General features: G+C 47.6%; 52 protein-coding genes and 6 tRNA genes (1 of these 58 running past the window's edge). 16 read left to right on the plus strand and 42 right to left on the minus strand.

All coding sequences use genetic code 11. The annotated features are described in order from the left end of the window. The first annotated feature begins 278 nt into the window (after positions 1-278). From D8Y20_RS03720 to D8Y20_RS03730, 3 genes are all read left to right on the plus strand, one after another. On the plus strand, positions 279-785 hold the full coding sequence (locus tag D8Y20_RS03720; protein ID WP_121541709.1) for a DUF2155 domain-containing protein: 507 nt from the start codon (positions 279-281) through the stop codon (positions 783-785). An 8-nt stretch (positions 786-793) separates the two neighbouring features. Further along, positions 794-870, plus strand: a tRNA-Arg gene (locus D8Y20_RS03725). A gap of 224 nt (positions 871-1094) precedes the next feature. Next, positions 1095-4562 (plus strand): hypothetical protein, encoded by a 3468-nt coding sequence (locus D8Y20_RS03730; protein WP_121541710.1) that lies wholly within the window; start codon positions 1095-1097, stop codon positions 4560-4562. A 271-nt stretch (positions 4563-4833) separates the two neighbouring features. Here D8Y20_RS03730 and D8Y20_RS03735 read toward each other — a convergent pair whose 3' ends face one another. Continuing rightward, positions 4834-5211, minus strand: coding sequence for a hypothetical protein (locus D8Y20_RS03735; protein WP_121541711.1), 378 nt, complete (start codon positions 5209-5211; stop codon positions 4834-4836). A 101-nt stretch (positions 5212-5312) separates the two neighbouring features. Further along, a complete protein-coding gene (locus D8Y20_RS13890) occupies positions 5313-5612 on the minus strand; it encodes a transposase (RefSeq protein ID WP_121541712.1) in 300 nt (99 codons plus the stop codon). Between the two features lie 661 nt (positions 5613-6273). On the opposite strand from D8Y20_RS13890, the gene D8Y20_RS03745 reads away from it, so the two are divergent. From D8Y20_RS03745 to D8Y20_RS03755, 3 genes are read left to right on the plus strand one after another with little or no spacing between them, the layout of a single operon-like run. Beyond that, positions 6274-6570, plus strand: coding sequence for an antibiotic biosynthesis monooxygenase (locus tag D8Y20_RS03745; RefSeq protein ID WP_121541713.1), 297 nt, complete (start codon positions 6274-6276; stop codon positions 6568-6570). Positions 6571-6592: 22 nt separating this feature from the next. Next, positions 6593-7738: an FIST signal transduction protein gene (locus D8Y20_RS03750; RefSeq protein ID WP_121541714.1), complete on the plus strand. Its 1146-nt coding sequence runs from the start codon at positions 6593-6595 to the stop codon at positions 7736-7738. After that, positions 7731-10145 (plus strand): PAS domain S-box protein, encoded by a 2415-nt coding sequence (locus D8Y20_RS03755; RefSeq protein WP_161957572.1) that lies wholly within the window; start codon positions 7731-7733, stop codon positions 10143-10145. Before D8Y20_RS03750 ends, D8Y20_RS03755 begins: the two co-directional genes overlap by 8 nt. A gap of 172 nt (positions 10146-10317) precedes the next feature. Here D8Y20_RS03755 and D8Y20_RS03760 read toward each other — a convergent pair whose 3' ends face one another. The 18 genes from D8Y20_RS03760 to radC form a co-directional block, all read right to left on the minus strand. Then, a complete protein-coding gene (locus D8Y20_RS03760) occupies positions 10318-10857 on the minus strand; it encodes an HAD family hydrolase (RefSeq protein WP_121541716.1) in 540 nt (179 codons plus the stop codon). Between the two features lie 194 nt (positions 10858-11051). Next, positions 11052-11711, minus strand: a complete 660-nt coding sequence (locus D8Y20_RS03765; protein ID WP_121541717.1) for a hypothetical protein — start codon at positions 11709-11711, stop codon at positions 11052-11054. A 51-nt stretch (positions 11712-11762) separates the two neighbouring features. Beyond that, positions 11763-12224 carry a hypothetical protein gene (locus D8Y20_RS03770; protein ID WP_121541718.1) on the minus strand — a complete coding sequence of 154 codons (462 nt, stop codon included), beginning with the start codon at positions 12222-12224 and terminating at the stop codon, positions 11763-11765. Between the two features lie 254 nt (positions 12225-12478). Next, positions 12479-12673 carry a hypothetical protein gene (locus tag D8Y20_RS13515; protein WP_147434013.1) on the minus strand — a complete coding sequence of 65 codons (195 nt, stop codon included), beginning with the start codon at positions 12671-12673 and terminating at the stop codon, positions 12479-12481. A 42-nt stretch (positions 12674-12715) separates the two neighbouring features. Continuing rightward, positions 12716-12871, minus strand: a complete 156-nt coding sequence (locus D8Y20_RS13585) for a hypothetical protein (protein ID WP_153232654.1) — start codon at positions 12869-12871, stop codon at positions 12716-12718. Continuing rightward, positions 12864-13127 (minus strand): Txe/YoeB family addiction module toxin, encoded by a 264-nt coding sequence (locus tag D8Y20_RS03775; protein ID WP_121541719.1) that lies wholly within the window; start codon positions 13125-13127, stop codon positions 12864-12866. The genes D8Y20_RS13585 and D8Y20_RS03775 overlap by 8 nt, the downstream gene beginning before the upstream one ends. Beyond that, entirely contained in the window at positions 13124-13375 is a 252-nt protein-coding gene (locus D8Y20_RS03780) for a type II toxin-antitoxin system Phd/YefM family antitoxin (RefSeq protein ID WP_121541720.1), read from the minus strand. Before D8Y20_RS03780 ends, D8Y20_RS03775 begins: the two co-directional genes overlap by 4 nt. 270 nt (positions 13376-13645) lie before the next feature. Continuing rightward, positions 13646-14581, minus strand: coding sequence for a transposase (locus tag D8Y20_RS03785; protein WP_121541721.1), 936 nt, complete (start codon positions 14579-14581; stop codon positions 13646-13648). Positions 14582-14874: 293 nt separating this feature from the next. Beyond that, a tRNA-Lys gene (locus D8Y20_RS03790) sits at positions 14875-14950 on the minus strand. Positions 14951-14987: 37 nt separating this feature from the next. Next, positions 14988-15063: transfer RNA gene (locus D8Y20_RS03795), tRNA-His, on the minus strand. A 17-nt stretch (positions 15064-15080) separates the two neighbouring features. After that, positions 15081-15157 (minus strand) — tRNA-Arg (locus D8Y20_RS03800). A 48-nt stretch (positions 15158-15205) separates the two neighbouring features. After that, positions 15206-15282 (minus strand) — tRNA-Pro (locus D8Y20_RS03805). A gap of 78 nt (positions 15283-15360) precedes the next feature. Continuing rightward, the gene (locus tag D8Y20_RS03810) at positions 15361-15765 is read right to left on the minus strand and encodes a CBS domain-containing protein (RefSeq protein ID WP_121541722.1); all 405 of its coding nucleotides are present in this window, start codon (positions 15763-15765) and stop codon (positions 15361-15363) included. Then, positions 15762-16112, minus strand: coding sequence for a P-II family nitrogen regulator (locus tag D8Y20_RS03815; protein ID WP_121541723.1), 351 nt, complete (start codon positions 16110-16112; stop codon positions 15762-15764). The genes D8Y20_RS03810 and D8Y20_RS03815 overlap by 4 nt, the downstream gene beginning before the upstream one ends. Before the next feature lie 2 nt (positions 16113-16114). After that, on the minus strand, positions 16115-16918 hold the full coding sequence (locus D8Y20_RS03820) for a DUF1538 domain-containing protein (protein ID WP_121541724.1): 804 nt from the start codon (positions 16916-16918) through the stop codon (positions 16115-16117). Beyond that, on the minus strand, positions 16915-17649 hold the full coding sequence (locus tag D8Y20_RS03825; RefSeq protein ID WP_121541725.1) for a DUF1538 domain-containing protein: 735 nt from the start codon (positions 17647-17649) through the stop codon (positions 16915-16917). The genes D8Y20_RS03820 and D8Y20_RS03825 overlap by 4 nt, the downstream gene beginning before the upstream one ends. Before the next feature lie 33 nt (positions 17650-17682). Next, a complete protein-coding gene (locus D8Y20_RS03830; RefSeq protein ID WP_121541726.1) occupies positions 17683-18342 on the minus strand; it encodes a site-2 protease family protein in 660 nt (219 codons plus the stop codon). A 71-nt stretch (positions 18343-18413) separates the two neighbouring features. Then, a complete protein-coding gene (gene radC, locus D8Y20_RS03835; RefSeq protein WP_236075229.1) occupies positions 18414-19097 on the minus strand; it encodes a DNA repair protein RadC in 684 nt (227 codons plus the stop codon). Between the two features lie 88 nt (positions 19098-19185). Here radC and D8Y20_RS03840 point away from each other — a divergent pair, with 88 nt between their 5' ends. Continuing rightward, the gene (locus D8Y20_RS03840; protein ID WP_121541728.1) at positions 19186-23799 is read left to right on the plus strand and encodes an NAD-glutamate dehydrogenase domain-containing protein; all 4614 of its coding nucleotides are present in this window, start codon (positions 19186-19188) and stop codon (positions 23797-23799) included. Between the two features lie 75 nt (positions 23800-23874). Here the strand turns inward: D8Y20_RS03840 and D8Y20_RS03845 are convergent, their stop codons facing one another. The 16 genes from D8Y20_RS03845 to D8Y20_RS03920 form a co-directional block, all read right to left on the minus strand. Continuing rightward, entirely contained in the window at positions 23875-24396 is a 522-nt protein-coding gene (locus D8Y20_RS03845; protein ID WP_236075230.1) for a response regulator, read from the minus strand. Continuing rightward, the gene (locus D8Y20_RS13800) at positions 24393-25193 is read right to left on the minus strand and encodes a nitrogen regulation protein NR(II) (RefSeq protein WP_236075231.1); all 801 of its coding nucleotides are present in this window, start codon (positions 25191-25193) and stop codon (positions 24393-24395) included. The genes D8Y20_RS03845 and D8Y20_RS13800 overlap by 4 nt, the downstream gene beginning before the upstream one ends. A gap of 51 nt (positions 25194-25244) precedes the next feature. Further along, positions 25245-26468, minus strand: a complete 1224-nt coding sequence (locus D8Y20_RS03855) for a PAS domain-containing protein (protein ID WP_161957573.1) — start codon at positions 26466-26468, stop codon at positions 25245-25247. Between the two features lie 16 nt (positions 26469-26484). Then, positions 26485-27345: a phosphate/phosphite/phosphonate ABC transporter substrate-binding protein gene (locus D8Y20_RS03860; RefSeq protein WP_161957574.1), complete on the minus strand. Its 861-nt coding sequence runs from the start codon at positions 27343-27345 to the stop codon at positions 26485-26487. Positions 27346-27490: 145 nt separating this feature from the next. After that, positions 27491-28477, minus strand: a complete 987-nt coding sequence (gene bioB / locus D8Y20_RS03865; RefSeq protein ID WP_121541731.1) for a biotin synthase BioB — start codon at positions 28475-28477, stop codon at positions 27491-27493. A gap of 114 nt (positions 28478-28591) precedes the next feature. Next, a complete protein-coding gene (ptsP, locus tag D8Y20_RS03870) occupies positions 28592-30313 on the minus strand; it encodes a phosphoenolpyruvate--protein phosphotransferase (protein WP_236075232.1) in 1722 nt (573 codons plus the stop codon). Continuing rightward, a complete protein-coding gene (locus D8Y20_RS03875) occupies positions 30310-30594 on the minus strand; it encodes an HPr family phosphocarrier protein (protein WP_121541732.1) in 285 nt (94 codons plus the stop codon). Before D8Y20_RS03875 ends, ptsP begins: the two co-directional genes overlap by 4 nt. Next, positions 30587-31012, minus strand: a complete 426-nt coding sequence (locus D8Y20_RS03880) for a PTS sugar transporter subunit IIA (RefSeq protein WP_121541733.1) — start codon at positions 31010-31012, stop codon at positions 30587-30589. Before D8Y20_RS03880 ends, D8Y20_RS03875 begins: the two co-directional genes overlap by 8 nt. After that, positions 31009-31920, minus strand: a complete 912-nt coding sequence (gene rapZ, locus D8Y20_RS03885; RefSeq protein WP_236075233.1) for an RNase adapter RapZ — start codon at positions 31918-31920, stop codon at positions 31009-31011. The genes D8Y20_RS03880 and rapZ overlap by 4 nt, the downstream gene beginning before the upstream one ends. Further along, complete coding sequence (gene hprK / locus D8Y20_RS03890; RefSeq protein ID WP_121541734.1) at positions 31917-32870, minus strand: HPr(Ser) kinase/phosphatase; 954 nt, start codon at positions 32868-32870, stop codon at positions 31917-31919. The genes rapZ and hprK overlap by 4 nt, the downstream gene beginning before the upstream one ends. Beyond that, a complete protein-coding gene (locus tag D8Y20_RS03895; protein ID WP_121541735.1) occupies positions 32870-33304 on the minus strand; it encodes a PTS sugar transporter subunit IIA in 435 nt (144 codons plus the stop codon). Before D8Y20_RS03895 ends, hprK begins: the two co-directional genes overlap by 1 nt. Before the next feature lie 18 nt (positions 33305-33322). Next, positions 33323-33883 (minus strand): ribosome hibernation-promoting factor, HPF/YfiA family, encoded by a 561-nt coding sequence (gene hpf / locus D8Y20_RS03900; protein WP_121541736.1) that lies wholly within the window; start codon positions 33881-33883, stop codon positions 33323-33325. 213 nt (positions 33884-34096) lie between these two features. Then, positions 34097-35500 (minus strand): RNA polymerase factor sigma-54, encoded by a 1404-nt coding sequence (rpoN, locus tag D8Y20_RS03905; RefSeq protein WP_121541737.1) that lies wholly within the window; start codon positions 35498-35500, stop codon positions 34097-34099. A 204-nt stretch (positions 35501-35704) separates the two neighbouring features. Next, complete coding sequence (gene grxD, locus D8Y20_RS03910) at positions 35705-36025, minus strand: Grx4 family monothiol glutaredoxin (RefSeq protein WP_121541738.1); 321 nt, start codon at positions 36023-36025, stop codon at positions 35705-35707. Continuing rightward, on the minus strand, positions 36022-36261 hold the full coding sequence (locus tag D8Y20_RS03915) for a BolA family protein (protein WP_121541739.1): 240 nt from the start codon (positions 36259-36261) through the stop codon (positions 36022-36024). Before D8Y20_RS03915 ends, grxD begins: the two co-directional genes overlap by 4 nt. A gap of 215 nt (positions 36262-36476) precedes the next feature. Next, a tRNA-Ile gene (locus D8Y20_RS03920) sits at positions 36477-36553 on the minus strand. Between the two features lie 53 nt (positions 36554-36606). On the opposite strand from D8Y20_RS03920, the gene D8Y20_RS03925 reads away from it, so the two are divergent. From D8Y20_RS03925 to D8Y20_RS03950, 6 genes are all read left to right on the plus strand, one after another. Continuing rightward, complete coding sequence (locus D8Y20_RS03925; protein WP_236075234.1) at positions 36607-37941, plus strand: DEAD/DEAH box helicase; 1335 nt, start codon at positions 36607-36609, stop codon at positions 37939-37941. Positions 37942-38154: 213 nt separating this feature from the next. Beyond that, positions 38155-39270 carry a fatty acid desaturase gene (locus tag D8Y20_RS03930; protein WP_121541740.1) on the plus strand — a complete coding sequence of 372 codons (1116 nt, stop codon included), beginning with the start codon at positions 38155-38157 and terminating at the stop codon, positions 39268-39270. Positions 39271-39745: 475 nt separating this feature from the next. Beyond that, the gene (locus tag D8Y20_RS03935) at positions 39746-40525 is read left to right on the plus strand and encodes a YdcF family protein (protein WP_236075235.1); all 780 of its coding nucleotides are present in this window, start codon (positions 39746-39748) and stop codon (positions 40523-40525) included. Between the two features lie 56 nt (positions 40526-40581). Then, positions 40582-43470: a 2-oxoglutarate dehydrogenase E1 component gene (locus tag D8Y20_RS03940; protein ID WP_236075236.1), complete on the plus strand. Its 2889-nt coding sequence runs from the start codon at positions 40582-40584 to the stop codon at positions 43468-43470. A 19-nt stretch (positions 43471-43489) separates the two neighbouring features. Beyond that, entirely contained in the window at positions 43490-44590 is a 1101-nt protein-coding gene (gene sucB, locus D8Y20_RS03945; protein WP_121541743.1) for a dihydrolipoyllysine-residue succinyltransferase, read from the plus strand. A gap of 427 nt (positions 44591-45017) precedes the next feature. Then, the gene (locus D8Y20_RS03950) at positions 45018-46202 is read left to right on the plus strand and encodes a Fic family protein (RefSeq protein ID WP_201265520.1); all 1185 of its coding nucleotides are present in this window, start codon (positions 45018-45020) and stop codon (positions 46200-46202) included. 113 nt (positions 46203-46315) lie between these two features. Here the strand turns inward: D8Y20_RS03950 and D8Y20_RS03955 are convergent, their stop codons facing one another. Further along, entirely contained in the window at positions 46316-46966 is a 651-nt protein-coding gene (locus tag D8Y20_RS03955) for a response regulator transcription factor (protein WP_121541744.1), read from the minus strand. A 159-nt stretch (positions 46967-47125) separates the two neighbouring features. Between D8Y20_RS03955 and D8Y20_RS03960 the strand changes: the two genes are divergently transcribed. Next, positions 47126-50506, plus strand: coding sequence for a choice-of-anchor U domain-containing protein (locus D8Y20_RS03960; RefSeq protein WP_121541745.1), 3381 nt, complete (start codon positions 47126-47128; stop codon positions 50504-50506). A 291-nt stretch (positions 50507-50797) separates the two neighbouring features. On the opposite strand, the gene trpB is transcribed toward D8Y20_RS03960, so the two are convergent. Continuing rightward, positions 50798-51997: a tryptophan synthase subunit beta gene (gene trpB, locus D8Y20_RS03965; RefSeq protein ID WP_121541746.1), complete on the minus strand. Its 1200-nt coding sequence runs from the start codon at positions 51995-51997 to the stop codon at positions 50798-50800. A 154-nt stretch (positions 51998-52151) separates the two neighbouring features. On the opposite strand from trpB, the gene D8Y20_RS03970 reads away from it, so the two are divergent. Beyond that, on the plus strand, positions 52152-54227 hold the full coding sequence (locus tag D8Y20_RS03970; protein ID WP_121541747.1) for a M3 family metallopeptidase: 2076 nt from the start codon (positions 52152-52154) through the stop codon (positions 54225-54227). A 66-nt stretch (positions 54228-54293) separates the two neighbouring features. Further along, positions 54294-54596: a peptidylprolyl isomerase gene (locus D8Y20_RS03975; RefSeq protein WP_121541748.1), complete on the plus strand. Its 303-nt coding sequence runs from the start codon at positions 54294-54296 to the stop codon at positions 54594-54596. A 77-nt stretch (positions 54597-54673) separates the two neighbouring features. Here D8Y20_RS03975 and D8Y20_RS03980 read toward each other — a convergent pair whose 3' ends face one another. From D8Y20_RS03980 to D8Y20_RS03995, 4 genes are all read right to left on the minus strand, one after another. Beyond that, a complete protein-coding gene (locus D8Y20_RS03980; protein WP_121541749.1) occupies positions 54674-55090 on the minus strand; it encodes a hypothetical protein in 417 nt (138 codons plus the stop codon). A 240-nt stretch (positions 55091-55330) separates the two neighbouring features. After that, positions 55331-56569, minus strand: a complete 1239-nt coding sequence (locus D8Y20_RS03985) for a glycosyltransferase (RefSeq protein ID WP_121541750.1) — start codon at positions 56567-56569, stop codon at positions 55331-55333. A gap of 218 nt (positions 56570-56787) precedes the next feature. Then, positions 56788-57423 (minus strand): metal-dependent hydrolase, encoded by a 636-nt coding sequence (locus D8Y20_RS03990; RefSeq protein ID WP_121541751.1) that lies wholly within the window; start codon positions 57421-57423, stop codon positions 56788-56790. 96 nt (positions 57424-57519) lie between these two features. After that, on the minus strand, positions 57520-57671 hold the 3' portion of the coding sequence (locus D8Y20_RS03995) for a hypothetical protein (protein WP_201265521.1). It continues 244 nt past the right edge of the window; 152 of the gene's 396 nt are visible here — the last part of the coding sequence; its start codon lies off the right edge, out of view; the stop codon is at positions 57520-57522.

Here is a 57671-nt window from a genome sequence, read left to right on the forward strand (position 1 = left end):
TTTTGTTAATTTGAACGAGCTAAGCTCGCCCCGAAGGGGTGAAGGGTAGGAGCTCTGAAAACAAAGCTGCAGGACGCAAGCTTTGAACGAGCTAAGCTCGGCCCGCAGGGTGAAGGGCAGGATGCCCTGAGTAATCCATCTCTCTCGACTAGTACCCCCCCCCCAACATCATCCTCTTACGTGCAATCGACAAACACCTTAAGGGAGAAAGACATGAGATTAACATCCCATATATCAATAGCACTTTCTTTTCATTCCCGCCCGGCTATCCTGCCCACATGAAGCGCATTAACCTGCTTACCCACTCCCTGCTGATCATCGCTGTCGGTTTTTTCATCACCGCCTGCGAACAGCAACAAGCCGAACAGATTGAATGGCAACTTCCTCTAGCTGCCCCTGAAGATCCTCATGGCAGCAAAAATCAGGTAAACACCATTCCTGATTGGGCTGTTGCCCGCCAGGGAGAGGCTGAAGTTGTCTGGCTAGAGAAAAACACCACACAAAGATTCACCACAAAATTAGCTTTGGGTGGTAGCTCCCATCTCAAAAACTGGGATATACAGCTGTTGGGACTAGCTTCCGGCCTCAGGGTGCAAAATAGTGCTTTCATCAACGATGAAAATGTGGACAATGCCGCCGCTCTCGTAGAGTTACGCCGGGATGGAGAACTTATCTATCGCGGTTGGTTATATGAGCAATTTCCCGAATTATTCGGCATGGATAATCCGGAGTGGAAAGTATGGTTGAAAGGCATTACTCTTCGGCCCGCTGAAAAAGAAGAATAACAACACAGGCTCCCTTAGCTCAGCTGGATAGAGCATCTGACTACGAATCAGAAGGCCGGGCGTTCGAATCGCTCAGGGAGCGCCATATTCAAAAGGACTCACAGAAATGTGGGTCCTTTTTTATTTTGGCACAATTTACAGCCTCACATCAAAACACCTTATCGGCCTATTCCTTTCAGCACGGATCATCTGCCCTCATGCCCGGTCAGTTTCGTAAAAACAGGAAAGCACTATCGACCTACGAAGTCGTAGTAGTTATCATTGGACAGACATCAGATACATATTATAAGTCATAACATTGGATATCACATGAATAACAACGCAGCGCCGGAAAATAAAAAAATTACATCTGCTCCCCATCAATGGCATCAACTCATCAACCTCAAGCTGGCAGCGCTCGGACAACCCACCTGCTGTCTCGATGATGGTGATTACTCGTACCTGACCATTGCAGACAGTCTACTTAAACGGTACGCACAACAACGACGCTTATTATCCGCTTACCGTTGCCCTGCCGACCAGCGCATTCAAAACTTTCTTAACAACTATCTATCTGAAAATGATGTGGATCAACAAATCGAACTGCCCGGTACAACCTTTATACTTGATCAAGCAGGCATGGCCCGGGAGGCATCCCTGCCACTGAATAATACGCATTTCCATTCTGAGCTGCTCGACTCCTATCGCCTGATACAAGGCGTGCTACACAACCCGAAAAATGACCGTCGCACCACCAAAGGTGTGTTTCATATCGCCGCTGGCGGATTGCCTGTACCCGCAGATAAACTCGAAGTACCCGTCACCACCTACGCCGCTCTGCTCAATGAAGCGCTGAATCCACCGCGTGATCTACTACAACTACCAGCTACCAGTGAAGAACCTGAGAAAGCAGAACTATGGGTTTCACTACTATTGCGGCCAACTGTGCGACCGGGTGTTCCTGGTGCTGTCGGTGTGGCAGGCCTCCTCTCCAACAAAAGCATGGAAATACGCATGTTCGCTCCTGGAGGACTGGTCTCAAACCTCGATTTTGTGGAATCGATATTCGGCAATGCCGGTGATCCATTCCTACCTGAAAATGATGCAGCCCTTGATATTGAACACTGGACTGGGCAGAGCGGCTGCATCATTCTCGCTCCGCATTTGATTCACTTAAAGAAAAAAGCCCTGGGGCTACCGTACATTGATGATGCTACAGAACGCCAGGTTCGCGATGGCATGTACTGGCAGAATAAAGATGAATGCTACAACGATGGCAATGCATTTAAATTGGTCTGCCGGGATAAACGCGGTGTCATCGTCACCGTTATTGCCGACAACTATTTCGGCTATAGCAAAAAAGAGATCAAGTCCCAGATTAGCTATTCAGCCAATATCTTCGGCGGTTGTGAGGAAGAACATGCCGGAGGAGCACTGGCTTTCCCGCGTTACAATCTTGGTGAAGTATATATCCCTCGCACCCGAGATATGCTGAAAAACCACAATTATTCAGACCTGCGTCATCGACTTGCTGACAAGATTGAACTCAAAGAAGAGGGGTATGCTATTGACCGGCAATACCCTGACATTATTTATTTGCCTGAAGACGCACAAATCAGCTTGCATAATATGCAGGTATGCTGGCAGGGAACGAATGAACGCTCCCGAATCAAGCTAAGGGCTACTAATACATTCATCTACCCCAGCGGCTTCCGGGTACACATGGAACGCCATCCCGATGCACCAAGCTGGCATCTGATCGGCACATTGGGTGAAGGCACCTTCTGCCATAAACCCAGCACCGTGTCCGGTGGTGGTAAATCGGAAATTTCCAAATCCATTGCTGGTGCAGTCATTTCCGGACCAACCTACGTCGATAACTTCGAACAGGACCTTCAACAGGTTCGAGTGATTTTCGAACGCGATTATTCCAATCGCTTCCGCCATCCGGAGAATCAGCCTGCAGATCAGCGCAACCTGCTCAGCAGAGAACGCAGCCTCGGATCTGTCATCACCCTGCTAACCCCTTCAAACAGCGACTATTCCGATGCATACAACCAATGGCTGGAGACTATTCCACACCATATTCTGGCACTCGCTTTTATGATCAAACGTTTCTACAGAAGCGCCTGGGGTGATAACTGGCATGAACATTTTTCTGTTGATACCGTCAACGGCAAACCCGGCAATGAATTGAGATATCACGGCCGCAAGCTGTTAGCCAGCTATCTGCGCGTAGGTTTTGGCGAGGATGGTAGCTGGCGTCTGTTCAAGCTGCGTCAGGATTTTGTTGCGTCGGACAAATTACAGATGGAAGATGACATTAGCGCATCTATCGTCATTCCCACCTCATATGTAAGCGGACTGAGTCCTGAATATCATCATCCCTGTATCAAGTTGGTGGATAACTGCGAAAACAAACTATTCCAACGTCCTGATGAAGCGATCAACCGTGGTGCAGATGCGCAGACGGAAAGCGACCTTTCCAGTGGAAACAGTTTTATTTCCAATTTCGCTCCGTTGCAAAAAAATGATGCTCAGGAACTCATTGATGATGTCATGCATTTTGAAGCGTTCACCCAACCAATGCAGTCGCTCATAAAGCAAGCATCGGACATGCGTGATCCACTCTATTTTGTCTCTTCCGCCCATCCACGCATCGTTAATGGAGAACCCACCCTCAATGTACGCTACCTGCAAGATCGCCCTGACCTTACAGATCCTCAAGCCAGTTATCTGGCTGAAATAAGCACACGCCTGAAACGTGGACTTGAACCGGAGCAGCCGGTTCATTTCCCGGTCAACGCTGTCTTAACCGGCCGCCGTAATAATCCACCTGAGCCGGGCGTCAGATCGCTAGCCGTTTACAACCCGATCCACTATCAGGAACTACCTGAACTATTTATGGATTTCATCTGTAGCCTGACCGGAAAATCACCATCAACAACAGGAGCCGGCTCTGAGGGCGCGCTAACCAAAGGCCCGTTCAATGCCTTGTCAGCCACGGCTGATCTCAATAATGCATTGGTATCCTTTATCCTGTGTGGGTACAACGGATTCTCCACAGCGGCCGGATTTATCGGTAAAAATCGGCGTATTGATCACGACATCAGCATGCTCATACCTGAAATATGGTGCCGACTGCCAGCCGAACTGCAAGATCCCACCGAATTGATCAAACGCGGGTACCTGAAAAAAATGAAGGATTTTGAATATCAGGGTACTACCGTTTGCGCCAGCAGGCTTGGCTACCGAATGACAAAGCGCTTCGCACGCAATCAATTTGGTAAACTGTTTGATACACCTGTCGCGCTATTCGACAAAGCGATGTTAAAGCCTGAATCGCAGGACATGCATGCCTTTGTGGATGGCATCAACAATATTTGCCAGGCCCAGCAGCGTGTAGCGCTTGATTATTTTACAGACGGTTCCATCCACGATGCCTGCCCACCACTGAAAGCACTACTGCATATCATGGCATACGGACACGTTGATCATAAACAGATAGACGATCCATCCATTCGACACATGTTCACGCGCGACTATCTGCTACAGAGTGACTGGTACAAAGAACGTCTACTCATCAAGCAATCCCGTGATACGCAGCTATGGCTTCAGCACAAGGCCTACCTCAACTCACAGATGCAAGCCCTCGATGAAGATGAGACTGATAGAAAGCTTCAGTTGGCAGAGCAGATCAGCGAAGCGGATGGTATGATCGAAAAGGTGAAAAGCCTGACCTATCTGGAACGCCTGCACGGCACGCTCGGTGCAGACTGGATTCATCGCGATCTGTAATCATTGCTATAACCGGTAGCGATCAAGAGTGAAGGGTACGGGAGTAAATGTGCCTTTCATCTTTCTTACAGCGACATGATTATAATCGCAACCTGATCCTCAGTATCAGATTTTTTTCGTCAGCAGGAACTGCGAATCAGATCAGGCACTAAGTGATTGATTTCATGCCTCACAGCACTAGGCGGCTCCCTTCTCTGTACCATTCCACTATCCTGTGAAATGGTATCTTCAGAGAGCTGTGTTTGGCAGGAGCCAATAAACCCACATCTCCCTAACTCTTTCCTTCGCCCTCATAGAGCCATTTTCTGGCAGCATTCATGCCTCTAAATACACTGACATTGCCATGCTCATGACTGATATAGGCTTGAAATATTTTTGAACGACCAAAAATCAGGGGATCCGGAGCAATAATCGCTCGTCTGGAAACTCTGCCCCAAGGACTTCTATCAACCAGACCAATCACATTCGCCACTATATGGTCCACACTCACTTCACCGATACAGTCCATCAACTCAAACATATCAGGATTGAATTTCGGATCACTTCTCAATTCGTTTTGATGAGCTATGATCTCAGCATTTGTTACATGGCCGGTAAACGTTGAAAATACTGTTTGTTGACCCAAATCTATAGTATATGAAATAGTCACCACTCCCTCCGCAAAATGCCTTCAATCAATTCACTAAGTATACTGCAACGAAAAAAACAAAACAGGGCTAGTGCCTGATCGTTTTGATCATTGCAATCAGTTTAGATTTTTACCTTATCTCTTGTACGAAAGACACAATGATCCCTTAAATAGCCTCCTCTGAGCATATATAAATTAGTGCGTGTAATAAACATATGAACCTGCGAGATCTTCTTCTTTAGCCCGCGGTAGCGTATTTTCTTGAACCCAAATTGCTGTTTGATCACACGGAATACATGTTCAACCCGAGCCCTAATGGAAGATTGTTTTCGGTTTCGCTTTTTCTGACTCGCTGATAAATTCTTCTTGGGTTTACATTTGTCATTCACACAGTAACGCAAACAACCTTTTGCGCACCTCATTTGTAACTGTCACGGGTGTAACCTGCATCAACAAACACAACGACATCATCATGGCGTAGTAAATTGGGCAATTCATGTATATCTGCAATATTAGCACGGACACTACAGACCCAACACTCACATGATGACATGCATGCAGCTCAAAGGGTTCTACTCCCAAGGGTTATAATAAAACGATATATTTTTCTTTTGATAATCTAAGTAAAGCCAAAAAATTGCGATAATGCCCGCCACTGACAAAAGGACCAATAATAAAATGTATATTTCCTGATTATTCATCTTACCACTATAGCACAAAAAACCACCCATGGGGGTGGTATTTGCAATAAATCATTCTCGATGATTATAACATGGCCGAAGTAAATCCCATGACACCAACAATCACTGTCATAATCACGATGGTTTCTACATCACTACGCAGATCATGCCCTTCTTCATATTTTTTCAATTTCTTTATCATATTCAGCCTCCGTGTTGTTCCCTTGCAGCCAACTCTCGCGTCATGAAGCTCCACCTTATGTGACATGCATCACCCAGTACCAATACGCACGATATCCTTCACACAGACCAGACCAAGAGTGTGAACATCTCTCCCTATTTTTTTGGTTGTGCCTGTCACCTTTCATTCTATAATATATCCAATGGCAGAAAGGAGTATTCGATGCATACAATGATTGTTTATGTCCATGTGAAACAGGAATACCTGGAGGCATTCATTCAAGCTTGTAAGCTGAATCATGAAGCTTCCGTTCTAGAGTCAGGCAACCGACGTTTTGATGTGCTGCAATCTGATGAAGATTCCGCACGGCTTGTACTCTATGAGGCTTATGCCACCGCTACCGATGCTGCCGCACACAAAAATACTGCACACTATCGCCTATGGCGGGATACCGTGGCCGAGATGATGGTAGAGCCACGCCAGGGAACGCCTTATCAGGGACTTTTTCCAAACACGTGATTGAACGGTAGGAGCTTGTCATATGTATTTTGATCAAATTGATGAATCATCCCTGACTGAGGCAGTATCAAATGCTGCCGCACCCTATGACAGCCCTGTGGCTGTCATATTTCTATCAGAAAAGCATGCGGATAACGTCCCCGATCTAATCAAACGACTGAAAGCACTGAAAGTTCCATTTATTGGAGGTCTCTTCCCTGCCCTTATTCATGGTGAAAAGGCATACCACAGCGGTGCGATCATCAATGTATTCCCATCTGCACATGCCCCCATCGTTGTTACCGGATTGGATCAGGACAATTACACCGCCCCTGATTTAACTGAACTGCTGGAGGCAAACAGCAGTAGTCAGGCTACCGCAATTATTTTCATGGATGCCATGACTGTCAATAATACAGCACTGCTTTCCGATCTGTTTCACCATGTCGGCAACCGGTTACATTTTTTCGGCGGTGGAACCGGTTACAGCGACCTGCAACATCGCCCTTCCGTGTTTACCCGGGATGGTTTCATCAAAGATGCCGCCGTGATTGCCTTTACCGGATTAACCAGCACCATCGGTGTCCGCCACGGCTGGCAGCGTATCAGTGAAGAGCCCCTGATTGCCACGCGCAGCCATAAAAATACCGTATTTGAATTGAACTGGGAACCTGCTTTTGACATATATAAGGCATCGGTTCAGGAACATGGCCAAACCGATATCACCACCGGCGCTGATTTCCATGCCAAGGCCAGCCTGTTCCCGTTGGGCCTGTTCCGCGAGGGGCAGGAAGATGTGGTGCGTGACCCTATTGCCCTACAAGAGAGTGGGCATATCCAGTTTGTTTCCAGCGTGCCTGAAAATTCGGTGATGCATCTGCTGCATGGCAACAGCGCATCGCTTATTGAAGCTGCATCTATGGCTGTGGATGACTGTCAATGGGACAAACATAAGCAGGCATCCCACTGCCTGATCATCGACTGTTATTCGCGCACACTGGCTCTGGGCGATGCCTTTGACACAGAACTGCAAGCCGTAAGTCGCAGGCTGAAAGAACATGGTCAGCATTGCCTGCCGGAAGGTGCCGTGACACTCGGAGAGATCTCCTCTTATGGCGATGACTATCTTGAACTATTCAATAAAACAGTTGTGATCGGTCTATTGCATGACGGTCTATTGCATGAATAGAGCATCCACCAATGCGGCCATCATCAATGATGTGTTGGTATTGTACGAACTGTCACTGGCGATTGGCACGGCACTGGAGCCGCAGAAAAATTGTGAGGGGTTTCTCAATATTCTGCAGGCAAGGAAGAATATTCCACAGGTATCGGTCTGGGTTCGATCTGAACTACTGGCTGCAAATGCGGACTCAGCGCTTGCTTTGCTCTATGCAAACCCGAGAAGAAGCTGCACTGCTCCTGATATTCAGGATACCAAGCACCCGTTTGCCCGGGTTGTCAGCAATCAACGCCCCCTACTGATTGAAGTCGGCAGTTCCGAAGCAGATATACTCAGAGGCGAACGGACACTGACAGGCGGTATATTTATCATTTATCCGCTACCTCAGTTGGGTGTGTTGGAGCTCTATTCAGCATCGACGTCACTGTCACCAAAAGCCGTTAATCAGTTGAAAAGCGTGATCGATAAATTTGCCGTTTCACTTGCCGGATCGCTGTCACATGCGCGAATGCTGCAAGCTGAAGCGTTGCTGAAACAGAGTGAACAGAAATATCGCACGCTGGTTGAAAATTTACCGCAACGCTTCTTTATCAAGGACAAGGATTCCCAATATATCTCGTGCAGTAAAAATTATGCCGATGACCTGGGTACCTCCCCCGAAGCTCTGGTCGGCAGAAATGATTATGATTTTTTTCCAGCTCATATTGCCAAAGGATACCAACGCGATGACAAGCGTATTATGTCCAACGGCACAACAGAAGACATTGACGAAAGCATTGTGTTCGATGGTCAAGAACGCTTTATCCATACAGTAAAAGCGCCTGCCCGCGATGAGCACGGGCATATCAACGGCGTGCTCGGCATGTTCCTGGATGTGACTGAGCAGAAACAGGCCCGTGAACAGATAGCGCGGCTAGTGGCTTCGGTTGAACATGCCCAGGATGCCATCATCATTTCCGATCTGGATTCACGCATGCTCTATGTGAACCCGGCTTTTGAAACTATAACCGGATTTTCGGCCGAAGAGGCCGTGGGTCAGTACACCAAGATTCTGCGCAGCGGCAGGCATCCGCGTTCTTTTTATGTCGAGATGCTGGAAACAGTCAGGCAGGGCAATGTCTGGCGCGGCGAAATCATCATCAAGTGTAAGGATGGCAGCTTTCGTTACGTTGAGCGCAATGTTGCTCCGGTGCGCGATGAGTGTGGCAATATCATCTGCCAGGTTAACATCCAGCGCGATATCACTGAACACAAAAAGATGGAAGAGCAGCTGCTGCAGTCTCAGAAGATGGAGTCTCTGGGCACACTCGTTGGTGGCGTGGCGCATGAATTTAATAACGCACTCGCCGGTATGACAGGTCGGTTGTTTCTGCTCAAAAGTAAAACATCTGCCCTGCCATCAGCACGGAATGATATTGAGATGGTAGAGAAACTCTGCTTTCGTTCAGCCGACATGGTCAGACAGATGCTGGCATTTGCCAGAAAAAGTCCGCTGCAAAAGAAAGATCTTGATCTGACTGCTTTCGTCAAAGAAACCTTCAAACTGCATCGCTTGAGCATTCCCGAAAGTATTAACCTACAGACCTCATTTTCTCCCCAGCCCTTGCCGGTGCATGGTGATTCCATCCAAATTCAGCAGATTGTGATCAACCTGTTGAATAATGCGCGTGATGCGGTAGGTGGAAAAAAACATCCGGAAATCATTCTGAAAGTCAGCTCTTTTACACCCGACACAGCCTTCCTTGAAGCGCATCCGGAAGCTGGCGGCAAGCAATATGCGCATTTAATGGTCTCCGATAACGGTTGCGGTATTAGCGAAAAGAAACTGAAACATATTTTTGATCCATTTTATACCACCAAAGAGGTGGGAAAAGGCACCGGCCTTGGCTTGTCTATGGTGTACGGTGCCTGTGCGATGCATGGCGGTTTTGTCGATGTGGTTTCGTCGCAAGGAATCGGCAGCAGCATGCACGTCTATCTGCCGCTGCTGATGACTGAAGCCAAGAAACCATCCCTCACATCCAGGCAAACTGAAGCTGGTCATGGCGAAACGATTCTACTGGTCGATGATGAGAAAATACTCAGGAGTACGGGTAAAGCGGTGCTGGAAGCATTGGGTTATGTTGTGCTGGAAGCTGCCGATGGCATGCAGGCAGTCGAGATATTTGCGGCGCATCAGCATGAAATCAGGCTGGTACTGATGGATGTGGTCATGCCGAACATGGGCGGGGTTGAGTCGGCGGAGAAAATGCATCGCATCCGAAGCGATACACCGGTGATTTTCTGTACAGGTTATGACAAGAGCGATGTGCTGGCCAACAGCGGCATCCAAGATGAGATGGTGCTGAGTAAACCCTACAGCGTCGAGACCATCAGCCGGATAATGCGCGCCTGCCTCTCCGAAAGCGTATAAATGCAACGCTTCCTATCAGAGATGGAAAAGCCATTTTCTACCGATAAAACAGATAGAGATACAATCTCTGAAATGAACGAATAAAAACATCAATTCCAATGTTTTATTTCCTCTCTACCTCTCCCTTTCACGTTGCAGGAACATGATGCATTCACTGCAGAAGAATGCCCATTTAGATTCGTGAAGCACTTCTCCAGCCGCGTTTTTCTACTGTGCGAATATTTTCCACCATTTGTAAGGTTTCCAAATATGGCATCAACCGAATTAAGGCATCATCTGCGACATCACCCACAAACGGATCTATACGCAAAAGGTTTCCATAATTGCGTTTTAACTTCTCTGGAGAATCATCCAAAGCAATCACATGATTTAAATCTATGCCCTTACGTTTTACCTTTTTCAGATCTTTAATATAGATCGGTTCATAAGTGAATGTGTTCATCCGGGTAATGCACTGCTCTCGATGCCAGAGAAATTTAAGCTCATCAGGATCACCTATAATTTCAGAGACAACACAATGCGCATAATCAGATGTGGCTGAAGTCCAAACAGCCAGCTCAAAGCGCTGCTTACAAAACGCAATAAATGCATCTACATGCGGGCGCTTATACGCAAAATAATCTTCTATTGTGAAATCATGTGAGATGGGCAGACGCGTTTTGGAGGCATGAAATAGCGTTTCATCCAGATCAAGGATCAATAACTTTCTCATATCAAGGCCTCCGACGGAAAATTTATATGATCTACGCTAAATGATCCATTTCCTTGTGCCAGCCATAAAACAATCATTACGCACCTAAAATCTTGATAACGCGTCAAGAAAAGAAACAGGAAGCAACAAAATCAGTAAAAAAAACCGCGCAGCGCATATCATCATCTCAATGCATGCATCCCCATTCTATATGCTTACTTCTCATTCACTTGATACACGCGTTTATGAGATAAATTCAGTCGATAGGTTCGTTCTGCTTCCAAAGGGTATCTGTTTCTATTTTCATCGTTCAAATTCTTAAGCGGGCCATCGGTAGAAAAACGCAATGCTTGCAGCTTGCCCGGCAACGCACGTAGATCCTCATTATTTTCCCAACCTTTTACATGAAGCGTGCCAGGATAAGGATTAAGAAAATATATTGGTTCAGGTTGCTTGTTCTGCTTTAGCCACAGTTGAAAATCATAAACCCCAAACATGGGATGCCCTTCTTCTGAAGTTTCCAATGCAATATATTTACCATGCCGATCAAGCTCGAACGACTCAACTAAGCCGAAACTCTCTGAGCCCATTGCTGCGCGTGAACCAGAGCTATCGATTAAAAACCAGTATGGCTCATCTTCATCCATTCCCGTACAGAAGTGCTGCGGATCATCGGGGCTTATATCCACACAGAGAAGCTTTCCACTCTCATCAATGGTTGCAGCTTGCCTATGATGCTTAAAACCCTCTTCAAGAGTGCTTGCTGAAGCTCTGGCTACATGAGCAGAATCAACTTCTCCCCCGTTATTGTAAGATTGGCAACCTGAAACGAGCAATAGCGAGGCCATCGCAAAAACCAAGGTCTGAAATAACATAAGTATTCTAAGCAAGGTTAAGTGCCCTATAGCTTTTGCTTGGGCTAGGGATCAACACCCACGCGCCCCTGTAAGAATAGCCGTGGCTGATTTCCTCATTTTCTTAGAGACAGTCAGCGTGATTTGGACTGGCATCACTTCGCAATCTTCTCCAGAGCATGAAGGCTCCTCAGTAACAATCATATCTACAGAATAACCGCCACCACCCCACGCCTGTTTGAGAACTGGTTTTCCATTCACTGTAATATGATCCTCTCCATATTGAGCCATCATAATATCCCGCCCATCAAGGTTCATGATCCACATCCCATCCAACATGCGCATGGCAGTTGGTTCAATTCTCAAATGTGGCGTTTTTAAACTGAGCGCATAGCCACAACGCTGGCTTGCTTCATGATCATTGAGTGACAAAGCTGAAATAATAATAGGTGTTTCAGCATCTTCTTCTGCCACTGCTGAAACATGGACACACAAGCTCAACACGAACACCAACAAACACCGCTTAAGAATCATCATTAACTCCCGTTGTTCTATGAAATCACGCACACAAAATCTACCCGTCTCTTCCGTGCTTTGCATGATGCATTGAACAACGCTGCATTTTTAAAATGAATATTTATATAAAGTGGCTATCTGATTCATTCGACAATGACGCTTACGCCTTGGAAAGTCAGAAATATCAATATATGAAAGCCTGGCCCCAAATCTGCGAACGTGTGAGCCGAAGACCTTTTTTGCAGTTTATCATTTATTAAATGGACCTGAATTTACTTGATTTCTAACTTTGGAGGGCTCGTTTTCACAGGGTGAGCCACCATTTTGCTCAGCAACTTAAATCCCCCATCAATCAATTCATAACAGTGCTCTGCATGTTCGGTCCCTTCATGCACAGCCCCACGCATAATCAGCAGGCGGCTATTGGATTGAAACTGCAACGGTTTCATCTCTCGTTGCAGTATCACGCAATCTGGTACGAAACATTAGGCCCTTTTCATCGGTCAAAATCACCTCTGCGACCGACCCGGAATAACTTGAATCACCGCATACATCACAAACGGCGAAACCTCTTGCTTTTGCTGTAAAACAGCAGCTACACACCATGATCCGCTCAACGACAGAAACATCGCAAGAAGAGAGATCACCAACATCACTTTATTCATAGTGAGTCCAACAGCGTAAAATATGGATAACTTTTTTTTCACTATCGACAGAATAGACCAAACGATGCTGAATATTGATTCGGCGGGAGTAAAAGCCTTTTAAATTACCGATCAGGCTTTCATATCGGGGAGGCATTACAAACGGGTCTTGCTGTATCTTTTCCAATAGCACTCTGGTTTTTAAGGCCAACCCAGCTTGTTTGATTTTTTTTAAATCCTTCACTGCCTGCTTGGACAGAATAACATCCCAGCTCAAAGATCTAGATTCTCAAGAGAAGTTCCTTCAGATAAGGGTTCATCATTAGCCTGATGAATTGAGTCCACAAGCCCTGAAAACTGGTTCAGATAAAGAGTTTCCTCAACAGCCCGCCAATCATCAGCTCCCAGAACTACAAAGTCACCACCATGCCGCCGCCGAACCTTAAGAACATCATGATTATTGATACAATCATCTACCTTCGCTTTGAGTGTCTGTCTAAATTCATTCGCGCTTGTTTCAATCATGATCACTCTCCATATCTCACACCCATATCGTACTGTATTTCGGTACTGTTATCAATTTCTTAGAATATATACAACCGATTAACCATTGGATGTTGTGAAAGGTTTCTTGGCATCAGTAATAGCTAACAACTACCCTGATTAGCCATAAATACACTTTTACCCATACTCTCAGAAAGTCTTGGCCCGACCCGGAACACCTGGGAAAGGGGGCCAGGCTTTGGTTATGGGGTTACATGAAAGGGGGCCAGATGAAAGGGGGCCAGGCTTTGGTTATGGGGTTATGATGGTTCGGAGGCCTTCCACTTTATCTCGAACCGATGGGCATTCACTCATTCTCACTTCTAGGTTATGAATTGCCCCGCTAAGCGTTGATACATCGCGGTGGAAATGTTTAGCGATATTGGTCAGTGATTCTTTTCCATATTCTTTCATCAGGTAAGCAACCACGCTCCTGGCTTCGGAGGGCAGGCGTTGGCTGCCAGCTCGGGATAAATCGTCTGACTGTAATTTATAAAAATCACACACTTTTTCGATACAGTCATCTAAGGCTAGCGTTCTTTTCTCTTCGCCAATTTCTTTTAAAATTTGTTCAGCAAAATAATCATCACCGAGCACTCTGCTATCTTGCGCGCCTGAATGAAATTCATCTTTTCGTTTTTCATTTAAAGCACTTAAAACAAAATCTTCATATACGCATCGAGCATGGTTTAAATCCGAAGAAAAACGGCTTAAGACTATATCGCATTCCAGCCAAGGTAATGTTTCGAGGCCCATATATGCACGATGGCTACTCCACAGGTAGTCAATCACCTTTTCAACCAGACCGATGCGAATAGGATTAAGGTGAGTATATCTAACCAGTTCAAGCAAATAGCTGTCTTCATCTACCAGAATTGCTTTGAAGCGCCCCTGAAACAAGTGTCCCATCCGTTTTTGTCGGCTATTAAACCAACGCGTGTAACGAAATGATAAATTTTGCATTATCTTTGATAAGTCGGTCGTACCTACTTGAATGACCAGATGAACATGGTTATTCATAAGGCAAAAGGCATGAACCTTATGTCCATACCTGTGCAGGCCCTCCTGAAGTAATAAAAGAAAGTGAGTGCGCTCAATATCATCATGAAAAATATTCATGCCGCCATTGCCTCTTAGCATGACATGGTAAAAGGCACCGGGGATGTGGATTCTAGGTTTGCGAGCCATAATACTAATATAGGCTATATCTATTCAAAACCCAATCACCAAAGCCTGGCCCCTAAGCCTGCGAACCGGAGACCTTCTCCTTACGAGTGAGATTTAATTACCTGAGTTAAATCGATTCACCGTTAAGGGATTAGGCGGCATGTTAACTGAATTATTTTACGCAAGAGAATTAGCCAGCTAACTGACGTATTTCATATTGCCAAAAGGTTACCTTAAAAGTTACCTCAGACAAAAACAAAAGAGCCACCCAAAGGCAGCTCTTTGATTTATGCCTTATAAAACAAGGCTTTATTTGGTGGGCCGTGCGCGGCTCGAACGCGCGACCCGCTGATTAAGAGTCAGCTGCTCTACCAACTGAGCTAACGGCCCGAATAAAATATAATGTATGTATGATTTGAAGAACACATGGGGTGGACGACGGGATTCGAACCCGCGACCACCGGCATCACAAGCCGGGGCTCTACCAACTGAGCTACGTCCACCATATTGTGTTAACCGATGGCGCGCCTGGCAGGGCTCGAACCTGCAGCCTACAGCTTAGAAGGCTGTTGCTCTATCCAATTGAGCTACAGGCGCTCTCCAGATCGCGTCCAAATCATTACGTTCTTCACTGTTATGCTTAAATGGTCGGGGCGGGGTGATTCGAACACCCGACCCTCTGGTCCCAAACCAGATGCGCTACCAGGCTGCGCTACGCCCCGATTATTTAAGTCTTCCTTGCGAAGGCGGCGGACAATAGGTATCTGCCAAGCGTTCGTCAATAGCAAAATTTATATTTTTTAAACGAACTTCAATAAGCCCTTCATCACCATATCCGTATAGCTAATAATACCAACCACTTTACCCTGATCTACGACAGGTGCGCGTGACAAATGCAAACGTGAAAATAGCAGACTCGCATTACGAATATCCATCTCCGGATGCACTGTTACAGCAGGTTTGGTCATGATTTCATAAATACTGACGCGGTCAGGAGAGCGATCTACAGCTAATACAAGACGTGCGATATCACCAATCACCACAATACCGTATTCATCCTGTTTATCTTTTTTATCAACAATCAGACATTTGGTCTCTACATGCTCCATCACAGATAGAGCCTGACGCACCGAACATACACCATCCACGATATCGAATTCCGTTTTCATTACATCTTTAACCATAATCACAGCTGGTTTACTCATAACTTATCCCCCACTTCATCCATCAGACACATAATCTGTCCACCCAATCCAACTGCATCTTCAATATCAATTTGAAAAGCCACACCTGACCCCGGATTCTCATCAAAACCACCTTCAGAGGAGATACATTCAAGGATATTACGGCTTAAATGCTCTTCAACCACAAACAATACCATATCTCGCTGTGTCTCAAGCGTCAGGCCAAAAAATGTCTTTTTCGGATTCAACCCCTCACCACGCGCATCACCCACGACTGTAGCTCCGGTAGCTCCAGCATCGCGTGCAGCGGCCATAATTTTATCGGTGTCGGTGTCTGCCACCAGTGCAATCAACAATTTAAAGCGCATTACTACCCCCCTTCCTCTACTTTACTTATTCTACGTTGTTCCTGCCAGCGACTGATCTGAGCATACGCCATGACACTCATAATCGGAAAAACGCTGGCAAATGCGATCAAACCAAAACCGTCAATGAGCGGACTTCGGCCTGGAATCGTTGCCGCTAGCCCCAGCCCCAGCGCCGCCAACAATGGAACGGTTACGGTTGAGGTGGTTACACCACCGGAATCATAGGCCAGTGGAATAATCATTTTTGGCGCCCACATGGTTTGAAAAATCACAACCACATAGGCCACAACAATATAGAGCCAAAGATCGGTGCCGGTCACAATACGGAAACAGCCCAGCGATACCCCCACGGCGACACCCAAGGATACAGCCAACCTGAGCCCCCATGCCGAGATCGCACCACCGGATACCTGTTGCGCTTTCATGCCTACTGCGATCAGAGATGGCTCAGCCAGCGTAGTCGCTAGCCCTATCGAAAAGGCAAACACATAGACCCATGCATAATCCTGCCAGTGAATGGATGTGATCACTGTGACCCCCTCCTGATACAGCTCGCCATACAGAAACGCCGGATTGGTCAATTGCGTCGCCATCACCTCACCAAGAGGGAAAATAGCTTCCTGTAAGCCCATCAAAAACAGCGCCAGTCCAAGCAGGACATAAACAAAACCACGAAATACCCGCCATGGATGGGCAATTTTTTGTCGCAATACCAACAGCTGAAAACCGAGCAATACGACAGCAATGGGGATCACATCACGCAAGGTTGAAAGCATGGTGTCGAGAAACAGAGTCAGATGACTCATGTCGTCACAATCCCGAAAACCATTACAAAAATCATTGGCACCAATGATGCAAAAGCAATCAGACCAAAACCATCCAGCATAGGATTGCGCCCACGAATCGAAGATGCCAGCCCAACACCAAGAGCGGTCACCAAAGGAACCGTAATCGTTGATGTGGTAACGCCCCCGGAATCATAAGCAATACCGATAATTTCAGGCGGCGCAAAATAGGTCATGACCACCACAATGAAATAACCGCCAATAATACAGAAGTGCAATGGCCAACCTTTGAGAATCCGCAACACACCGAGCACAATCGCAATCCCTACGGAGAGAGCCACGGTCATGCGCAATCCATTAGCATACGCGTCCATCGCAGCTTGAGTTGAATCAATCACACCGGCCTGCGCTGCGACTTGGGCCGCCTTACCAGCCACGGCGATTAATGCGGGCTCTGCAACGGTAGTGCCAAAGCCGAGCAAGAATGCAAACAGAAGTAGCCACATCACATTGCCTTTTTTGGCAAAAGCAAAAGCCATCGACTCACCCAATGGAAACAAACCGATTTCCAGCCCCCGTACAAACAGAGCCAAGCCGATCAAAACCAGAAGCATACCAACCAGAATGCCTTCCATATTCGGTATAGGCTGTTTAAGCACCAGTTCCTGAAAAAATAGAATCACAAGCACGATAGGTGTCAAATCGCGTGCCGCCTCAAATAGTGGCCGCAATGCCTTCATTAAACCCTTCATGATAATTTAAAAAAGCCCAGCTTCTGCATATTCCTACAATGAGAGCGCAAGGTTGATCAAAAAGCCCGCACTATCCATCACCAGCGGCCCAATCACCGATTGCAAGAGACCAAAAACCAATAACAATACGATAATCAAAAAACCGAATGGTTCGATACGGGAGAGCTGGTATGCGATCGGACCGGGCAACAAACCCACCGCCACTCGACCACCATCCAACGGTGGCAATGGCAATAGATTAAAGATCAAGAGCACCATATTGATAATGATCGAAGCCTGACACATTAATGCTAACGGCTCAGAGACCCAGGATAAGGAAGCAGGCATATGGACCGTTACAGCCAGCAATGCAGTTGATAGCAGGGCCAGAATCAAATTCATGACCGGGCCTGCCAACGCAACCCAGATCATATCACGTTTGGGATTGTTCAGTTTTCCGAAATTAACCGGCACCGGTTTGGCATAACCAAACAGAAAAGGAGAACCTGAAACCAGCAATATAACAGGAATCAGGATAGTACCAATCGGATCAATATGCTTTAAGGGGTTCAGTGTCAGCCGCCCCATAAAACGGGCCGTATTATCTCCCAGCCTGTCTGCTACCCAGCCGTGCGCCACTTCATGCAGCACAATGGCAAACAGCACCGGCAAAGCCCAAATGCTGATCCCCTGCATAATGGCATCGATATTCATTTCTATACTCCTATCAAGCCAAGGCTTGTTAACATAAATTTCTCTGGAAACGTCTTATGACCGCAAAATATTCAGAACCAGCCATTCTCTTTAAATGACAGCACATCTGTGCCTGCAACCAGGAAATGATCCAGTATTTTAATATCCAGTGGTGCACACGCTTCTACCATACGATGGGTTAAAGTAATATCTTCACTGCTAGCGCGTTTGGTTCCACCCGGATGATTATGAAACAGAATCAATCCTTTGGCATCCAGCTCCAACGCCCGCTTCATCAGATTACGCGGATAAACTGCGGTACGATCCACGGTTCCTTCAAACAAAATTTGCGTGGCCAGATGGCGATGCTGTTGATCGGTAAAAATCGCCCCAAAACATTCCATCCCACGCCCCTGCATTTGCATACGCAAATAGGCTTTCACCTTTTCAGGCCGATCATAGACATTTTTACCCTGCAGATCAGAGGCCAGATAACGAATTTCTACATGCTTGATCAAGGATAAAAAAACAGCAGCCTGCTCACCGACCCCTTCGGTCTGCTGGAGTTCAACCAATGGCGCATCAAACACACCAGCCAATGTCCCGAAATTCTTCAGCAATCTTTTTCCAATAGGTTTTACATCTTTGCGCGGGATCGCATAGGTAAGCAACAGTTCCAATACTTCGTAATCATGAAAGCCATCAAAAGCATGGGCAGCGAAACGCTGTCGGAGTCTCTCTCTATGCCCTTTGATACTTGCATCCATAGCACTCATGCAAACGAAGATTGCACACTTCGTCAAATAGTCTTTTGGATCTATTGGAGATATCGACATCGGGCATGCTTAAGATTACGCTATAGCCATGCGCCAACTACGTCACCAACTCATCGACCTGCTTGATCAAGCCCGCAGTCAGCACCGTATGGATGCAGTGCCACCCAGACTGATGGCGGCTTTGGTACAGGATTTTCTCTCCCTATTGCCCAAGGGTAAAAGTAAAAACATTGCCATGCATTGCCGCACCCTTACGCATGGTAATTTGCATCGGCATATCTTCACCATTCGTTGTCCTGATCAGGCATTTTATCTGGATGCCATCAAGGGGTATATGATTCGCAGTGGCATTCAGCCTATCGGTCAGCAAACCATGGTTGCACGCATGGAGTGTGGCCCGGAGGGTTGTGACCTTGCATTGAAACAACCAAAATCAGACGATACTCATGCATCCGATGATGGTAATTTCATGTTTATCGCCCTGCATCTTTCAGCCACCATCTCACCGAATCCCGAATCCATTCGATTGGATATCCAGGCTATCTTGCAGGCAGTAAGCCTCTCTGTGCACGATTTTAAGAATATGCGTAAGACCGTAGCGCAATCCGTTGCACGTTTAATGATAGATTCACCCGATGCAGCAGCGTTACTGGATTGGATGAACGATAATCACTATCTCTATTTTGGACTACAGCATCAACACAAGCGCATGGGATTAATGAAAAACAGCAGGGTACTCAATCGCATTGCCCCTGGTCTGGCGGAAGATATTGATGCCATGGCTACTGCCACAGAAGCAGGCATTGAATGGATTAACCTGTGTAGCAGCCAACACTACCTCTACAGTTCCGCCAGCATAGAAGTCGTACGCATCAGCTGGTTGCAAGAGAGCACTACAGATGCACCCGCCAAGATGGAATCAGCTATTATTATCGGCCACTTCTCCCGCAGCGCCCGCTATGCCAATGCCAGTTATCTACCTGTATTGGCCAACAGCTGGCGCAGCCTGGCCAGTGATACATTAATGTTACATTCAGCCTTCTATCGTCGCGAGATTCGCACCCTGTTCGACCGTATGCCCAAACGCTCCCTGTTAGCTACTCGTGCCAACGACTGGCTGGAACCTCTCAAGGCAATCATTGATCTGGCTGATCCTTTGCAAGTTGTTGCCAATATCATTCCATCCACACATGGCAACCTTGATACCCTGCTCATTGCCATATCTTCAAAACGATTCGGGCCAGTGGTGATGCAACGCATGCTGGATGCGTTTGCCAAGGCCGGTTTGAATCACCAGGGATATGAATCACTCGGCATCGGACCGCACCGCATCATCCTTGTTTCCATTGCGCGCAAGGATGAGATGATCAAGGCGGAGGATCTGCACGCATTGATTCGTCACTGCATTGTATTCTGGAAAGATAGTGCAAAAGCAGAAGTACTGCGCCATGCAGATATCTTTGATATCCCGGCCACATTGCAAGAGCTTGAACGTATCCCGCCGCTCTATCAGGAGTTATTCCCTCCGGCTCAGTTCAGCAGGGATGTGCAAATGCGGCGACGGGTATTGGGAAATCACCGTACCGTTGTACATGTACGCCCTAAAAGCGGTTCGCAGCACGATGTAGAGCTACACATTCATTCTCTGCATCAACCTTCTCTCGGCACGCTGGTTGATATTATCCGTGCCTTTGACCTCGACCCTGTACAGGAATCAGTTGTCCCCTTCGGTACGACAGACACAGATAACTGCATCCACATCAGCGCGCTTACATGCCGGGCGACACGCCAGTTGAGCAGTGATGATGCCTCACACCTCAAACGCGGATTGGCACTGGTACTCAATAATGAAGCCGATCATGACATCATCAATGCATTAATAATCCGTGCCAGTCTCGATATTGATGCCATTTCTCATCTGATTACCTTGCGCAATCATCTGATTCAACTGATGCCGGATGCCGCCAAACTACCACTTTCAGATATGATGTTGCGCCACCCTGAGGTAAGTGCAGCACTGCACCGCCTGTTTGCCGCCCATCATTTGATCGCCATGCCCGAAGACTTCCTCATTCAGGCACGTTCAAGCTTTCACGAGGCGATGATCAAGGTAGCCAGCTTAAGTGATGACCGATGGTTCCGTGCCATGGCCGAACTGGTTGAGGCAGGTCTGAGGACCAATGCCTTCATTCATCAGAGAAACATGCCTATCGGCATCAAAATTGATACCAGTCAGTTGAGCTTTGCGCCGCACCCCACACCTTACCGTGAAATTTTCGTGCATGGTGTCCATGTTGAAGGCATTCATCTACGCGCAGGCCCTATTGCACGCGGAGGCCTGCGTTTCTCGGATCGCCCAACTGATTTTCGCACGGAAGTGCTGGAGTTGATGAGTACACAGACGGTAAAAAATGGTCAGATTGTACCCACCGGATCCAAGGGCGGCTTTGTCATCAGAGACGGCCAAGGGCCGGCTTTTATTCTTGAGCAGTATCGCAACTTCATTCGCACCCTGTTGGCACTGACCGACAACTTAATCGACGGGCATGTTGTCCCTCCTGAAGGCATGAAAATATCCAAACAGGATCAAAATGACCCCTACCTGGTGGTCGCAGCAGATAAAGGGACAGCACGTTTTTCAGATGATGCCAATGTAGAGTCTCAAGCAGTCGAATTCTGGCTTGATGATGCCTTCGCCAGTGGTGGCAAGCACGGATATGATCATAAAGTGGTAGGCATTACCGCACGTGGTGCATGGATATGCGCCGGCCACCATTTTGCCAAATTCGGTATTGATGCCAACATTGATCCAATAAAATGCGTGGCCATTGGTGATATGGGTGGCGATGTCTTCGGCAATGGCATGCTGTTAAATCCTGCCCTTGAACTGATCGCAGCCTTTAATCACCAGCACATCTTTATCGACCCATGGCCCGATAAAGCAGGGCAATGCTTTGCCGAACGCCAGCGACTCTTTTCATCCGGCAGTGGTTGGAACGCCTACGACACCTCGTTGATCAGCGCAGGCGGTGGTGTGTTTGAACGCAGTGCCAAAAGCATCACGCTCTCAAGTAGCGTGCAGAGTGCACTCGGCATCAATAGCAATGCCTTATCAGGAGAGTCGTTGATTCAAGCCATTCTCTCAGCCCCTGTAGATCTGCTGTATAACGGTGGCATCGGCACCTATGTCAAAGCCAGCGATGAAAGCCACGCGGATGTACGTGACCCTGCCAACAACCCTGTACGCATCAATGCAGATGATCTGCGCTGCAAGGTAGTTTGCGAAGGCGGCAACCTTGGATTCACGCAAAAAGCACGCATCGAATTCGCTACAAAAGGTGGCATCATCAATACCGATGCCATGGACAACTCCGCCGGTGTGGACATGTCCGACCATGAAGTAAACCTGAAGATTCTGCTTGCTTCACTACCTAAACCACTGATAGGCAAACCACGCAACAAGCTATTGCAGCAACTTACTCAGGCTGTGACAGAGCAGTGTCTGGAAGACAATCTGCTACAATCACGCGTATTAACACTGGCTGAACTCGATGCCATTGAGCATCCACCCCGTCTGCAACGGCTGCGAGACCAGCTCTCACAACTTGGTTGGCTCGACCCTGCCGTAGCACCACGCATAGATGACAATACCTTGTTACACCTCAGACCACAGTTGTCCATACTGTTGGGACAGGAAAAAAACCGTATTCATGCGCAGCTCGCCGAACAATCATTTGATCAGATGAGTGCCTTTAGCCAAAGCCTGCTGGAGAGCTATTTTCCACAGGCGCTACATCACAAATATAGTCGTCATTTCGACAAACACCCGCTTGCCAGTGAGATCATTCATACGCAAGCCAGTAATCATATCATCAATCACATAGGTCTTGCTTCCATGCTGCATATTCAAAGCATGCTCGATGCCAGTGCCAGTGAGATTGTCGAAGCCCTGTTCATTGCCGAGGATATTCTGGATGCCAAAGCACTACGTGCCGCTATCTGGGACAGCTCGCAGGATATGGAAATCACACTCTATCTACAGCGCTCCCTGCAAGAGCAATTGATGCTATTTGCTGAGACGCTGCTGCGCCTGTGCGATATTTCCATGCTGGATGCGCGCTGGATCAACAAACAAAAGCAAGGGCTTGCCCGCTTCTTGAGAAGTATATCTGATCCGGGGTTATCTGCGCTGGCAGGCTGCAACCATGCCGAACTACTTGATAATATTGCCAATTCAAATTTAACAAAATTGCATGCCCTGCATATGGCTGCCATGCCACATATGGCGCGGTCAGCCTGTGCTGTGCATCTGGCATCTCAGCTGAACATGCCCTTACAACGCTGCCTGCTGGCCAGTCAGGCTTGCTTGAAAATCCTGCCGATTGAAATCATGGAGATTCCTCTGCGCAGCCCTGACTGGGGAGGCGAAGATGCACATAACTTACGCCGTGAATGGCTACACCGATTAACCCTGTTACAAAACCGTGCCATTACCCAGTTGTTAGAACACCCAGGTAAACAGTTCGACAAGATTGGCGAAAAACTGTGGATGCAACACCGTCACTGGCCCAATGTAGAGGCTTACCGCTCAGCGCACCTGCAATCAACAGAAAGCTCCCCGGAAGACCGCCGCAATGCATCCAAACATATGCGCCTGCTGCTGGCCCTTACACAACTGGAATCGATTATTGACCAGCATTAAGATAGAGAGCGTTGATAAGGCTCTACTTACTGGCTTATATCCGGAAGATGCTTAATAAATCAGCCCTCCCTCAGGTTATAGAAGAATCTCTTGCAGCTTGTTAAGCATGCTTTCCGGCTCGTATGGTTTTTGAATGAAGCCAGCCAGACCTTTACCGGCAAAACGATTGGTCGCATCCTGCTCATTATAACCGGAAGAAAGAATCACTTTCACATCGGGCTGAATATTTCTTAAGGCACTAAAGCACGCTTTGCCATCCATTTTGGGCATAGTCATATCCATCAACACCAGTGTGATATCATTCTGATGCTGACGGAATTGTTCAATACCTTCGAGACCATTTTCAGCCGTTATCACATCAAAACCAAACTCTTCCAGCAACATCACAGCGTATTCACGTACACCCTCTTCATCATCCACCACCAGTACTGTTCCGGAACCCCGAAAAAGAGGATTAGCATTTTTTTCAGGTTCAATGTGTACCGTATGTTCATGGGATACCGGAAAGGAAACTTTAATCGACGTTCCCTCACCCGGCTCAGAATAAATGCGTAAGCCGCCATGATGCCCTTTCACAATACCAAGCATGGCACTCATACCAATCCGCGCCCTGAAAATTTAGTGGTGAAAAATGGATCGAAGACTTTCCTCTGTGTTGCAGCATCCATGCCGCAACCGGTATCTGATACTTCGAGAAATATGTATCGACCAGTCTCAAGATTTTCAGACCCGATATAACCGTTCAGATAGTCTGCATCCGCGTGCATCACACCGGTAGTGATGGATATCACACCACTTTTCCCTTCAATTGCCTCTGAAGCATTGGTGATCAAATTCAGAACAATCTGCTGCATTTGGGCCACATCTGCATCAATAGGAGGCAAGTGCGCATGCAAATGATATTTAAGTACAACATTCTTTGCTAACGACACATCAATCAACTTGCCCATTTTTTCCACCAGCTCAGACAAGCTGACTGGCTTGACTACAAACATGCCCTTGCCCGAATAAGCCAACATCTGCTTGCATAGATCGGCGGCACTATGGCTGGCATTTTCTATCGCGTTCAAATGTTTAGATGCGGGCGAGGCATCATCCATTTTTCGTTGTGCCAGTGCAGCATTACCCAAAATAGCGGTCAGTAGATTGTTAAAATCATGCGCAATGCCACCGGCCAATACACCGAGCGATTCAACCCTGTCTGTATGTTGCAGTTTATCCTGCACTTTACGTAAATGGGTTACATCCCGCTGTACAGAAGCAAAACCACTGACGTTTCCTTTCTCATCCATAATGGGTGTGATCGATTGGGACACTTCATAATAATCACCATTCTTAGCCCGGTTGGTAAAATCGCCATGCCATGTTTTACCGGCCAATATAGCATTCCACATGGCCGCATAATAATGATCCGTATGTTTATTACTTTTCACGATACGGGGTGTTTACCCGAGCACCTCTTCTGCACTGTAACCACTGATGCGTTCAAAGGCCGGATTGACATATTCGATGATACCATCTGCATTCGTAACTACGATAATCTCATCGGCCTGATCAACCACCGTAGCTAATTTACTGATTTGTGCAGAAGATGCTTTCTGATCTGTAATATCGGTGGCAATGCCGCAAACGGCATACATTTTCTTGTGCGTATCATAGAGCGGAAATTTCAGAGAATAGTAATGTCTGAGCCCACGTCGGTCAGGTACACTCTCTTCCAGCACCATTGCATCACCGCGTTCAATCACTTCCTCATCATGTTTACTCAGCGCTGCTGCCAGGCTTGCATCAAAAACATCGGCATCCGTTTTACCCACAATATCTTCATGACGTATATTGAAAATATCCTCATAGCGACTATTGATTAATATATACCGACCTTCAAGGTCTTTGATAAAGATCACTGCCGGAGAATTATCAATTAAACTTTTCAGCAGTGCTTCATTTTCTATCAATTGCCGATTTTTTGCGATAATGGCTTGATCGGCTTGTTGCATGGAAACAGCCAATGCCTTGATTTCATCCGGTGTATGTCTGAAACTTTTTATCTCGACTTCACCATCGCCAATATGTGCTGCCAAACGGGACAAGCGCTGCAATGGTGCAGAGACCCGAAACGACATGCCAATCGCAATCAATAATGCAACTAGCATGGCAAAGGCCATCGAAACACCGATCTCCTGTCTTAATTTTGCCAATTCAGCATCAATAGAGGATGCATCAAATGTCAGTATAACAACGCCAATCACACGACCATCAGAAGGGTGTAAAACAGATTGCACAACCTGAATATCATGCCCGTTCCAGACTGCACCATCAGCAGGCACAGGCATTTGTTTCATAACCGGATAATGCACCGCATCACTGTGTGTAAGCACCAGATGCTTGTCATCCAGCACAGCAAATTCACGTAAAATAACATTATCATCATTAAAGCGCTCTTTGATGCGCTTCATCTGCTTCCACAAAGGAAAGGCTTTACGGTAGAGCACTTCGTTACTGACACTCGTTGCAATCAACCTGGTGGATTCAACTGCATCCCGTTGTGCAACAATAGGTAACCGTTCTGATTCATCTGAATACTGATGCCAGGAAAGTCCACCCACCACGATGGTCGTGCCAAGCAGAAAGATCAAACCGGTTTGTACAGATAGCTTATTGATGAACATACAACACTTTATCATATTATTGATGCACCGCATTGAGCATATCAGCAATGGGCTGGTAAAATGAGACTGGCTTCACTACAAAGCCATCCAAACCGAACTGCTTCAACATAGTCGCCCCTTGTGCATCTTCACGCATACTGACTAATGCCTGCTGCAAGCGTACCACCGTGGATTCAGGTACATCTTTACCAGCAACAATCGGAGTAAATGGAAATGGCCCCAAGCGTTCAAGAATGACAAGTTTGTCTTTCATATCCGGATTGGCCTTAAAATATTCGTCCACCACATACTCATCAATATTCGCTACGTCGGCTTGCCCGGCCAGCAACGCCTCCAAAGAATATTCATGCAACCCGGTATGCATCAGATAGCGAAAATGCTGATGAATATCTATACCTTGCTGTTTCAAAGCATACGAAGGAGCTAAAAAACCTGAATTGGAACGTGGGTCGGAGTAGGCAAACACCTGCCCTTTGAAATCAGCCAGTGTTTTTTCTGTGCGCCCGGCACGTGTCATGACAAAAGAACGGTACACGGGTGCACCATGAAACAGTGGTATCGCAATCAACTGCTGTTGGTCTGCAGCATGATCTTCGACAAAAGGGGCGCCACAGGTCCAGGCTAGCGCCTTTGAGTTTTCTCGCAAAACATCACTCAAGCCCTGATAACTATCAGTAAACTGCGTTGTGAGTGGATAGTCCGCCTGCTTGGCCAGCCATTGGGAAAATTGTTTAAGCAGAGGATTATTACCCTGTTCAAGCACCACACCACTGAACACCAATGAATGTGTCTCTTCAGCTTCAAGCTCATCGATTGAAAGAAACGAAGTAACAAGAATAAGACTTAACACGGGAAAGAAATATCTCAATAGCTGCATCACAAACATCCCTCTCATGACAAATCGCATGTTAACAGACCACACGTGGATCCATCATTGATGACTAACTATTGTCCTCTCGACTAGGATTGCAAGCTGTTTTAAATCGTCTAAGGCATCAATTTAAAAAAGATATATCAATATTTTACGCATTCACCATACGACGGCTCGACGGGGTAGGCATTTGCATCGGGCGCAAACCAAGCTTATCAAACAAAAGCTGATCGCTGCTAGCAGCCTGATTGCCCGTGGTAAGTAATTTTTCACCATAAAAAATTGAGTTAGCTCCCGCCAGGAAGCAGAGCGACTGCATCTCTTCAGACATCTCTTCGCGCCCCGCTGAAAGTCGCACATGAGAGCCCGGCATGGTGATGCGTGAAACAGCGATAGTACGAATGAATTCGAAGTTATCGAGCGTATCTGCAAACTGCGTATCTTCTGCGACCGGGGTACCTTCCACCTTCACCAGCATATTAATCGGCACTGATTCCGGGTGAGGAGACATGCGAGCAAGCTGAGCAACCAGACCGGCACGATGACGACGAGATTCACCCATACCAACAATACCACCACAGCAAATACTCATGCCTTCAGTTCGCACGTGTTTCAGGGTATCGAGCCGCTCATCGTAAGTGCGCGTGCTGATCACCTCTTTGTAATATTCAGGATCGGAATCAAGATTATGATTATAATAATCCAGCCCTGCACCCTTGAGTTTACTCGCCTGATCAGCATTCAGCATGCCGAGCGTGGCACACGCTTCCATATCCAGCTCTTTAATCTCGGTAATCATATCGCAGACCAGATCAAAGGCGCGACCCTTTGGTTCACGCCAGGCCGCACCAATACAGAATCGTGAAGCGCCTTTCTCTTTAGCCGCTTTGGCAGCTTCAATCACCTGCTCTTTTTTCATCAGCAGTTCAGATTCAACATCGGTGTTATAGCGTGAGGATTGCGGACAATATTTACAATCTTCAGGGCAACCACCTGTTTTAATAGAGAGTAATGTAGATAGTTGGACTTCATTGGCATCAAAGTTTGCCCGGTGAGCCTGTTGGGCTCGCCACATCAGATCATTAAAGGGCAGTGTAAACAGTGCCTCAATTTCATCTACCGTCCAATCATAACGCATCATTACTCTCCCTACTCATTGGTTAACCTTCGAGCGCGCAAGGGTAAACAGCTTTGTCGCATTCAGCAAAAGGAGTTTGCATGCAAAGCATGCAGATAGACGTAAATTGTGCAGCTATATAGATAAAGGCTGGTATTTTTCTCTACTCAAAAACTGTCGTACCATCAGAATATTATTCAAACTCATCGACAAATGATCCATATCAAGATTCAGGAATGTCGAAACCCATTCTGGTTCGGCAGCCAATTCACCACACACTGATATCGGAATAGCTACTTTTCTAGCCGCCAAAGTTGCCAATATAATCAAACGCAAAATGGCTGATTCACCCGTCTTAAACAAACTTGCCAATTCGTCATCATTGCGATCAGCTGCCAAGGTATATTGCAATAAATCATTGGTACCAATTGAGAAAAAGTCGCTGACAGCTGCAATTTCATCAGCCATCAAGGCCGCCGCCGGCACTTCAATCATTGCGCCAACAGGGACTGCTTGCGTGATCCCCAGGCGTTTACGGCAAGCGTCCATCGCATCATGCACCTGTTCCATCTCTTCCCTGGCCGTCACCATAGGCACCAGAATTTGTACCGGGCCAATTTCAGCAGCCCTGAGCATGGCGGAGAGTTGAATCTCCATCAGTTCCTTATTGCAAAGCAACAGACGAATGCCACGCAATCCCATAGCTGGATTGCTGCCTCCATATTGATGCCCGGCAAAATCACGATACAACCACGGGCGATCACCACCAATATCCAGCAATCGCATCGTAAGTGGCTTACCATTCATACGCTTCACTAGAGCGGCATATTGCACAAATTGATGATCTTCATCCGGCATTTTCGCTTCATTGATGAATAAAAACTCACTACGATAAAGGCCCACTCCGTCAATACCGATGCTTTCAGCCGCATCCAGTTCCTCTGGAAATTCGATATTGGCCATCAGTTTTAACGCATGACCATCTGCACTTAAGGATGGTTTGCATGCAAAGGCCTGTAAGCCCTTTTTGCTGGCCGCAATGGCATCAATAAATTTTAAATAAGCAGCCTGTTCAGTTGACGATGGATTCAACACCCATGAGCCCTGTTCAGCATCCAGAATCAGCGTATCGCCATCCTCAATATCAGAGAGAATACCGCCGGCGCCAACCAGCGTAGGCAGACCAACACCACGGGCGACAATGATATTATGTGCATCAGCACCACCCTGCTCAGTAATGATGCCAGCAACGCCATGACGCCACATGCTGACAATATCAGTAACAGAAAAATCATCACCGACATAGATTATATCTTCACTATCACTGCTGATTACAGACCAGCCGTCGAGCTGCTCACCCGGTGCCAATGCCAATGCATCAGTAGCCATCAAATGACTCAGAATCCTTCTGCCCGCGTGTTCAATATCATGTGTGCGGTTACGTAAATATTCATCTTCTACCTGCTCAAGAATAGCCTGAATCACATCCATTTCCTGTCGCAGTGCCCATTCGGCATTGATACAATCATTGTGAATACGAGAAATAGCTCTATCCAACAAATCCGGATCCATAATCAACATACGATGCACATCAAGTATGGTCAGCGAATCTTTAATACCTGTTTTATTGAGGTGATCACGTTCAATATCTATATCTGCTTTGGCCGCCTCAATCGCAGCCAACAAACGAGCCACTTCATGTTCAATATGTTCTCTGGCAACATCCCGTGCAGGGATGGGGTGACGGCCATGCAACAACTTCTGAACACGCCCGATAATAATGCCTGAACTTGAGGCCACCGCCGATCCTTCTCTACGGATCGGTATGCGTGCCTCTCCCTGCACTGAATTACTCACCCACCCTCTCCAAAATAAGCGTTTACCAGTGCTGTAATCGCATCAAGCGCATCCTCAGCATCAGATCCTTCAGCGCGAAGTTTTAGCTGAGTCCCTTTGCAGGCAGCCAACATCATTATACCCATGATACTTTTACAATTCACTTCTATATCATCCTTGATCAGCATGATATTAGCCTCAAAACGACTTGCTTCTGTCGCCAGCTTGGCCGATGCACGGGCATGCAAACCAAGTTTATTCTGAATATAAATAGCCTTCTCAGCGGTAAGCGCTTTAGACATCTCCGCACTCGGTAGCACGCGAAATATTTAGTTGCTGTGCTATTTGAATATATTGTTTACCAGATACCACAACCTGATCTGCCAATACTTTCAAATCTTTTTCATGGTGTCGCAAACTCGTAGCTTTAATCAGCAATGGTAAATTAAATCCTGAAATGACTTCCACATGCCCGGGTTTCAAACAGCCCATGGCAATATTGCACGGAGTCCCACCAAACATATCCGCCAGCAACAACACCCCCTTACCAACATCACACGCCTTAATTTTTTCATTCAACACTTTCGCAAGTGATTCAGGTTCATAATCATCACCGACATCCACACTAGCGATTAAGGGCTCTTCTCCGACCACATGCTGCAGCGCAATCAGCATTTCACTGGCAATGTGAGCGTGTCCAATCAACACAATTCCAATCACGCAACTACTCCAGCAGCTCTCTTTTTATCACTGGCATATTGCACAATACCCAGTTCACGATGCTGAATAGCAGGTTCCACCATTGCCTTGCCTTGCAACCATGACGCTATCTGCTCTGCCATATACACCGAGCGATGACGGCCACCACTACAGCCGAATGCAATCGTGAAATAATGTTTTCGCTCCTTTTGCAATTGCGGCCAGATAAATGCAAGCCATTGCTCTACATAGCGTTCTGCCTGCCCCACTTCCTTATATTGTTGCAAAAATGTTATCACGCTCTGATCTTGCCCTGTGCATGGTGCCAGCTCAGGCTGATAATGGGGATTGGGTAAGAAACGCATATCAAACACAATATCCGCATGCGCTGGTAAACCATTTTTATAGCTGAACGACATGACAGTACATGCCATTGCATTGGCTTTCTGCTTGTTTACCTTCCCAGCTTCCCTTAAACAAAAGAAATCGACCTTTTCAGCCAACTCGTATGGCGTTAAATGACTGCTATCAAGTACAATATCAGCCATGTCGCGCAAAGGCTTCAAACCCTCACGTTCCAGATGAATCGATGCCACCAAATCACGGTTGGAAGGGAACGGGTGGCGACGCCTGACCGTGGAAAACCGGCGCTGTAGCACCTCATCATCCGCTTCAACAAATACAAAGGACCAATCAGATGGCACAGCCATGTCTTCAATGACAGCTTTAATGGCCAGCGCACTAAAACCACTGCGCGTATCAAGACATACTGCAGCCTGCTGATTCTTACACTGCATGCTCAGAATCCAGTCTTGTAACATTTCCAATGGCAAGTTATCCGTACAGAAAAAACCGGCATCTTCCAGCGCATGCAATACTGTACTTTTACCTGCTCCGGATAGCCCGCTGATCAACAATATATCAGTCATTGCTCTGCTGTCCCTCGCTCTATCCGATCCTGCAATGCTTGCACAAAGCTCTCGCCACTATGGATACCACGCTGTTTTAATAATTGATTTCGGGTTGCTACCTCAACCAGCACGGCCAATGATCGTCCTGAACGAATCGGGATAGGCACACGTGGAATGTTCACTTCCATGAAATCTACTTCTCCCTCGTCACCCAACACGCGATCTTCCGGTTTAATCTGATCCCATGGAACCAATTCAACCACCAGCTTCAGTCGCTTCGTATCGGTAATGGCTGCGGCACCATAAAGGTCCCGGATATTCAAGATGCCTAAACCACGAATCTCCATATGGTAACGCAAATTTTCAGGGCTGCGTCCAACGATGATATTCTGGCTCTCATGCGTAAATTCCACCATATCGTCTGCAATCAGACGATGCCCACGCGAAATCAACTCCAGACCAATTTCACTTTTACCAATACCACTGGCTCCGGTAATCAACACACCGAGTCCAAAAATATCCATATACACACCATGTTGATGCAGCATCGGTGCTAAACGATGTGACAAATAGAGCATCATATGGGTCATAAATGCGGAAGAAGATAATGCCGATAACAATAGCGGGGTATCGGTGCGCTTAGCTGCCTCCAGGATAGTATCCGGCACCACCTGATTGCGCGTAATCACTACACCCGCCAGTTTCAAATCAAACACAGCATCAATAACCTGTTTCTGTTCCGATGCTGTACGTGTAGACAAAAATTGCAGTTCAGTCTTACCAATAATTTGCAAGCGATAATCACTCAGATTTTCAAGGAAGCCGGCAAAGGCCAGGGATGGCTTTTGCATACGAGGATGATCTATATAGCGATGCAGGCCGGCTTCTCCAGCCAATAGATGCATTTTTACTGCTTTTCCCTGCTCACTCAGCAGCTCACGAATCGTGATCCTGCGCTGTTTAGGCACTAGGCCTCCGAAACCTTACCGGCAAACAGAGCCGCCACGGTTTCACTGTCTTCCGCTTGCATAATTTGCTCACGAAATGATTCTTGTTGTAAATTTCTAGCCAGCTGCGCCAGTAGTTCAAGATGCTGACGATCATCAGAATCAGGCACCAACAGCAACACGACAATATGTACCGGTTTGCCATCTATTGAATCAAAATCCACACCTTCAGCATGCCTTGTCAGCACCAGCACCGGACTAGTCAGATCAGGCATACGACCATGGGGTATAGCAACCCCATGGCCAATTCCTGTACTGCCCAGCTGCTCACGTGCCATCACCACTTCCATCACTCTATCCGGATCAATAGAGGTCAGGAAATGGGCCATTTCGGTAATAATAGCCCGTTTGCTATGTGCCTGTGAATCCAGACAAATATGTTCAGTTGTGATCATGCATAGGCTCCGATTGGATCAAGCTTCCGGTTCAATCCAGCTTAACGCACCATCCGGGCGACGATAAACTGCATTCAATGATGACGTTTCATCATTGGTGAAAAATATAATATCACGACTGCCCAACTCCAGCTGCATCACAGCCTCATCAACACTCATCGGTTTCGCATCCAGCTGTTCATGACGCAACGTTGCCGGCTGATGATCTTCACTGAACTCTTCATTCTCTTGCGCCAGATCCAACACCTTATGCGACACTTTAATTTCACGCCCCTGTTGCTGCGCAACATTGCGATGGCGACGTAGCTTGGCCCGATAACGTTTCAACTGACGATTCAATTTATCCACTACACCATCAATCGATGCATACATATCGTCAGTTTCATGGCGACCATGAATATTGATGCCACTGGCCTGCATGCTCACTTCACATCGTTGCCGAAACTTCTCCACCGAAAGCACTACGTGAACATCTACAACATGATCAAACGAATGTTTTAGATGCTGTAGCTTGTCATCGACGTAAGATTTTAGCGGGTCTGTGAGTTCCACATGACGCCCTGTGATGGATACTTGCATATTTTGTCCTCCGTTCTATTTTGTTGAAGTCGTAAAAAAATCCATCCATGGCCTTTTTACGCCTCTGGAAGTGAAAAGCATTACTTTCACTCCCCTTATAAATCAAGCTCTTGCGAATAAAACACTTGATTTGCGCGCCCGTCCATGGGCGCGTTGATGACTCCTACGAAGTCATCAGTTTTAATAACGATGCTTTAACGAATCAAAACACCTTTAGCGTGTTTTAACGGCACGCCGCCGCTGGCTGCTTGGAGGCAAGCCCAACTGCTCGCGATATTTCGCTACAGTCCTTCGTGCAATTTCTATACCTTCAGCCTGCAAACGATCAGCAATGGCCTGATCGGAAATAGGGTGAGCTGTTGGTTCGGATTCAATCAAAGCTTTCACCCGTTGCTGTACGCGGTAAACAGATATTGAGCCTCCGCCACGCGTTGGCAACCCGGCCGAAAAGAAGCGCCGAAGCTCAATTAAACCAATTGGAGTATCCGCGTATTTACCATTGGTAACTCGGGAAATAGTAGATTCATGCAGGCCGACATCTTCAGCAACATCCTGCAAGGTTAAAGGCTTCAACCCCAGCACTCCGAACTCAAGAAATGCGCGTTGCCGCTCAGCCAGACACAGTGCCACTTTCAAAAGCGTTTCGCTGCGTTGATCCAATGCATGCATCAACCACTTGGCTTCTTTCATAGCCTGGGACATAAATTCTTTATCTTTGCCCTTCCATTCATGATCTTTCCACTGCTCATTCAGTCGCATTCCGCGCCATCCAGTGCCGGGAATATCTACTTCTATTTCCTGATCATTATTGCGTCTGAATATAATTTCAGGGCGAATATAAAAGTTATTATCTCCACGCATACCGTGGCCGGGGAACGGATCAAGCCTGCGCATTCGCATTCTAGCCTGTTGAATAATTTCAAGACTGCAATCAACTTTTTCAGCAAGCAGATCATCGGATTCATGCAACAGATCGGAAAAGTGCAATAAAAGACGCATGACCCATGTATCAATCTCTTGATCGGTATCCAACTGCAGCAATAAACATTCCGTCAAATCCCTGGCTCCAAGGCCACCGGGTTCGAGCTGTTGAATCACTTCTTCAAGCACCTTTTCAACAACGGCAGCATCGGTCACAATCTGATCGGCTATTTCAATTGCGAATTCAGCCGGATCAGCACGGAAATAACCATCATCATCCAGTGAATCAATCAGGATATGAGCGACTTCACGCTCAAGTTCAGGCATTGGCTCACGATTGACCTGATCATGCAAGGATTCGCTCAGGCTTAGTTCTCCCTGCCATGTTTGTTCACGCTCACTAAAACCATCACCACCTGAATCACGGCTCGAAGAAGAATACATGGATTCCCAACGATCATCCCCCACCTCTTTCCACTGCTCACGCTCAGCCACTTCCAGAGCGCGTTCCTGGTTGGGTGTTTCATTAGCCGCACTGGCATTGGGGTCCATCTCCAACATCGGATTAGATTCAACGGACTCTTCCAGATAATTTTCCAGTTCCATGCAATTCATAGCCAGCACTTTCAGGCTTTGGGTAAGTTGAGGGGTTAGCGCTAAACGCTGACCCAGTTTGTGACTAAGCTTGGTTTGCATCAGTAAGCTATCTCGGCAGCAAAAGCAGTTTTTTGGTTGTGCAAGCGCACAGGTGGTGAATAACCACGTTCACAGATTTCATGATAATCAAAACCGGAATCAATCAGCATCAACATCCTAGCTGTAGCTCATGGATTACCGCCAACTCTTGTCCAACCAGCCAACAAAGAATAAAAATACGGCGCTACAGAGCTTACCTTACGCTTATTTTTTATACGGCGCTAGCAATTCTTCCAGCTCGCCACCGTCATGCATTTCAGAGACTATATCACAGCCACCGACGAACTCAGCGTTAACATACAATTGGGGAATAGTTGGCCAGTCAGAATAGGCTTTAATACCCTCACGCACATCATTACTAAGCAGCACATTTACCGCAGAAAACGGTATCTCATATGAATTCAGAATAGCGGCTACGCGCTGGGAAAAACCGCATTGAGGAAAGTCGGGGGTCCCCTTCATAAACAAAACAACATCATTGTTTTTTACTACCTGTTCAATCTGCTGGGATACTGAATCACTCATGTGTTCTCCTTAGGGGTGGATGTTTTCAATGCAAGGGCATGGATAGCTTGTTTCATTTGCTCACCAAGGGCTGCATAAACCATTTTATGTTGTTGAATGCGCGTTTTACCTGAGAAACTTGAGGAGATCACTCGCAATTCAAAATGATCATCTCCGGAATATACATTCACTTCAACAACTGCATCAGGAATACTCTGACGAATCATATCAACGACTTCTTCTGGTTTTGGTGCCATTTCACATCCTGTTATCATTTATTCATGCCAAGGCTGACAATCACCCCTTTGATATTCAACCCTCTATTCTCTGTGTATAGCGTAATCACAAAGCTGTGCATCAAGGTACAAATCAACAGACGGCATCAATCCGCAAACGAAATCGATATACGACATCATTTCATATCAATACAAAAAAGCCTGCAATCACGAAGATCACAGGCTCTCTTGTTGTATGGTGGGCTCACTAGGACTCGAACCTAGAACCAACCGGTTATGAGCCGGTTGCGCTAACCAGTTGCGCCATGAGCCCTTTTTCAGTTCTTACGGGCGGCAGACTAATCAGCGCTTGGTGGCGTTGCAATCATGCAGCGCGTAAGCTTCCCCGCCATGAAACAGACGCTGGTCATCCAACCCACCTTATTTACTGAATTAAAACTGCCTGAGACGCTGCAAAAAGGCATTGAGTCGCTTGGCTTTACCGAGATGACTGATGTGCAGCAAACAGCGCTACCAATCACTTTGGCAGGCAAAGATGTTGCAGGACAAGGACGCACAGGCACGGGCAAAACAGCAACTTTTTTAATTACCGCCATCAACCGCCTGCTCACAACCGAACCCAAAAAGGGCCGCACAACACATCATCCCCGTGTACTGATCATTGCACCGACGCGTGAGTTGGTTGTTCAAATCGGTGAAGATGCCAGAAAATTAGCGCAATTCACTGATTTGAAATTACATTCTGTATATGGCGGCGTGGATTATGAAAAACAGCGATTGGGTTTTGAAGATGGCGTAGATATTCTGATTGGCACCCCCGGCCGATTGATCGACTATTTAAAGAAACGTGTATATTCGCTATCTAAAGCCGATATGCTGATTATTGATGAAGCCGATCGCATGTTTGATCTCGGCTTCATTAATGACCTGCGCTTTATGCTACGCCGCCTACCCAACTACAATGAACGCCAATCGCTGATGTTCTCTGCCACGCTGTCGCATCGCGTACTGGAAATGGCCTATGAGCACATGAATTCTCCAGAGAAATTGCGTGCTGAAGAGGGGGATCTGATCGCCTCTGGCATTACTGAATCGATGTACCACACCAGCATGGAAGATAAGTTTCCTATCCTTGTTCACCTGCTGCGTGAATCTAAGGTCGAACGCGGCATGATTTTCATCAATGAAAAACGTACCGGTGAACGTGTGGCAAAAAATTTGGCCCGCTACGGCTTTTCCGTAGGTATTTTATCCGGCGATGTACGCCAGAAAAAACGCATGCGCATTTTAGAGGATTTCACCAGTGGAAAATTGCATCTGCTCGTTGCAACTGATGTGGCCAGTCGCGGCCTGCATATCGATGGTGTAACGCACGTATTCAATTATGATTTACCCGAAGATGCGGAAAACTATGTCCACCGTATTGGCCGTACAGCTCGCGCAGGCGCCAGTGGCACAGCCATTTCATTTTCATGTGAACGCTTTTGTTTTGGGTTGCCTGATATAGAAGCCTATATCAGTCGCCAAATACCAATCACGCATATCGAGCCGGAGATGCTGGAGATTGGCAAACCAACGGCTCCGGGAGCGACTGCTGAAGGCATGCAAGCAGGTGACCGCGCCGAACAACACAACAGCAAACCCGGCGGACGCCCTAATGGCAACAGACAGAATAGAGGCAGAAGACCTCAGCGTAAATAGAGTATCCACTAAAGAGAGATACTTGAACAGCAACTATTGCCCTCTTCTGACCATTTTACGGATAACCTGACAGACAACACACCTGCCTACGACACCACTATAGGGTGCCATAGATGCACCACCCCGGGTGGTTGATATCGTCCTCTCTCACCTAGATAAATAGATGTATAATGTATAATGGTAAGAGTGGAACACTGTTGCTAAGGGGAAAATGTGAGTATAAACAGTTACCACAAGGTAGATCGAAAACAGCTAGCACAAGATCTGGATCAGATTCATCATGATGTGATCGCACGCATGGGCGAAGCTGATTTCACACACCTGAAGAAAATGGAACGCTGGGGCCGAGTATGCACACTCTTTGGTTATGCAACTGCGTGGATCTTCCCCAACCCTGTTTCCGCCTTGTTGATCAGCCAGGGTAGCTTCACACGCTGGACACAGATGACCCACCCTATTGTACATAAAGGTTATGATAAAATAGACAACATCCCAAACTCATATTCCAGCAAGACATTTGCACGCGGATGGCGACGCTTTATCGACTGGCCTGACTGGATCACACCCGATGCATGGCATCAGGAACATGATATTTTACACCACTATAATTTAGGTGAAAAACGTGACCCTGACCACCTGCAGCATAATATGGCGTGGTTGCGACAATCCAACATCCCCATGGCTGTACGCTTTCTTATCATTATCTTGTTTACAGCTATTTGGAAAATAGCCTACTACACACCCAGAACCCATAAAGAACTGCGCATCAGCCAGGCCCGACAAAACGGTGAGCCTGAGCCGAAAATGGTCAGAGGAGGAAGCTGGAGCTTGTTCACCAAACGCGGACGAGCCTTATGGCTGAATAGCATTCTACCCTACGTTGCCTTTCGATTTACTCTGCTGCCACTGCTATTTTTTCCGCTAGGGACTTCTGCAATGATCAGTGTATTGCTAACGTCTATCATGGCCGAATTCTTCACCAACATGCACTCTTTTCTGGTTATCGTACCCAATCATGCGGGCGATGATGTGATGATGTTTGAAGATCGAGGCAAAGGAAAAGGTGAGTTCTATCTGAGACAAATTCTCGGCTCGGTCAATTACCCAACCGGTTCTGATTCAAATGATTTCTTTTATGGCTGGTTAAATTATCAGATTGAGCATCACCTGTGGCCTGACATACCATTAAATCAATACCAATATGCGCAACCCCGGGTCGTTGAAGTATGCAAAAAACATGGTATCCCCTACTGCCAGGACTCTGTATTTAAGCGCCTATTAAAGGCCATCGACATTATGGCGGGACGCAGCTCCATGTTAACACCATAGCATCCAGATCAATCATAAAAGTTACTGATTATTAGCTGGAAGCCATGATTCAGCACCATTTAAAAGGATGATTAACAGGACAATCGCATGAAAACATGCCGGGGGCACATCCTGATGTAGAAATATTTACCACATAGGTCGAAAAGGGCATCCCAGAGTGAACTTTGCTCAGCTTTAGTCTGATTACCTTTGGAAAATTGCAAGGCTGCCTTGTCCTCAGCCTGATGATTGCTATAGTAATGCCAAAATTAAGTTAGAGGTTTCACCCATGCGATTAATTATTGTTTTATGCCTGTCCCTATTCATGTTGTCCTCTTGCTCTTACGTGCGTTATGGGTTGGTGACCACCATGGATGTAATCACAGCCCCATATCACTTTATCTTTGATGATGAAGAGGATCTGGATGATTGAGCATCTACACGCTCACATGATTAAACTTTCATCACGACCAAGCTAATATCTACAGCTGCCATCATGCTATTTATCACCAAATCTATCGCCCTGCTGTTGCTGCCTCCGGCAGGCCTTATTCTGCTTGCAGCGCTCGGTTTGCTTTTTTTAAAATTTCGCGGCGGCAAAGAACTGGTCATTATATCGTTGACGCTGCTCTGGGTACTCTCCACAGAGCCGGTGCGTGATGTATTAATTTCTCCTTTAGAAACCCACTATGCAGCCCTGAAAACCGATCCGACAACACTGCGGCAACTAGCAAAAGAGCATACTGCAATCATCCTCCTAGGAGCTGGCATTTATGAAAATGCGCCTGAATTTGGTGGCCGCAATGCCTTATCTGATCATGCCCTGATGCGTACCATCTATGCTGCGGATTTAGAAAAAACAACAGCGCTGGACATCTACACCACTGGCGGCCATGGCATTTCGGGCAAGCTAGAATCAGAAGGCAAAGTAATGCAACGCTGGTTGATCAAACTCGGCGTTGCACCTGAGAAAATTTTCAGTGAGAACACTGCCAAAACCACGTGGGAAAACGCTATCCATATTCAACAGATACTGCAGAAAAAAGGTATCAAAAAAATTATTCTGGTTACGACTGCCTGGCATATGCCGCGTGCCGTCCACGTATTTAAAGCCCAAGGCTTGAGTGTGATCCCGGCCCCCTGCGCGTATGTGGAAACAAAAGGGGCATATAATGTGCTTAGTTTTTTGCCACAAGCACATGTGCTAGCAGACTCATCTGATGCATTGCATGAATATATGGGGATATTATGGTATCAATGGGCCTATGCAGAGTGACAAAAAACACTAGTCTACATTATTCATGAATGGATAGGTTTATATCTGGAGGTCATGTGAGCGGTAAACAAACAACGACAGATACTGCACAGGATGAATTATATAGTGCTGGCAGCATTTATCTGGAAGAGCTGTACGCACAATATCTCAAACAACCGGATTCCGTATCGGCCCAGTGGGCCGCCTATTTCTCCACCCTTAAAGATGAAACAACTGATACGCAGCCAAGCCATCACTCCATGCTGGAAACAATGCGCCCTACAGCGCGCCCATTTTCTCAAACAGCAAGCGAAGTCGCGCCACGGTCTGCTCTGCAACAAACTTCAGGCAACGCTCGTTCACAAGATAATCAGGATGATATCGAGTTTCCATCACGCGCTATTTATATGATCCAAGCCTATCGCATGCATGGTCACCTGCATGCCGATCTGGATCCACTAAAGCTCAACCCACGCGCCTCCAGCCCTGAGCTGGAGATGGCCTATTATGGGCTTTCCGAAGCGGATATGGATCAACTGTTTCCGACAGGTAATTTAAGCGGTGATGCTCGCATGCCATTGCGCGACATTGTATCCCTTCTGCAACAGACCTATTGCGGCCATATCGGACTTGAATTCATGCACATCACCAATTCGGCCCGCCGCCATTGGCTGCAATCACGCTTGGAACGCATTCATTCCACCCCCAGCTATGATGAAGAAACACGCCGCCATATTTTTGGCAAGGTGATGCATGCCGAAGAATTTGAACGTTTCCTCCACACGCGTTATGTCGGCCAAAAACGTTTTTCACTCGAAGGTGGTGAAAGCCTGATCCCCATGCTGGACACCTTGATTCAGCATGCTGGCAGCAACAAAACCAAAGAAATCATTCTCGGCATGGCCCATCGCGGTCGCTTAAATGTGCTCGCCAATATCATGGGCAAATCGCTGGCCGATATTTTTTCCGAATTTGAAGGCGCTAATTTTGAGGATGATGCACAAGGACAAGGCGATGTTAAATATCACCTGGGCTTCTCATCGGACGTACCTACCCCGGGTGGCACTGTACATATGTCGCTGGGTTTTAACCCCTCTCACCTGGAAATCATTACACCGGTTGTGCTCGGCAGTGTGCGAGCCAGACAATGCCGCCGCAAAGATAAAACAAAACGTGAAGTGATGAGTGTATTGTTGCATGGTGATGCGGCATTTGCAGGTCAGGGTGTGGTGGCAGAATCACTTGAACTCTCCAAGCTGCGCGGTTTCCGTACCGGCGGCACTATCCATATTGTCGTTAACAATCAGATTGGTTTCACCGTGAATCCCCATGATGCACGCTCTTCCACCTACTGCACCGATATTGCCAAAATTGTGCAGGCACCGATCCTGCATGTTAATGGTGATGACCCTGAGGCATGCTGTCTGGCCACTGAAATCGCTGTCGAATACCGCAACACATTCCGTGAAGACATTGTCCTCGATTTGATCTGTTACCGCCGCCATGGTCACAATGAATCCGATGCACCGGAAGTCACCCAACCACTGATGTATCGACGCATTGCCAGTCATCCGACCGTAGGCATGCTCTATCGCAACCGCCTTATTGAGGATGGCATCATCAGCGATACCGATTACACAGCCATGGTTGCCACCTATCGCGACTGCCTTGATAAAGTACGTCGCAGCCGCAATAAAGACCGCCCTGCCCCAAGCCCCGTAAATAGCCTGCAAGGGCGCTGGGAAGGATTCACTTCCGGCCATGCCGAAGAACCCGACACAACAGTACACGGCGATTTACTCAAAGAACTGGTGCGCAAGGTACACCGCCTACCTGCTAATTTTTCACTGCACCCCAAGGTAGAAAAGATATTTGATGGTCGCATCCAGATGATGGATGGCAAGCAGCCCATCGACTGGGGCTGTGGTGAGGCGATGGCCTATGCCACGCTGGTCAATGAGGGCCACTGGGTACGCCTCTCCGGAGAAGATTCCGGCCGTGGCACCTTTTTCCATCGTCATGCTGTGGTCTATGACCAAATCACCGGCAAAGCATTTGTTCCGCTGCGTGAAACAGAAAACGGGCCACTCTCTCACTTCCTTGTGGTCGATTCGATGTTATCGGAAATGGCCGTACTGGGTTATGAGTATGGTTACTCCATCGCCGAACCGAGAGCATTGGTGATCTGGGAAGCGCAGTATGGTGATTTTGCTAATGTTGCGCAGGTGGTGATTGATCAATTCATTGCTGCTGGCGAAACCAAATGGAGCCGCATGTCCGGTCTGGTGCTGTGGTTGCCCCACGGTTATGAAGGTCAAGGTGCTGAGCACTCATCGGCCAGACTTGAACGCTATTTACAACTCTGTGCTGAAGACAATATGCAGGTGGTTTACCCGACTACTCCTGCCCAACTGTTTCATCTGTTTAGAAGGCAACTATTAAGCCAAGCCCGCAAACCACTGATTATGATGGCGCCCAAGAGTATGTTGAGAAACAAAGCCTCATTCTCAGCCCTTGAAGATTTCACCTCCGGTCAATTCAATCCGATATTAGAGGAAACCGATCAGAGTATCGGTGCCGCACACGTGCGTCGTCTGATTATCTGCTCGGGTAAAGTCTATTACGACCTGTTGGCAGAGCGCCAAAAACGTGCCATCACAGACATCGCCATTATTCGTCTGGAGCGCCTCTATCCATTCCCCGACACACAACTGCGCCAACAACTGCAACGTTATAAAACAACAAACGAAGTGTACTGGGTACAGGAAGAGCCTGAAAATCAGGGGGCATGGCTATTGCTCAATAGCTCTATGCGCCAGACTCTTCTCAAAACGCAAAAAATATACGGCATCACACGCCCCGGCTCAGCCGCACCAGCAGTTGGTTCCATTTCTCGTCATAAACGGGAACTGGCAAAACTGGTTGATAGCGCGCTGGCCGACAGCACTAATGATCGTCTGATTTAAAGAAACAAGGAGATTAAGCATGGATATCGAGATCAAGGTTCCCAGTTTGGGTGAGTCCGAATCAGAGGCAACACTTATTTCCTGGCTCAAAAAGGAGGGGGATGCCGTTGTCGTTGATGATGTGCTGGCTGAAATTGAGAGTGATAAAATCACCATGGAAATCACCGCGCTCGATGCAGGCATCCTCAAAAGTATCTCCAAACAGGTTGATGACACTGTTGAACCGGGTGAAGTCATCGGACTGATTGATGGCAGTGAACAGGCGGTAAAAGCAGCTTCAACGAGCACTGCTGCAGATACCACGCCCACTGATGAAGCGGTCTCAGAAGTAGAAGTGAAAGAAACCACAGCCGAGGCACCCGCTACAGATGCACCTGCACCAGTGACTAAAACAGTGACAACAGCTCCCCTCAGCAATCAGCGCAGTGAAGAACGTGTGCCAATGAGCCGCCTGCGCAAACGCATTGCTGAACGCTTAAAAAGCGCCCAGAACACGGCCGCTATGCTCACCACCTTCAATGAAGTGAATCTGCAACCCGTCATGGATCTACGCAGCCGTTATGGTCAGGCGTTCCAGAACAAACACGGTGTAAAACTAGGCTTTATGTCTTTCTTTGTACGCGCTGTTTCTCAAGCCATCTCACAACACCCTGCCCTCAATGCCTATATCGAAGCGGATAATATTGTTTATCATAATTACCTTGATGTCGGCATTGCCGTGAGTACGGAAAAAGGTTTAGTGGTACCCACATTAAGAGATGCGCATCTGATGAATCTGGCACAAATTGAGCAGGGCATTAGCGACCTGGCAGGCAAAGCCCGTGATGGTGGCCTGCTGCCCGATGATCTGAAAGGTGGCACTTTCTCCATCACCAATGGCGGTGTGTTCGGTTCCATGCTCTCCACACCGATTTTGAATCCGCCACAGAGCGGCATTCTCGGCATGCACACCATTCAAAAACGTGCGGTTGTGGAAAATGATACGATTGTCATTCGCCCCATGATGTATCTGGCTCTGTCATATGATCATCGTCTCATTGACGGCTCCGATGCAGTGCGTTTTCTGGTGGCTGTAAAAGAAGCACTGGAGTATCCGGGAAGTCTGACACTCGATCTGTAACCACACGACCAACAGGACACGCTTTTGGCTCTGTAATACAGCGCTAAAAGCGTGCTGGTCTACAAACGGCCATCGGCATCGTCACAGTAGGCAGTGGTACCCTGCTCGCCTAGACCGGAGTAGTCGGACAAGAAACCATGCTTTCCGAAGATACCGTGCTGAAAGTACGCACTGCCTATCTGTTTATTCCGGTAATCTTTTTAAGCCTGGCCGTACTATCGATGTGGCGCTACCCCGCGAACGCGTAACAGAGATTCAATTTCAACTGCGTGCGCCGCAGCAACAACAAAACGATCAACCGCACTGAAACTAGAAAATCTTAAGGAGCACCCAGAAACATCGGCACTATAATCGGCACACTTAATTATAAGTATAAACTTAAACTATTGTTTTACAAAATAATTAACAGCATTTATGATCGGCACTTATGGGCCATCATAAAACATTAAATCCCAGCCTGATGGAGCCGCTGATGCCGGAGGACAGGCAGCACCGGCTTGAAAATCTCGCATTTGATCTGGCTGGTAAATCGCAGGGGCTGGCATCAACCCTGAATGGAGAGGTCATTCGCTCTGTTGGTGATCTGGTACGTTCGATGAACTGCTATTACAGTAATCTGATTGAAGGGCACAACACCCACCCTACCAATATCGAGAAGGCGCTCAGAGATGATTATTCTGATGACCCCGAAATTCGTGATCTTCAGCTGGAAGCCCGTGCTCATATCGAGGTGCAGCGCCTGATTGATGAAGGCAAAGCACCTCCGCATGCACTCACAGGGGCATTTGCACTATGGGCACATAAAGAATTCTGTAAGCGCCTTCCCAATGCATTGCTATCTGTCACCAACCCCGAAACAGGCGAGAATGTAAATGTGATCCCCGGTCAACTCAGGAGTGGTGATGTACAGGTTGGCCGCCATGTTGCCGTTTCGGTTGATGAGCTAAACCTGTTCATGGGCCGATTTGAGGAGGCCTATGGCTCCGTGCCATCTCGCGCACGACAGGTGATTGCTGTGGCTGCAGCACACCATCGCATGCTCTGGATTCACCCTTTTTATGACGGCAATGGCCGAGTCGTTCGACTGCAGTCTTACGCCTGTTTCCGGGAGCTTGGGATCGGCAGCGCGCTCTGGTCGGTGGCACGAGGTTTAGGGCGCAATGTGCAAGAATACAAACTGCGCCTTCAAGCTGCTGATATGCCAAGGCAAGGTGATCTGGATGGCAGGGGTAATCTGTCACTCAAAGGATTAGAAGAGTTCTGCGAATTCTTCCTCACGGTTTGCATTGATCAGGTTAACTATATGCAGTCGATTCTGGAACCGAATGAACTCCTGCGCAGGATTGGACTCTACTGCCGTGATGAGGTGGATGCCGGACGTTTAATGAAAGGCTCCTTCAACCTGTTGCGGGAAGCACTGCTTAGCGGCTCACTTGAGCGCGGCAGAGCACCTGAGATTACCGGTTATGCCGACAGACAGGCACGCAAAGTACTCAAAGGCTTGCTGGACAGGAGGCTTCTCGTATCCGATTCGCCCAAGGGCGCAGTGCGTCTCAGTTTTCCTGAGCATGTACTGGAATCATGGTTACCAAGGCTTTACCCAACAGCTTAACAATGCACATTTTCCATATTGCTAATGAGTGTTAAGCGTATTTAGTAATACTGTCACCGAAACCCTCTTTGCTACGAAAGGTAAACCTCTTCCTTTCACTCCAATAGCACCCTTCAGACAGTGATCAATCCGTGCCGGATAGCCAGCTTGGTCAGCTCGATGTGATTACTGACCCCCATCTTTTTCATAATATTGGCATGGTGGTTGGCAACCGTGTGTGCGCTGATAAACAGGTTTTCGCCAATTTGTCGCTGGTTTAAGCCATCCAGCATCATGCGAATAATCTCAAACTCCCTAAGCGTGAGGGTTGAAAATGGGCTGAATGAACTGTTTGATTCCTGTAATGCAATAGATTGGGCGATATTGGTGTCAATATAGGTGCCCCCTGCTGCGATCACCCGAATGGCGCGAAATAAAATCATGGGCGGCGTATGGCCGCAGATAACGCCATTTACCCTCAGATCTAGCAGGCGCCTGGCAATATGAACGTCCTCTATCATGCAGAGGACGAGGATTTTTATATCCGCGTTGCGGTGCTTGATTTGACTGATGCATTCCAGCCCGCATTTCAAGCCGGAATTCATCACCATTAACAAAATATCGGGGGCTGAATTCGTACATGCTATGCAACATCCCGACTCGCAAGTGACAGGCTTCAGCAGTTTGAAATCATATTCCTTTTCCAGTAAGCAGCGAAAGCCCGCCTCGCTGATGGGCACTTCTTCAATCAACCGGATTCGAATGGCGCTGTCTAATGTTCCCACGGTTGTTCCCCTGCTAACAACATCAGTATAGCCGAAATACAGCAAGTTGCATTACATCGGGATAAAACCCCGGGTAAATACAGGATAAATCCCCATATATTTTCTCCGCCCCATAAACTTTACTAGTACCGCATAGATATTTTTTTGGAGGTATCAATCATGACTTACTCAATCTGGCAAAAATTCATAGCAAAATGTACTGAGTCTGGTTTCTTAAGCCCTATACGAGTGGCACTGGTATTACTAATCATGATCAGCATTGCCCCTATGGGGTTTGTTGCGACGGCTGCGGGTACATGGGCCACCAAAACTACCTACCCTGCTACCAATATAGTCATGGCCTCGGCTGAAGCTATCGGCGGTAAAATCTATGTGGTTGGCGGCAGTGATCCCGTGACTGGCTTAAGCACAAATTCCCTGGGGATTTACAACTCAGCCACCGATACATGGGCCTCTGGTTTACCGATGCCAAGCAAGCGTTTGCGTACAGTTACAGGTGTTATTGATGGTAAATTGTATGTGGCCGGAGGGCTCTCAAACAACATTACCTTTATGCAGAGAGACAGCCTTGAGATTTACGATCCTGCAACGGATATATGGACGACTGGTACCCCGATGCCTGCTGCACGGGATACAGCCATGGGTGGAGTGATTGGAGGAAAGATGTATGTGGTTGGTGGAAGCTCCGGATGTTGTCCATCAACAGCTCATGCCGATCTCTTTGTATACGATCCTGCCACCAACACATGGGCGACCAAGGCTCCGATGGCGGCGGGCACTCGCTTTTCGGGAGGCGCTGGCGTTGTGAATGGCAAGCTCTATGTGGCTGGCGGAGAAACCTGGCCATCCAGTCCATCTGTGACTCGGTTGGAAGAGTATGATCCTGCTACAGACACATGGATCACCAAAGCACCCATGCCGGGGGTGAATCATTTATTCGCAACTGGTGTTATCAATAACAAGTTCTATGTTATCGGGGGGCGCTTCAATCCATTTAATGATGTTCAGCGCGACAGTGTTTGGGTTTATGATCCTGCATCGGATAGCTGGACCGTCGATCCAGCGACAATGCCCACAGCAAGAAGCGGCTCTGCTCCAACGGTGTTGCTTAATCAGCTACATATCATTGGTGGCTTCCTTACTCCACCAGCACCATCGACTAATGTGCATGAGGTATATATTCCGGCGGGAGTACCTGCTCCTTCCGCAGTAGTGACCGTGGACTTCGACAGCCTCGATACAACGGCGGGCAGGGTGTCCGGTGCAGCACTGGATAATTACCTGGCCGGTTTCGGTATCACCATCACCAGTCAGGTGGGAGCAACTTTGACGGTGGCGTCGGCAGATCCAGCCCTCCCAAACTTCGGGGGACAGAATGTTGTGGCCTCGTCATCGCCTAATGTGTTGGAGATGTTTCCTGGTAACACGAACGTTTCCTTCACACTGGAATTTTCCACCCCGATTGACAGCTTGAGCTTTACGAGGGCTGCTCGTTGTACCTCCCTGGCATACCCACCATGGGATGCGGTAGTGAAAAATTCACTTGGAGTGGTGATTGGTACCGCCTCTGAAAGTGGTGGTGGTACTGGTGCCTCATGCGCCAGTCCATTTCCACCAGCTCAAGTATTATCGTTCACCGGGCCGGGCATCAAATCGCTGACGATTGACAGCGGCAATTTCGGATTTTACGGTCGGCAGGGGCCTGCTCTGGATGATTTGGTTATGACACTGCAGGCAGGGAGCGGGAATCATCCTCCTGTTGCCAATGCCGGAGCTAATCAAACGGTACAATGTAGCGGCGCATCCAGTGCGGATGTTACGCTGAATGGATCTGCTTCTGATCTGGACCCAGCCGATACACTGACTTACAACTGGTCATGGGCCGGAGGTGGCTCTGCAACGGGCACCAACCCGACGGCTTCCTTCCCACGCGGTGCTACAACAGTGACATTGACTGTAAGTGACGGAAACGGTGGGTCGAATACAGCTACTACCGTTGTTACAGTGGAAGACACTACTGCGCCTGTCGTCAATGCAGGTGCAGATGTTACGCTGAATGCCACAGGCCCGGGTGGTGCAGTATTTGATGTGCTGACTCAGGCGACATCCAGTGATAATTGCTGCGGTGTTTCACTGACAGTGGATCCAGTAGGATCTTACCCGATTGGCACTACGCCGGTTACAGTGACGGCTACGGATTGTGCCAGCAATCACAGCAGCGATCAGATGAATGTGATTGTGAATGAAGTAAATTCGATTCCGAACCTGCCGCTACCTTACGCTGGGACGGTGAGCATCACGACACCTCCGGGTCAGACGTTGTTTGCTAGCACTACCGGTATCCCTTTTGGAGGCCCTGCCGGTATCAGCTTCCCGTTTGCTTCGGTTGCATACAGTGTGACGTCGCCAGTCGGTGGTAGTGTGACGGTGACACTGACATTCAGCTCTGCACTGCCTACACCGTTCCTGCTCTTTAAAACAGGTGGTGTGCCGCCGTTTATGATGATTCCTAGCAGTCTCTGGACACAGACAAGCCCGAACTCCATCCAGATTACTCTGACTGATGGTGGGCCATATGATCTGGACGGGGTGGTTAACGGCGTGATTATTGATCCGGTAGCGATTGGTGTTGACACTGATCCACCGGTGTTTTCAACACCACCTATTGATATTACAGGGGTTGAAGCGACGTCTGTAGCTGGTGCTGTGGTTACGTTCAGCTTACCTGTTGCTGTCGATAATATTGACCCGAACCCAGTAGTCAGCTGTTTGCCGGCTTCCGGTAGCACTTTTGGTCTGGGTAGCTCAACAGTAACATGTACGGCGACGGATGCTTCGAATAACAGCAGTAGCAGCAGCTTTACTGTTACGGTGTTAGATACCACACCACCGGTTCTGACTGTGCCTGTTGATGTGAGTTATGGGTCCATGTGTCCTCTGACTCCGGTGGCGATCGGGCAGGCGACAGCGACGGATTTCTTTCCACCGGTGATTGTGACATCTGATGCGCCTTTGGCCTATGGTCAGGGTACAACAACAGTGATCCACTGGACGGCAGAAGATGCTAATCATAATTCTTCTGTAGGGCAGCAGAATGTCACTGTTGTAAACGTTCCTGTACCTGTGCTGACAGCGAGTCTGGTGCCGTACAGTGCTGGTGATGAGGATGATCAGGAATATGGTCGTGACTCTGATGAGGGACGTTTCATCGTGCACTTCGCTGTGTCGAGTATGGTGAATGTGGATCATGTCACAGCCCAGCTGGTGATCGCTGGTTATGCAACACCAATCACTGTAACCGATGGTCAAATCATCGAATTTGAATACGAAGATGAGAAGACCGAGGTTGAAGTGGAAAATGGTGTGTATGAAATCGAGGCACCGGCCATGTTGATGCGTGTTACAGCAGTGGTAACTGAATCATGTGCCAGTGATGTCGTAGCTGAGGCTCAGCCCCAGGGGCTGACGCGCGATAATGATGATGACTATTATGGAAGCCATGGTAAGAAACAGGGTAAACATACGAGACATGATGACTGATTCATCATCATAACAACAAGGCTCGCCAATGGCGGGCCTTGTTTATTGCTGGAAGCACTGCTTAGCGGCTCCGTTAAGCGCGACAGAGCACCAAAAATGAACACCGGTTATGCCGACAGACAGGCACGTAAGACATTCAAAGCTTGCTGAATCGAGGCCTTTTCGTATGCGATTCGCTCAAAGGTTCAGTGCATATCGACTTCTCGACATATCCTGGAATTATGGCCGCAAGGCTTTACCCAACACCTTAATCATTCAGAGTTGTTAAACTCCATCCCCTGCACACGACAATCAAAGTGATAATTGCTCAGCTACAAAATCAGCATCCTTATCCCCTCTTCCTGAAAGGTTCACAAGTATTGTCGCATCACTGGACATTGTTTTAGCAACTTTCATGGCATGCGCCACAGCATGGGCGCTCTCAAGTGCAGGAATAATACCCTCCAAGCGGGAAAGCTGCATAAAGGCATCCAGGCACTCCTTGTCATCAACGGATTCATATTTTACGCGTTTAATATCCTTTAGATAGCAGTGTTGCGGGCCAACGGCGGGATAATCCAGACCTGAAGCAATTGAGTAAACGGGTAACGGATTTCCTTCACTATCTTGAAGGTTATAGCACTCAAATCCATGAATAGCCCCTTTCACACCAAGCGTAAGCGTAGCAGCATGATCTTTGGTATCCAGCCCTTTTCCTGCAGGTTCAACCCCAATCATCTTGACTGACTCATCATCCAGAAAGGCTGTAAACAGACCGATCGCATTAGACCCGCCGCCCACACAGGCAATAAGCAGATCGGGAAGCTTCCCCTCCCTCAGCATAAACTGCTCTCTCGCCTCTTTGCCAACAATACTCTGGAAATCACGCACTATCTTTGGAAACGGGTGTGGCCCTACCACCGAACCAATTGCATAAAAGTAGTTCACAGGATCCTTCATATATTCTTCAAAGGCACTATCAACGGCATCTTTCAATGTTCTGGTACCGCGAGATACAGGAACAAGTTTGCAACCCAGAATTTTCATTTTGGTGACATTCGGGTGCTCTTTTGCTATATCAATCTCACCCATATGAATCTCACATTCAATACCAACTAGCGCGCAAGCTGTTGCCAGCGCCACCCCATGCTGGCCGGCTCCTGTTTCTGCCAGCACCTTGGTTTTACCCATATGCTTGGCTAACAGTGCCTCCCCAATACAGTGATTAATCTTATGGGCTCCCGTATGGTTCAAGTCTTCGCGTTTAAGAAAAATACGTGCGCCGCCAATACTCTCACTCAATCGTTTGGCATAATAAATCGGGCTGGGGCGACCAACGTAATCCGCAAACAACTGTTTCTGCTCTTGCTGAAATGCATCCGTTTTGGTGACCGCCTCATAAGAGTCATTAATTTCATTCATAATAGCAATCATTTGCGGTGGAAGAATCTGCCCTCCATACTCGCCAAAATAACCCTTTGCATCAGGCATTTCTATAGTTTTATCACCCATTTCAATCTCCTCCAAACAGTACCCGGAACCCAGATTACCCATTTACTCTTCGACTTCCAATACATCATACTTCATTGCTATAGTTTAACCTCATACATTCACCTCTGAGGACTAGCCTCTTGCTTTGATGGGGGGGCTATCTATCGTTCCGGACATGAATGAAACCACGACAGCACTAACTTCCAATCCAATCCTGCAAGGGATCACTACTAAACTGCCTCTTTTTGATCAGATCAAGCCAGAGCATGTATTGCCGGCGATTTATGCGGAGCTTACGCAGGCACGCAAGACTGTGGCTGAGCTTACGCAAATCGCTGATCCTGATTGGGATTCGCTGATGCTGCCGCTGGAAGTCATTGAGGAACGTCTCGGACGTGTCTGGGGGCCGGTTAGCCATTTCAATGGGGTGTGTGATTCCGACGAACTGCGCCCGATCTATCAGCAAGGTGTGGCGAAGATGACCGAATGGTCAAGTGAACTGGGGCAGAATGAAGCACTGTATGCTGCCATTCGCAAGGTCTCTGAGCGTAATGATTTCCCATCTCTCTCCGAAGAACGGCAACAAGTCGTCAACCATGCCTTGCGGGATTTCAAACTCTCCGGTGCTGAGCTTGTGGGCGATGACAAAACCCGCTTCACTGAAATTCAGATGCGGCTTTCAGAGCTGGCAACCAGCTTCAGTGAACATGTGATGGATGCCACCCGCGCCTTTGAACTGCACCTGACAGATAAAAGCGATGTTGCGGGCCTGCCGGAGTCAGTGCGGGCCTCTGCCGCACAGCGCGCCACCCAGTCAGACAAGCTCAAAGAATCAGGTAACAACAACGGCTGGTTGATCACCCTTGATGCACCCTCCTACATTCCATTCATGCAATTTGCTGAGAATCGCAACTTACGCGAGACAATGTATCGCGAATATGTCACACGGGCTTCAACCGGTGAGCTGGATAATGGCCCTGTCATCAATGAAATCCTCGCCCTGCGTAGCGAGGCTGCAGCGCTGCTTGGTTTTGAGCACTACGCCGCATCATCGTTAGCCAGCAAGATGGCAACCGATGTGGAAGAAGTGACAGGCTTTTTGCGTGAGCTGGCAGACAAAAGTAAATCGATTGCACAAAAAGAATTTGCCGAGCTACAACTTTTTGCAGATACCGAACTTGGCATTGATAAGCTACAGGCATGGGATATCTCTTTTGCATCGGAAAGACTGCGCCTGAAAACCTATGCTATCTCCCAAGAAGAGCTCAAACCCTACTTCCCTGAACAGAACGTCATCAACGGCATGTTCGGGCTGGTGGAGAAACTCTACGGTATCACCATCCGTGAACGTGATGATGCTCCCGTTTGGCATGAGAGTGCCCGTTATTTTGAAGTCAGTGATGCCACTGGCACACAGATCTCTGCCTTCTATCTCGACCCCTATGCGCGGGCGCATAAACGCGGTGGTGCCTGGATGGATGAATGTATCGTGCGCTGGCAGCGCCCGGACGGCGTACTACAATTGCCGGTGGCATATCTGGTCTGCAACTTTGATGCCCCTGTAGGCAATAGGCCCGCCCTGTGGACACATGATGAGGTAACCACGCTGTTCCACGAATTTGGCCATGGTCTGCATCATATGCTTACGACTGTGTCCGAGCTTGGAGTATCCGGCATTCGTGGTGTGCCATGGGATGCCGTGGAGCTGCCAAGTCAGTTTATGGAGAACTTCTGCTGGGAACGTCAAGTAGTTGACCTTTTTGCCAAACATTATGAAACGGGTGAAACACTCCCGGATGCACTGTTTGACAAGATGCTCGCTGCCAAAAACTTCCAGTCGGCCATGATCATGCTGCGCCAGATCGAGTTTTCTCTATTTGATGTGCTGGTGCACTCTCAATTTGATGTGAATGGTGATGAAACTGTTCAGCAATTACTGGATAAGGTGCGTGAAGAAATATCCGTCTTTTCACCACCATCCTTCAACCGTTTTCAGAACAGCTTCTCGCATATCTTTGCAGGCGGTTATGCAGCAGGTTATTACTCTTACAAATGGGCCGAAGTATTATCGGCCGATATCTACGCCACCTTTGAAGAGGAGGGTGTCTTGAACGCTGATACAGCAGCTCGTTTGCGCAACGAACTGTTATCCATTGGTGGCAGTCGCGAGATCATGGATGCGTTTGTAGCATTCCGTGGTCGTAAACCGTCGGTAGATGCACTGCTGCGCCATTCCGGTCTGTCCGATTAGAAGATCAAAAACTTTTACCACGAAGACACAAACACACTAAGAAAAGCAATAACAAGGAGCACAAACATGTGGGGACGCAAAAAGAAAGCTACAGCTGCAGCACGTCATATCCTGGTAGCCGATGAGGCGCAGTGCGCGGCACTGAAAGCTGAGATTGAGGCTGGTGCTGACTTCGCTACATTAGCCGAAGAGCACTCTACCTGCCCATCCGGCAAAAAAGGTGGTGACCTGGGTACATTCCGTGAGCGCCAGATGGTCAAAGAATTCAATGATGTCGTCTTTACCGATGAACTGCACAAGGTACATGGCCCGATCAAAACACAATTCGGCTATCATCTCATTGAGATTACCGAACGCAATAAACCTTAACAGACACTGTTCGAGAATAAACTTAGAGGGTGCCCATGGGCACCCTCTTTATCTTCAATAGTTGGCCTTACAAATAACTAGACAACAGGGAATGTGGCAGCGTAGTGATCAATCCATTCCAAGGCGGCCTGTTCCTGATTCAGTTGTCTGCCTTCATGATCTAAAGCATGTTGGCGATAATCTTCGATCTGGCATAGCTGCTCCAGCATACGCATGCGGAATGCCTCTGTTTCAGACTGAAATGACATCGCAATCATAAAGCCATGACCGGACTGGGAAATTGATGTCACCTGCCCTTTCAACTTTTCCTGTGCATTAATGCTTGGAATACAAATACTCAACAACACACCGACTGCAATCATCATAGGAAAATGAAAACTGAGCTGCCCGCAAACCGCCTGTTTGCGATCGGCCTGATCATCAGCAGCAAGCACCGCTTTTACCTCAAGCGGAATATCAACGGGGTGGCGAATCATATCATATGCAGTGCTCATATCTTTCTCCATGCATACATCGTACCAAGTTAGAAATCTGCTGATACGCTGTTAAACTGCACCCTCAGGATAAATATTTCCTCCTTATGTACCCTGAACGGCAAAATCGGCAAAACATTTATCTATTCAGATTGGCTCTGATTTTTCTGAGGAAAAGGCGAAAAGCGCAGCTTACTGCAGTAAGTGAGCACGTTTAACGCAGTCATCGGGACAATCAGGGATGCGCTGAATAGTTAATGCTTATATCTTATTCTTCGCCTCAATCCACCTCGACATGAATTCTGTGCTACGATGTTGATGGTGGCGTAGCATCGAACCGGTAAAGTTTCGCAAGCGATGCTGCTCAATATTGGCGCGCAAATCCTGGATGCGCCGGATCAATGCAGGCCCATTTATCGACATATCAAATTGACTGAACACTATATCAAAACCATCACCCTGAGCCTTTTTCCAAGCATCTTCCTGCTGATACAGTCGCACTGCAGCATCGGCAAAAGCGTTAGCATCATCGGTAACCATGCCACCCCAACTCAAACCTCCAGTCATGCCCTCTGCACCGACACTGGTAGTAATACTCGGCGTACCATTGCGCATCGCATCAGCCAGTTTGGTTTTAATACCTGCACCAAAGCGCAACGGGGCCAGACAAATTTTCGCCTGCATCATCACCGCATCGACATCAGGCACCCGCCCCAATACATGAAAACCAGACCGGGCATCATGCAGCGCTGTCGCTTTCGGTGGTGCATATGCGCCATACACATGCAGTTCTGCTCTAGGGAGCCGGGCGCGTATCAACGGCCATATCTGCTGCTTAAGCCATAACACCGCATCCCAATTGGGTGCATGCCGGAAATTTCCAATGGTCATAAAATGCTGCCGCTGTTCAAAATCAGGCAAGGGCGTCGGGTAATCCGACGCATCAAACAGATAAGCAGAATGACAGATCAGTTCATCCGGCATCGAAAAACGCTCTTGCAACAACGCCATCTCATAACTGGAAGTCAGAATGGATAAGTCAGAACGAAAGATCGAGGCAATTTCACGCTGCGCGACTTCACTATACAGGTCGGAAGCTTCTACATGCTGTACCACTTCAGCATGGCGTTTAAACTGCATATGACGGGCATGGCGCAAACAGTGCAGATCGATGGTTTCGAGCAGGCGCAAAGCATTCGGGCACACTTTTTCCACCCGCCAAGCAAACTGCTCTTCCATGCTGAAACGATCAAACAACACAATATCCGGCTGCAGTTGCTGTAAGAACTCATCAAAGGAGTTTTCATTCACCTCTACCGGCACACAGACAACAGATAACGCTTCAAGGTCTGCCATAAACTCGCTCTCTGCCGCTGTGCTGACAAAAGTTACAGACCATCCTTGCTGCCTGAACAGCTTGATATATTGCATCAGGCGCAAGCTGGCTCCAGAGGAGGCAGGCTCTGGCCACACAGAGCCAATCATGAGTATCTGTAACATCGCGCCAGACTAGCCTAAGGGTCTGCTCAGTTGAACGCTAAGGTTAAACCCTGATTTTAAATAACCGCGTCAAAATCGCTCACCGCGAAGGACGCAGAGAAAACCATACTACTGTAGGTGTGTTTTTTGCATCGCCTTGGCATAACTCTGCGCACTTTGCAGCAAATTAGATTAGGCGACGCGAAGCGGGTTGAGGCGCCATTGATGAATAGTCCGGCTTACACCCAGCCAGGCAACGGCAACATATACAGGCCCGCGCCCACAGCCATATACAGCAATAGATATGACAGCCACGAGGATGGGCTAAACAGGGTCAGCGCAGTGCCAAAGGAGGCTTTTAAACTACGCCCCATAAAATCAACACTGTAGAACTCATCTAATAACAGGTGCACCAGGTAGCCACCACACATGAAAAATGCTGCCAACCATGAAAAATCAACACTCCAGTGCAATCCATACAGGCCAAGCATCACAATCGACAAGGCAAATAGCATTGCCGCAGGCAGGGAATGGAACAGCCCCCGATGCTCTGTTACCGAAGCAAATAGTGGATAGACAATATATTGAACTGCAAATATCGCCAACAAAGCCAGACCAAGCAGATAAATAAGTGGCAACTGATTCACAAAACAGGCCACCACAAGCCCCGCAGACAGTACACTTAACAATTTAAACAACATACGCGTGGGTACCGAATAATCAGAGTCCACATCGGGTAAAATACCAGCCAACACGCCCAATGCAAACAGGATCACAGCCTGTTGATGTGATATTACATCCGCCTGCATGCATGAGAGCGTCGCAGTTGCTGAGGCCACGACTGCAACAGTAATATGGGTGCGGAAATTGGCCACATGAACTCCTTGGGCAGGTTTATATTTCTAAAATGAGAACCTGCCGATTCACCCTTATAAAACCGTGAGTGTTATCACATAAGAAGTGTTTTTCCCTTACAGTGCCAATGTCTCCGCATCATCCTCTTGCACAAATGGTTTAAGCAACTGATCCAGCCACTCTTGCATTTTCTGCATGCCTTCGCGCACATCATTGAAATCTTTATTGGATAACACCCCATCATGGTTTCTGTCCATGCCATCAAACG

Source organism: Mariprofundus sp. EBB-1 (assembly GCF_003665155.1).
Classification (GTDB): domain Bacteria; phylum Pseudomonadota; class Zetaproteobacteria; order Mariprofundales; family Mariprofundaceae; genus Mariprofundus.

Coding starts and splice junctions, on each gene's coding strand:
- D8Y20_RS03720 (WP_121541709.1), top strand. CDS start 279: ATGAAGCGCATTAACCTGCTTACCCACTCCCTGCTGATCATCGCTGTC.
- D8Y20_RS03730 (WP_121541710.1), top strand. CDS start 1,095: ATGAATAACAACGCAGCGCCGGAAAATAAAAAAATTACATCTGCTCCC.
- D8Y20_RS13890 (WP_121541712.1), bottom strand. CDS start 5,612: ATGAGGTGCGCAAAAGGTTGTTTGCGTTACTGTGTGAATGACAAATGT.
- D8Y20_RS03745 (WP_121541713.1), top strand. CDS start 6,274: ATGCATACAATGATTGTTTATGTCCATGTGAAACAGGAATACCTGGAG.
- D8Y20_RS03750 (WP_121541714.1), top strand. CDS start 6,593: ATGTATTTTGATCAAATTGATGAATCATCCCTGACTGAGGCAGTATCA.
- D8Y20_RS03755 (WP_161957572.1), top strand. CDS start 7,731: ATGAATAGAGCATCCACCAATGCGGCCATCATCAATGATGTGTTGGTA.
- D8Y20_RS03760 (WP_121541716.1), bottom strand. CDS start 10,857: ATGAGAAAGTTATTGATCCTTGATCTGGATGAAACGCTATTTCATGCC.
- D8Y20_RS03765 (WP_121541717.1), bottom strand. CDS start 11,711: ATGTTATTTCAGACCTTGGTTTTTGCGATGGCCTCGCTATTGCTCGTT.
- D8Y20_RS03770 (WP_121541718.1), bottom strand. CDS start 12,224: ATGATTCTTAAGCGGTGTTTGTTGGTGTTCGTGTTGAGCTTGTGTGTC.
- D8Y20_RS13585 (WP_153232654.1), bottom strand. CDS start 12,871: ATGAATAAAGTGATGTTGGTGATCTCTCTTCTTGCGATGTTTCTGTCG.
- D8Y20_RS03780 (WP_121541720.1), bottom strand. CDS start 13,375: ATGATTGAAACAAGCGCGAATGAATTTAGACAGACACTCAAAGCGAAG.
- D8Y20_RS03785 (WP_121541721.1), bottom strand. CDS start 14,581: ATGGCTCGCAAACCTAGAATCCACATCCCCGGTGCCTTTTACCATGTC.
- D8Y20_RS03810 (WP_121541722.1), bottom strand. CDS start 15,765: ATGAGTAAACCAGCTGTGATTATGGTTAAAGATGTAATGAAAACGGAA.
- D8Y20_RS03815 (WP_121541723.1), bottom strand. CDS start 16,112: ATGCGCTTTAAATTGTTGATTGCACTGGTGGCAGACACCGACACCGAT.
- D8Y20_RS03820 (WP_121541724.1), bottom strand. CDS start 16,918: ATGAGTCATCTGACTCTGTTTCTCGACACCATGCTTTCAACCTTGCGT.
- D8Y20_RS03825 (WP_121541725.1), bottom strand. CDS start 17,649: ATGAAGGGTTTAATGAAGGCATTGCGGCCACTATTTGAGGCGGCACGC.
- D8Y20_RS03830 (WP_121541726.1), bottom strand. CDS start 18,342: ATGAATATCGATGCCATTATGCAGGGGATCAGCATTTGGGCTTTGCCG.
- radC (WP_236075229.1), bottom strand. CDS start 19,097: ATGAGTGCTATGGATGCAAGTATCAAAGGGCATAGAGAGAGACTCCGA.
- D8Y20_RS03840 (WP_121541728.1), top strand. CDS start 19,186: ATGCGCCAACTACGTCACCAACTCATCGACCTGCTTGATCAAGCCCGC.
- D8Y20_RS03845 (WP_236075230.1), bottom strand. CDS start 24,396: ATGAGTGCCATGCTTGGTATTGTGAAAGGGCATCATGGCGGCTTACGC.
- D8Y20_RS13800 (WP_236075231.1), bottom strand. CDS start 25,193: ATGTGGAATGCTATATTGGCCGGTAAAACATGGCATGGCGATTTTACC.
- D8Y20_RS03855 (WP_161957573.1), bottom strand. CDS start 26,468: ATGTTCATCAATAAGCTATCTGTACAAACCGGTTTGATCTTTCTGCTT.
- D8Y20_RS03860 (WP_161957574.1), bottom strand. CDS start 27,345: ATGCAGCTATTGAGATATTTCTTTCCCGTGTTAAGTCTTATTCTTGTT.
- bioB (WP_121541731.1), bottom strand. CDS start 28,477: ATGCGTTATGATTGGACGGTAGATGAAATTGAGGCACTGTTTACACTG.
- D8Y20_RS03875 (WP_121541732.1), bottom strand. CDS start 30,594: ATGTCTAAAGCGCTTACCGCTGAGAAGGCTATTTATATTCAGAATAAA.
- rapZ (WP_236075233.1), bottom strand. CDS start 31,920: ATGACTGATATATTGTTGATCAGCGGGCTATCCGGAGCAGGTAAAAGT.
- D8Y20_RS03895 (WP_121541735.1), bottom strand. CDS start 33,304: ATGATCACAACTGAACATATTTGTCTGGATTCACAGGCACATAGCAAA.
- hpf (WP_121541736.1), bottom strand. CDS start 33,883: ATGCAAGTATCCATCACAGGGCGTCATGTGGAACTCACAGACCCGCTA.
- rpoN (WP_121541737.1), bottom strand. CDS start 35,500: ATGCAAACCAAGCTTAGTCACAAACTGGGTCAGCGTTTAGCGCTAACC.
- grxD (WP_121541738.1), bottom strand. CDS start 36,025: ATGAGTGATTCAGTATCCCAGCAGATTGAACAGGTAGTAAAAAACAAT.
- D8Y20_RS03915 (WP_121541739.1), bottom strand. CDS start 36,261: ATGGCACCAAAACCAGAAGAAGTCGTTGATATGATTCGTCAGAGTATT.
- D8Y20_RS03925 (WP_236075234.1), top strand. CDS start 36,607: ATGCAGCGCGTAAGCTTCCCCGCCATGAAACAGACGCTGGTCATCCAA.
- D8Y20_RS03935 (WP_236075235.1), top strand. CDS start 39,746: ATGCTATTTATCACCAAATCTATCGCCCTGCTGTTGCTGCCTCCGGCA.
- sucB (WP_121541743.1), top strand. CDS start 43,490: ATGGATATCGAGATCAAGGTTCCCAGTTTGGGTGAGTCCGAATCAGAG.
- D8Y20_RS03950 (WP_201265520.1), top strand. CDS start 45,018: ATGGGCCATCATAAAACATTAAATCCCAGCCTGATGGAGCCGCTGATG.
- D8Y20_RS03960 (WP_121541745.1), top strand. CDS start 47,126: ATGACTTACTCAATCTGGCAAAAATTCATAGCAAAATGTACTGAGTCT.
- trpB (WP_121541746.1), bottom strand. CDS start 51,997: ATGGGTGATAAAACTATAGAAATGCCTGATGCAAAGGGTTATTTTGGC.
- D8Y20_RS03970 (WP_121541747.1), top strand. CDS start 52,152: ATGAATGAAACCACGACAGCACTAACTTCCAATCCAATCCTGCAAGGG.
- D8Y20_RS03975 (WP_121541748.1), top strand. CDS start 54,294: ATGTGGGGACGCAAAAAGAAAGCTACAGCTGCAGCACGTCATATCCTG.
- D8Y20_RS03980 (WP_121541749.1), bottom strand. CDS start 55,090: ATGAGCACTGCATATGATATGATTCGCCACCCCGTTGATATTCCGCTT.
- D8Y20_RS03985 (WP_121541750.1), bottom strand. CDS start 56,569: ATGTTACAGATACTCATGATTGGCTCTGTGTGGCCAGAGCCTGCCTCC.